At 61.2% G+C, this 46,588-nt stretch carries 39 protein-coding genes and 1 pseudogene (1 of these 40 only partly in view); 17 read left to right on the top strand and 23 right to left on the bottom strand.

Translation table 11 applies throughout. The features are described from left to right. The coding region (locus tag AC1D1M_RS24935) for an ABC transporter permease (protein WP_477777661.1) at positions 1–1,792 on the bottom strand (1,792 nt) is incomplete at its 3' end. A gap of 1 nt (position 1,793) precedes the next feature. Further along, entirely contained in the window at positions 1,794–2,462 is a 669-nt protein-coding gene (locus tag AC1D1M_RS24930) for an ABC transporter ATP-binding protein (protein WP_477777660.1), read from the bottom strand. 137 nt (positions 2,463–2,599) lie between these two features. Between AC1D1M_RS24930 and AC1D1M_RS24925 the strand changes: the two genes are divergently transcribed. Continuing rightward, on the top strand, positions 2,600–4,573 hold the full coding sequence (locus AC1D1M_RS24925; protein WP_477777659.1) for an alkyl/aryl-sulfatase: 1,974 nt from the start codon (positions 2,600–2,602) through the stop codon (positions 4,571–4,573). Positions 4,574–4,996: 423 nt separating this feature from the next. Here the strand turns inward: AC1D1M_RS24925 and AC1D1M_RS24920 are convergent, their stop codons facing one another. The 4 genes from AC1D1M_RS24920 to AC1D1M_RS24905 form a co-directional block, all read right to left on the bottom strand. Further along, positions 4,997–6,382 (bottom strand): DUF1254 domain-containing protein, encoded by a 1,386-nt coding sequence (locus tag AC1D1M_RS24920; RefSeq protein ID WP_477777658.1) that lies wholly within the window; start codon positions 6,380–6,382, stop codon positions 4,997–4,999. Continuing rightward, a complete protein-coding gene (locus AC1D1M_RS24915; RefSeq protein WP_477777657.1) occupies positions 6,379–7,728 on the bottom strand; it encodes a DUF1254 domain-containing protein in 1,350 nt (449 codons plus the stop codon). The genes AC1D1M_RS24920 and AC1D1M_RS24915 overlap by 4 nt, the downstream gene beginning before the upstream one ends. A gap of 152 nt (positions 7,729–7,880) precedes the next feature. Beyond that, on the bottom strand, positions 7,881–9,218 hold the full coding sequence (locus AC1D1M_RS24910) for a DUF1329 domain-containing protein (RefSeq protein ID WP_477777656.1): 1,338 nt from the start codon (positions 9,216–9,218) through the stop codon (positions 7,881–7,883). Positions 9,219–9,229: 11 nt separating this feature from the next. After that, positions 9,230–11,056, bottom strand: coding sequence for a DUF1302 domain-containing protein (locus tag AC1D1M_RS24905; protein WP_477777655.1), 1,827 nt, complete (start codon positions 11,054–11,056; stop codon positions 9,230–9,232). 998 nt (positions 11,057–12,054) lie between these two features. On the opposite strand from AC1D1M_RS24905, the gene AC1D1M_RS24900 reads away from it, so the two are divergent. Beyond that, positions 12,055–13,002 (top strand): class I SAM-dependent methyltransferase, encoded by a 948-nt coding sequence (locus tag AC1D1M_RS24900; RefSeq protein WP_477777668.1) that lies wholly within the window; start codon positions 12,055–12,057, stop codon positions 13,000–13,002. Here the strand turns inward: AC1D1M_RS24900 and AC1D1M_RS24895 are convergent. From AC1D1M_RS24895 to AC1D1M_RS24885, 3 genes are all read right to left on the bottom strand, one after another. Beyond that, entirely contained in the window at positions 12,980–14,329 is a 1,350-nt protein-coding gene (locus AC1D1M_RS24895) for an MFS transporter (RefSeq protein WP_477777654.1), read from the bottom strand. The genes AC1D1M_RS24900 and AC1D1M_RS24895 overlap by 23 nt on opposite strands. A 37-nt stretch (positions 14,330–14,366) precedes the next feature. Continuing rightward, positions 14,367–15,443: a C45 family autoproteolytic acyltransferase/hydolase gene (locus AC1D1M_RS24890; protein WP_477777653.1), complete on the bottom strand. Its 1,077-nt coding sequence runs from the start codon at positions 15,441–15,443 to the stop codon at positions 14,367–14,369. Between the two features lie 159 nt (positions 15,444–15,602). After that, positions 15,603–17,330: an amidohydrolase gene (locus tag AC1D1M_RS24885; protein ID WP_477777652.1), complete on the bottom strand. Its 1,728-nt coding sequence runs from the start codon at positions 17,328–17,330 to the stop codon at positions 15,603–15,605. A 106-nt stretch (positions 17,331–17,436) separates the two neighbouring features. On the opposite strand from AC1D1M_RS24885, the gene AC1D1M_RS24880 reads away from it, so the two are divergent. Beyond that, positions 17,437–18,348: a LysR family transcriptional regulator gene (locus tag AC1D1M_RS24880; RefSeq protein ID WP_477777651.1), complete on the top strand. Its 912-nt coding sequence runs from the start codon at positions 17,437–17,439 to the stop codon at positions 18,346–18,348. A gap of 4 nt (positions 18,349–18,352) precedes the next feature. On the opposite strand, the gene AC1D1M_RS24875 is transcribed toward AC1D1M_RS24880, so the two are convergent. Further along, positions 18,353–19,126 carry a helix-turn-helix transcriptional regulator gene (locus AC1D1M_RS24875; protein ID WP_477777650.1) on the bottom strand — a complete coding sequence of 258 codons (774 nt, stop codon included), beginning with the start codon at positions 19,124–19,126 and terminating at the stop codon, positions 18,353–18,355. 110 nt (positions 19,127–19,236) lie between these two features. Here AC1D1M_RS24875 and AC1D1M_RS24870 point away from each other — a divergent pair, with 110 nt between their 5' ends. Then, positions 19,237–20,340 (top strand): extracellular solute-binding protein, encoded by a 1,104-nt coding sequence (locus tag AC1D1M_RS24870; RefSeq protein ID WP_477777649.1) that lies wholly within the window; start codon positions 19,237–19,239, stop codon positions 20,338–20,340. A gap of 131 nt (positions 20,341–20,471) precedes the next feature. Then, entirely contained in the window at positions 20,472–21,602 is a 1,131-nt protein-coding gene (locus AC1D1M_RS24865) for a DmpA family aminopeptidase (RefSeq protein WP_477777648.1), read from the top strand. Positions 21,603–21,810: 208 nt separating this feature from the next. Here the strand turns inward: AC1D1M_RS24865 and AC1D1M_RS24860 are convergent, their stop codons facing one another. Next, positions 21,811–22,431, bottom strand: coding sequence for a TetR/AcrR family transcriptional regulator (locus AC1D1M_RS24860; RefSeq protein ID WP_477777647.1), 621 nt, complete (start codon positions 22,429–22,431; stop codon positions 21,811–21,813). A 163-nt stretch (positions 22,432–22,594) separates the two neighbouring features. Here AC1D1M_RS24860 and AC1D1M_RS24855 point away from each other — a divergent pair, with 163 nt between their 5' ends. Further along, a complete protein-coding gene (locus tag AC1D1M_RS24855; RefSeq protein WP_477777646.1) occupies positions 22,595–23,035 on the top strand; it encodes a hotdog fold domain-containing protein in 441 nt (146 codons plus the stop codon). Between the two features lie 137 nt (positions 23,036–23,172). Here the strand turns inward: AC1D1M_RS24855 and AC1D1M_RS24850 are convergent, their stop codons facing one another. Beyond that, positions 23,173–23,895 carry a GNAT family N-acetyltransferase gene (locus AC1D1M_RS24850; RefSeq protein WP_477777645.1) on the bottom strand — a complete coding sequence of 241 codons (723 nt, stop codon included), beginning with the start codon at positions 23,893–23,895 and terminating at the stop codon, positions 23,173–23,175. Between the two features lie 507 nt (positions 23,896–24,402). Between AC1D1M_RS24850 and AC1D1M_RS24845 the strand changes: the two genes are divergently transcribed. Continuing rightward, on the top strand, positions 24,403–27,795 hold the full coding sequence (locus tag AC1D1M_RS24845) for an Ig-like domain-containing protein (protein ID WP_477777644.1): 3,393 nt from the start codon (positions 24,403–24,405) through the stop codon (positions 27,793–27,795). Positions 27,796–27,928: 133 nt separating this feature from the next. On the opposite strand, the gene AC1D1M_RS24840 is transcribed toward AC1D1M_RS24845, so the two are convergent. From AC1D1M_RS24840 to AC1D1M_RS24830, 3 genes are all read right to left on the bottom strand, one after another. Then, positions 27,929–28,513 carry a YceI family protein gene (locus tag AC1D1M_RS24840; protein WP_477777643.1) on the bottom strand — a complete coding sequence of 195 codons (585 nt, stop codon included), beginning with the start codon at positions 28,511–28,513 and terminating at the stop codon, positions 27,929–27,931. Between the two features lie 136 nt (positions 28,514–28,649). Then, a complete protein-coding gene (locus AC1D1M_RS24835) occupies positions 28,650–29,321 on the bottom strand; it encodes a phosphoribosyltransferase (RefSeq protein ID WP_477777642.1) in 672 nt (223 codons plus the stop codon). Positions 29,322–29,412: 91 nt separating this feature from the next. Next, a complete protein-coding gene (locus AC1D1M_RS24830; RefSeq protein WP_477777641.1) occupies positions 29,413–30,771 on the bottom strand; it encodes an MATE family efflux transporter in 1,359 nt (452 codons plus the stop codon). Positions 30,772–31,068: 297 nt separating this feature from the next. On the opposite strand from AC1D1M_RS24830, the gene AC1D1M_RS24825 reads away from it, so the two are divergent. After that, positions 31,069–31,341, top strand: a complete 273-nt coding sequence (locus tag AC1D1M_RS24825; protein WP_095946406.1) for a hypothetical protein — start codon at positions 31,069–31,071, stop codon at positions 31,339–31,341. Positions 31,342–31,496: 155 nt separating this feature from the next. Here the strand turns inward: AC1D1M_RS24825 and AC1D1M_RS24820 are convergent, their stop codons facing one another. From AC1D1M_RS24820 to AC1D1M_RS24805, 4 genes are all read right to left on the bottom strand, one after another. After that, the gene (locus AC1D1M_RS24820; RefSeq protein ID WP_102670468.1) at positions 31,497–31,769 is read right to left on the bottom strand and encodes a hypothetical protein; all 273 of its coding nucleotides are present in this window, start codon (positions 31,767–31,769) and stop codon (positions 31,497–31,499) included. Continuing rightward, complete coding sequence (locus AC1D1M_RS24815) at positions 31,769–33,538, bottom strand: S-type pyocin domain-containing protein (RefSeq protein WP_477777640.1); 1,770 nt, start codon at positions 33,536–33,538, stop codon at positions 31,769–31,771. The genes AC1D1M_RS24820 and AC1D1M_RS24815 overlap by 1 nt, the downstream gene beginning before the upstream one ends. Positions 33,539–33,772: 234 nt before the next feature. Continuing rightward, positions 33,773–33,958, bottom strand: a complete 186-nt coding sequence (locus tag AC1D1M_RS24810; protein ID WP_218430544.1) for a hypothetical protein — start codon at positions 33,956–33,958, stop codon at positions 33,773–33,775. A 55-nt stretch (positions 33,959–34,013) separates the two neighbouring features. Then, complete coding sequence (locus tag AC1D1M_RS24805; RefSeq protein WP_218430543.1) at positions 34,014–34,208, bottom strand: hypothetical protein; 195 nt, start codon at positions 34,206–34,208, stop codon at positions 34,014–34,016. Positions 34,209–34,504: 296 nt separating this feature from the next. Here AC1D1M_RS24805 and AC1D1M_RS24800 point away from each other — a divergent pair, with 296 nt between their 5' ends. From AC1D1M_RS24800 to AC1D1M_RS24780, 5 genes and pseudogenes are all read left to right on the top strand, one after another. After that, positions 34,505–34,639, top strand: a complete 135-nt coding sequence (locus AC1D1M_RS24800; protein WP_413427524.1) for a hypothetical protein — start codon at positions 34,505–34,507, stop codon at positions 34,637–34,639. A gap of 300 nt (positions 34,640–34,939) precedes the next feature. Next, positions 34,940–35,089, top strand: a pseudogene (locus AC1D1M_RS24795) (methyl-accepting chemotaxis protein); the annotation flags it as partial. Positions 35,090–35,748: 659 nt separating this feature from the next. After that, a complete protein-coding gene (locus AC1D1M_RS24790; RefSeq protein ID WP_477777639.1) occupies positions 35,749–36,153 on the top strand; it encodes an antitoxin Xre-like helix-turn-helix domain-containing protein in 405 nt (134 codons plus the stop codon). Further along, positions 36,147–36,839 carry an RES family NAD+ phosphorylase gene (locus tag AC1D1M_RS24785; protein ID WP_477777638.1) on the top strand — a complete coding sequence of 231 codons (693 nt, stop codon included), beginning with the start codon at positions 36,147–36,149 and terminating at the stop codon, positions 36,837–36,839. Before AC1D1M_RS24790 ends, AC1D1M_RS24785 begins: the two co-directional genes overlap by 7 nt. Positions 36,840–37,089: 250 nt before the next feature. Next, positions 37,090–37,452, top strand: coding sequence for a hypothetical protein (locus AC1D1M_RS24780; protein ID WP_108230278.1), 363 nt, complete (start codon positions 37,090–37,092; stop codon positions 37,450–37,452). A 66-nt stretch (positions 37,453–37,518) separates the two neighbouring features. Here AC1D1M_RS24780 and AC1D1M_RS24775 read toward each other — a convergent pair whose 3' ends face one another. The 4 genes from AC1D1M_RS24775 to AC1D1M_RS24760 all read right to left on the bottom strand — a co-directional run bounded on the left by AC1D1M_RS24775 (position 37,519) and on the right by AC1D1M_RS24760 (position 41,515). After that, entirely contained in the window at positions 37,519–39,114 is a 1,596-nt protein-coding gene (locus AC1D1M_RS24775) for a DHA2 family efflux MFS transporter permease subunit (protein WP_477777637.1), read from the bottom strand. Continuing rightward, positions 39,111–40,208, bottom strand: coding sequence for an HlyD family secretion protein (locus AC1D1M_RS24770; RefSeq protein WP_477777636.1), 1,098 nt, complete (start codon positions 40,206–40,208; stop codon positions 39,111–39,113). Before AC1D1M_RS24770 ends, AC1D1M_RS24775 begins: the two co-directional genes overlap by 4 nt. Before the next feature lie 96 nt (positions 40,209–40,304). After that, positions 40,305–40,718 carry a cupin domain-containing protein gene (locus AC1D1M_RS24765; RefSeq protein WP_477777635.1) on the bottom strand — a complete coding sequence of 138 codons (414 nt, stop codon included), beginning with the start codon at positions 40,716–40,718 and terminating at the stop codon, positions 40,305–40,307. A gap of 44 nt (positions 40,719–40,762) precedes the next feature. Continuing rightward, complete coding sequence (locus AC1D1M_RS24760; RefSeq protein WP_477777634.1) at positions 40,763–41,515, bottom strand: SDR family oxidoreductase; 753 nt, start codon at positions 41,513–41,515, stop codon at positions 40,763–40,765. Positions 41,516–41,774: 259 nt separating this feature from the next. Between AC1D1M_RS24760 and AC1D1M_RS24755 the strand changes: the two genes are divergently transcribed. The 4 genes from AC1D1M_RS24755 to AC1D1M_RS24740 form a co-directional block, all read left to right on the top strand. Beyond that, complete coding sequence (locus AC1D1M_RS24755) at positions 41,775–43,364, top strand: winged helix-turn-helix domain-containing tetratricopeptide repeat protein (RefSeq protein WP_477777633.1); 1,590 nt, start codon at positions 41,775–41,777, stop codon at positions 43,362–43,364. 174 nt (positions 43,365–43,538) lie between these two features. Next, on the top strand, positions 43,539–44,912 hold the full coding sequence (locus AC1D1M_RS24750) for a glutamine synthetase family protein (protein WP_477777632.1): 1,374 nt from the start codon (positions 43,539–43,541) through the stop codon (positions 44,910–44,912). Positions 44,913–44,919: 7 nt separating this feature from the next. Beyond that, the gene (locus tag AC1D1M_RS24745) at positions 44,920–46,311 is read left to right on the top strand and encodes an aldehyde dehydrogenase family protein (RefSeq protein ID WP_477777631.1); all 1,392 of its coding nucleotides are present in this window, start codon (positions 44,920–44,922) and stop codon (positions 46,309–46,311) included. A 3-nt stretch (positions 46,312–46,314) separates the two neighbouring features. After that, positions 46,315–46,588, top strand: the 5' end (the start) of a protein-coding gene (locus AC1D1M_RS24740; protein ID WP_477777630.1) for an iron-containing alcohol dehydrogenase. The gene runs 887 nt beyond the window's last position; 274 of the gene's 1,161 nt are visible here — the first part of the coding sequence; the start codon lies at positions 46,315–46,317; its stop codon lies off the right edge, out of view.

The following is a 46,588-nucleotide window of genomic DNA, read 5'->3' as shown; positions in this document are numbered from 1 at the left end:
GCGTCAGGTGATCGCCCAGTTGCACGTGCAGCCGCCGGGCCAGTTGTTCGCTGAGCATCACCGTATCGTCCTTGGCCAGTCGTTCCCAAGGATTGTCGCCCAAGGCTTCGAGCAGCGGCCAGTGCTGGCGATAGGTCGGGTGGTCGATGATCCCGGACAGATCGGTCGGCCAGCCCTGCAACTGGATCGAAACCTGCCAGTTGGGCAGCACCGCCGCCAGTTGCGGCTGCTGGTTGAGCCAGCTGTGCAGCTCCCTGGCCTGAGCCGGGTTCTGTGGATTGAGATAAAGCTCGGCCGTCAGCCGTTGTTCGAGCCAGTCGCTGAAGGTCTGGCGGAACCCCGCGGTCATGCTGCCGGCTCCGATGTTCGCCGCCATGGCCAACAGCAGCGCCATCAACGCCAGACTCAGGGCCGGCAGTTGCTGGCGACAATCGGCGACAAACCATTGGCCAAGCACCGAGCGACTGCGCTGCGAACCGAAACTGAGCAGCGAACTGAGCACCACCGGCAACGCCAGCGCGGCACCGATCAACAGCGCCGCCATCAACACGAAGCCACTGACCAGGCTGTCGCCGAAGATCAGCGCCAGCAGCGCGATCATCCCGGCCATTGCCGCCACCCCACCCTGGCGTCGCAACCAGCGGGCATGGGCCTGATGCCAGGCTTGCGGGTCGGCCAGGGCAAGCAAGGGCAAGCGCGCCGCCCGCAGCAGGCTGCTGGCCCCGGCCAGCAACGCGCCGATCAGGCTCAGGCCGATACCGCTGAACCACCACAACAGGCTGAGGCTCAACTGCCCCGCCACTTCGGCGCCGTACAAGCCACGCAGGCTGGCGGCGACATCCGGCAACAGCACGCCGGCCAGCAGGTAGCCGCTGATCACCCCGGCCACACCGCCGATCAGGGCCAGTCCACCCAATTCGACGGCGAGACAAGCGATCAGCATCCGCGCACTCACACCGCAGGCACGCAAGGTCCGGAGCAAGCCTCGCCGTTGCTCCAGTGCCAACCCGATGGCCGCGTGCACGATGAACAGACCAACCACGAACGACAGCACCCCCAGGGCATCGAGGTTCAGGTGAAAGCTTTCGGTCAGGCGCGTCAGGTTGTTTTCTTCGCCGGCGCGCTTGAGTTGCAGCTGGCCCTTGAGCGGCTCCGGCAGCGGCGCGGTGAAGTCCTTCGGTAACAGCAGCCGCGACAGTTGCTCCGGCAACCCCAGAATCTGCTGGGCAAAACCGATGTCCACCAGCAACACACCGGGCGCCATGTCGGCCTGCACATGCAGCGGCGGCAGTGCCGCGCCCGCCAGGTTCAGTGGCCGGTCACCCTCGCGCAAACCCAGTGCCTGCAAGGTCTGCGACGATATCCAGGTACTGCCCGGCGGACTGAAAAAATCGACGACCTGTTCAATCGCCAGGGCCTGCCCGGCCACCGCCGCGCCCGCCGGCAGCGACACCGGCTCGATACCCATCAACTGCAAGCGCTGCTCTCCGTGCCCCTTGAGCGTGACCCGCCCTTGCAGCACCGGTGACACGGGCCACCCGGCGCGGCGCAGATCGATAAACCATTGTTGCGGGAACGTCCCGCCACCGGGCGCACTGAGGCTGGCCTGGGGTTCGCCGCCGATCAACTGACTGGCGCGGGCATAGCTGTCGCGGGCCTGGCTGTTGAGTGCCTGGACGCCGGTTAGCAGACCGGTGGCCAGCCACAACCCGGTCAGCACACTGAAAAACTGCACCGGGTGCTGCCGCCAGTGGCTGAGCAGGGCGCGCAGGGTTTCGCCAAAGATGCGCATGTCAGCGCTCGCCCGCACTGGCTAGACGACCACCGCACAGCAAGGCTTTTTCCGCCAGCCGCGCCGCCACGCCGGGACTGTGGGTGACCATCAACAGGCTGGTGGGACTGTCGTCGAGCAATTCCAGCAGCAACTGCAACACCTCGGCGCCGGTGGTTTCATCGAGGCTGCCGGTGGGCTCGTCGGCCAGCAGCAGTTGCGGGCGCGACGCCAGCGCCCGGCCCAGTGCGACCCGTTGCTGCTGGCCGCCGGACAGTTGCTCCGGGTAGCGCCGCAGCAGCTCGCCCAAGCCCAGGCGCCGCACCAGATGCGCCTGCCAGCGTGGGTCATGGCGCCCGGCCAGACGCGCCTGAATCGCCAGGTTGTCTTCGACCCGCAGGCTGCCGATCAGGTTGAATTGCTGGAACACCAGGCCGATTTCCGTACGGCGCCAGTTCGCCAGTTGCCCTTCATTCATCTGTTCCAGATGATGTTCGCCACTGCGGATGCTGCCGCGATCGATCCTGTCCAGCCCGGCGATCAGGTGCAGCAAGGTGCTTTTGCCACTGCCCGACTCGCCCATCAGAGCCAGGCTGCTGCCGGGCCTGAGCGTCAGGTCGACGCCTTGCAGCACCGGCAGCGGCCCCTGCGGTGTGGCGTAGCTTTTGAAAACGCCATGGACTTCAAGCATGGGTCAACCTGCTGGATATGCATGGCCCAAGGATAGCGGCCCTGAATGCTTTTTGTCCGTTGCTGATGATCGCCCTGCCCGAACCCCGCCCTACCCTCGAAGCTGGTCTGACCATAACGATAAAAAACGGAGACGCCATGCCTCGTTTCACCTTGAGCCCTCGTGGGCTGCTCGCTTGCCTGATCACTGCCTGCCTTGCGCAATCGGTGGTCGCCGCCGACGGACCGGTCGCGGCCAGCCCGCAAACCACGGCCAGTAACGCCGCCGTGCTGCAACAACTGCCCTTCACCGACCGCACCGACTACGAGTCGGTCACCAAGGGTTTGATCGCGCCGTTCAAGGGCCAGGTCAAGGACGCCTCGGGCAAGGTCATCTGGGATATCCAGGCCTATGACTTCCTCGCCAAAGACCAGGCCCCGGAGTCGGTCAACCCGAGTCTCTGGCGCCTGGCCCAGCTCAGCGCCCATGCCGGATTGTTCGAAGTCAGCCCTCGGCTGTATCAGGTGCGCGGCCTTGACCTGGCCAACATGACCATCATCGAAGGCGACGACGGGCTGATCATCATCGACCCGCTGACCATGGCCGAAACTGCCAAGGCAGCACTGGACCTGTACTACCAGAACCGTCCGCACAAACCGGTGGTGGCGGTGATCTACAGCCACACCCACGTCGACCACTTCGGCGGCGTGCGCGGGGTCATCGACGAAGCCGACGTCAAGGCCGGCAAAGTCAAGGTGTTCGCTCCCGCCGGGTTCATGGAACACGTGATGAGCGAGAACGTCTACGCCGGCAACGCCATGAGCCGCCGCGCGCAGTTCCAGTTCGGCAGCCTGCTGCCCCGTGGCGAAAAAGGCCAGGTCGACGCCGGCCTGGGCAAGAGCACGCCGAGCGGCGGCACCGTCACCCTGATCCCGCCCACCGACCTGATCGACAAGGAACTGCAAACCCGCACCATCGCCGGCCTCGATGTGGAATTCCAGTTGACCCCGGGCACCGAGGCGCCAGCGGAGATGAACCTGTACCTGCCGCAGTTGCGCGCCTTGTGCATGGCGGAAAACGCCACGCAAATGATGCACAACATCCTCACCCCCCGCGGCGCGCAAGTGCGTGACGCCAAAGCCTGGGCCGAGTACCTGGACGGCAGCCTGGCGCGTTACGGCGACAAGAGCGACGTGTTGTTCGCCCAGCACAACTGGCCGACCTGGGGCGGCGAACGCATCCGCACCTTCCTCGCCGACCAGCGCGACATGTACGCCTTCCTCAATGACCGCACCCTGCACCTGCTGAACCAGGGCCTGACGCCGCTGGAAATCGCCGACTCGATCAAGAAACTGCCCGGCAACCTGGACCAGAAGTGGTACACCCGTGGCTACTACGGCTCACTGAGTTTCAACACCCGCGCGGTGTATCAGCGCTACATGGGTTTCTATGACGGTAACCCGGCCAACCTCAATCCGTTGCCACCGGTAGAAACGGCCAAGCGTTCGGTCGAAGCCATGGGCGGCGATGCGGCGGTGCTGGGGAAAATGCAGGCGGCAATGGCCAAAGGCGAATACCGCTGGGCCGCGCAACTGGGCAATCAGTTGCTGTTCGCCAACCCGGACAACGGCGATGCGCGCAAAGCCCAGGCCCAGGCGCTGGAGCAAATGGGCTATCAAAGTGAAAACGCCACCTGGCGCAACATGTACCTGACCGGTGCCATGGAACTGCGCAACGGCGTACCACCCAATGCCGGCACTTCGGTATCGGTGGACATGGTGCGGGCGATGAGCCCGCAGATGTTCTTCGACTTCCTGGCGGTGCGCCTGGACAGTGAAAAGGCCGTCGGCCATGACCTGACCCTGAACTGGACCTTCGAGGATCAGAACAAGGACTTCAACCTGACCCTGCGCAATGGCGTGCTGACCCACCGTGCCGGGCTCAATCCCCAGGCGGATGCCGGCGTGAGCATGAGCAAGGCCACCCTGGAACAGATCAGCCTCAAGCAACTGGATATCCCGACGGCGATCCAGAAAGGCCTGATCAAGTTGCAAGGCAATGGCAAGAAGCTTGGGGAGTTGATGAGCAGCCTCGATACCTTTGCGCCGCAGTTCAATATCGTTACGCCTTGATATCGCCTTCGCGAGCAGGCTCGCTCCCACTGGAATCCATGCAGCTCACAGCATTTGTGAACGACACAGATCCACTGTGGGAGCGAGCTTGCTCGCGATGGCTATGTGTCAGGCGATGATTGTTTTGTGGGTGTACATATCCATTGCTGCGGTAACGGCCTCTGGCGGTTTCGCTCTTACAGCGAGTTACTTGGAAAAGCCCCAAGTAACCAAGGGCTCTTGCCCCTTACGTTCGGTGCCTCGCCTAGGCTCGGCATCCCCTCGCTCCGGTCCTGCTCCGTGGGCCCGCCGCCATCGGCCATCCATGGCCGGGGGCGGCTAACCCGGCATCCATGCCGGGTTGCCCACTGCGCAGAACCTGCGCTCGGCCTCTCGAGGGGGCAAGAAGGTCAAAAGCAAACGCAAAAGCAAAAGCGAGGCGGCTTAGGCAGTAACCACTTCAATCGCTGGCATTTGCCAGCGTTGATTGACCACCTGCTGCCCGGGTCCATACAGGCGCAGGACCAGGCTGAATGCCCCGCTCGCTGGCGTCGGCAACCAGTTGCTCTGCGCAGGCGGAGCGGCGTTCTGCAGGATCAACGTCAACCCGCCGTCCGCATCTTTTTGCAACTGATCCCGGCTGCTCAGGCAGTAACGATTGATCGGGTTGGCCACCAGTTGCCGGTCCGGCAAGTCATACAACGTCAGCGACCAGAACTCGCTGGCCGGCGGCAATTGCCCCGGTGCGAAACGCAGGCGATAGCTTCGCCCGCCCTGCAAGGGTTGACCCTGATTATCCAGGCGAGTGCCGGTGTAGAAGGCCTCTTCCACGCTGTTGCCGTAGATGCCGACATTCGCCGCCACAGCGCGGTTGAGGTAATTGCCGTTCATCGCTTCGCGAGTGCCGAACAGGCCGAGGGTGGTGCGTACCTGGCTCACTGCGGTTTGCAGTTGCGCCTGGGCGTCCTGAATCCCGGCGAGCAGTGCCTGGCGCACATCGGCCGGCAGAGCCACCACGTCGAAACCCTGACCGGGCACGATGCCGATCCGGGCAAAGCGTGCGCGCAAGGCTTGTTCGGACGGTTGCGTGGGGCACAGGCTGAGGATCTGGTTCAGCGCCGGGATAAACTCCAGCCCCAACCCGGTCTTGCTGTCCCAGGGTTGCCAGACAATCGCCGGCGCAGCCACGGGCGGTGCACCGCCGATGTATTCGTGCAACGAACGTAAACCGTATTCCTTCTGCAATGCACGCACCGCCGGCAAGTCCCCGGCGTTTTTCAGGCCCGTGCGCCCCAGCACCATGACGATTTCGGTTTCACTGCGCAGCACGGCCTTGACGCCGTCCGGTGTCGGGCCTTGCCAGCCCGGTCCGGCGATCAGGTAGTTTCCCGCTTCGCGACCGGTGCTGAGCACGCCGACATAGGCAAAGTTGTGGGTGTACTGGTCGACCAGTTGAAGCACGTAATAGCGGTCGTCATCGACCGCCGGCACGCTCAACACCTGCGGTTCGCTGCGCAGGTCGAGCCAGGCCCAGGAGTACGGCGTGTCGTTGTTCGGCGTGACAATGTCGCGGTTGTTCGGGGTAAACAACTCGCTGTAATGACGAAAGCGGTTGAAGCCGCCGACGTACTCCGGTGCGGTCGGGTTGAGCGCCTGTTTTTCCATGGTCTGGTAATGCATGAGCATGGGGTAGGCGTAAATCCACGCCTCTTTGGCAATCTGCCGCAGGTCATCGGAATCGGCGGCCAGCAACCAGCGTGGAAACATCAGGCTGCCGCCCAATACCCCCATGCCACCCAGCACCCGGCGGCGACTGAAAATCAGGTTCATGATTCGATCCTCGTTATCGTCGGCAACTGATAACTCCCGTCCAACGCCCTGCCCTTGGGCAGGTACAGGCGCAACAGCAGGTTGAACGGACCTTGCGGCGTCGGCAGCCAGTTGCCCTGCGGTGCAGCCTTGGGCGCATCGGCTTGCAGGATCAGGGTCAAGCCGCCGTCGGCATCGTATTGTAGACCAGGGCTGCGGTCGCCCAGGGCATAACGCTGGATCGGGTTGGCCACCAGCAACTGGGTTTTGCCGTCATACAGGGTCAGCGACCAGAACGCATTCACCGGTGGCAATTGCCCGGCGGGAAAATGCAGGCGATAGGCGTGTTGACCGGTGAGCGCCTGCCCCTCGGCATCGTGCAGCGCCATCGGGTACAGCGCTTCCTGCGCGTTGTTGGCGTAGATGTAGCGCCAGGCGACCGCGGCACGGGTCAGGTCATCGTCGCCAAACTTGCCGACGTTGGACGGCGACGGCAACCAGCCCTGCTGCTCCACCGAGAGCTGGCTGGACGCTGCGCGCACCTGCTCGCGGCCGGCTTCGGCACCCTGGGCGACGGCTTCGCTCAAGTCCGCCGGGGCCTGGAATGCGACGCCCGGGTTCACGCCGATGGCGGCGAAACGGGCGAGTTTTTTCTGCTCGCTGGCGGTCCATTGGTGCAGCGGCGCCAACGCGTTGAAGGTGCTGAACAGCGCCTGCGCCGGCCCTTGTTTGGTGTCTGTATACGCTGGCAGTTGCAGCGGTGCCACCGGTTCAGGCGTCGCGCCGCCACTTGCTTTGGACAGCGGTTGCAAGGCGTAGCCCTTCAGCACTTGCGCGGCGTCTTTCTGATCCGCTTCGCCCTTGACCTCGGTCCGTCCCAACAGGAATACCAACCGGCTCGGCGAGCGAATCACAGCGTTGAAACCCGATGGCATTGGCCCTTTCCAGTCCGGCCCGGCGATCAGGTAGCGCCCGGCCTGATCGCCCGTGGCGCGGGTGCCGATGTAGTCGAGGTTGTCGGTGCGCATGTCCACCAGTTGGAAACTGTAGTAGCGACTTTGCACGGCCGGCACGTCCAGCACCATTGGTTCGCTGCGCAAATCAAGCAAGGCGCGCGAATAGAAGGTGTCGTTGTTCGGCGACACCACTTTGTTGTCTTGCGGGCCGAGCAGGCGCGGCTCGCTGTAGAGGCGGTTGAACGGCAGCCTGGCGGCAATGGCGCTGAGCACTTTGTCGTGTTCGACCGTGGCGTAGGCGAACACGTAGGCCTCCTGCGCCAGGGCTTTCGCCTGCTGTCGGTCGAGGGTTGCGGCGTGAACAGTGCCCAGGCTCGCGCCCAGGGCCAGAGCGGATATCCAGTAGCGCACGGCAGATCTCCTTTAGCAAAAACATCAGCACACACAGATCCCTGTGGGAGCGAGCTTGCTCGCGATGAAGCCGGTACAGCCAACATTGATGTCGTCTGATACGCCGCCATCGCGAGCAAGCTCGCTCCCACAGGGGATTTACGGTGTCCGGTTTACTTGGCCCAGCGCCGCAGGTCCGACGGGGTGTAGTCGTCGGTCTTGGCGGCGAAGCCCACGCGCATCGGCTCGGTCTCTTCGTTGGCCAGGCCGCCGGCGTAGTAGCGTCCGGAGATCAGGTCATAGGAGGTTTCCAGCACGTTGTAGGTAAAGCCGTGGTCGTACTGCTGGATCGCGTGCAGTTCACCGCTGCGCCACAGCTCACCGCGGCTGTCGTACTGGTCCGACTGGGCGATCTGCCAACTGTCCTCGTCCACATAGAACCGGCGCTTTGCATAGATATGCCGCGCATCAGGCTTGAGGGTCGCCTCCACCACCCACACCCGGTGCTTCTCGTAGCGAGCCAGGTCCTGGTTGACGTGGTTGGGCTGGATCACGGCGTCGTACTTGAGGTCGCGGCTGCCGATCTTGTAGCTGTTGTAAGGGATGAACAGCTCTTGCTTGCCCACCAGTTTCCAGTCGAAGCGATCCGGCGCTCCGTTATAGCCGTCGATGTTGTCGGCGGTGATCAGGCCGTTGCTGTATCGGGCGCTGTTGTCGTAGGCGATCATCGGCGCACGACGCACACGACGTTGCCCCGGCAGGTATTGCCAGGCCGAACGAGGCTCGGCGACCTGGTCGATCGGCTCATGCACCAGCACTGCTTCGCCGGACAGACGCGCCGGTTCCAGGACCCGGCTCTTGAACATGAACAGGATGTTCGAGCCCGGTTCCAGTCCGCCCACGGTGTCGGCGAAGTTGATCAGCGACTGGTTGCGCACGTAGCTGGTGGCGCCGTTTTCGCGCACCAGCGCCGAGCTGCTGATGCGCTCGTAACTGCCGCCGCGGTAACGGGTCATGTGGTTCCACATCACCTCCAGACCTTCGGTGGGCAGCGGAAACGGAATGCCCCTGGCGTAATCGTGCAGACCGTTGCCGCCGTCGGCCATGCTGGTTTTGGCCACGTTGTCGCGGCTCGCCGCCAGCACATCCTTGGGCAGGTTGGCGCTGCGATGGGTCGGGTAGATGTTCATCTTGTAAGTGTCGGGAAAGCGCTTGAACAACGCGACTTGCCCCGGACTGAGAAACTTCTCGTACTGCGCCACGTTCTTCGCCGTGACGGTGAACAACGGTTTTTCAGCGGCATACGGATCGCTGTAGCCGCCCTTGCTGTCGACGGTACCGGCGTTGCTCGCCAGGCCACCGGTCCAGGCCGGAATGCTGCCGTCGGCATTGGCTGCCATTTCCGAGCCCATGGGGGTGAGGGTCTTGCCCAGTGCCGCCGAATCGGTGCCTTTGGCCTGGGCCAGGCCGACGGTGCAGGCCAGGGCCAGCACGCACAATTGCATACGCATAATGGTTCTCCTTAGAAGTCTGCCTTGAAGCTGACGGATGCGAAATCGCGGTCGTCGAGGGTGCTGTAATCGTTGGAACCGAAGAACGCGTTGTAGGCCAGTTCCACGCTGTAATCGTTCATGTAGACGCCGGTCAGGCTCACGCCCAGCGCTTGCTGGCCTTCCTGGAACGGCCCTTGCGGATCGTAGGAATAGCCCGAGATGTCATGCCGCCAGTTGACCGCCGGAATCAGGTTGATGCCCGGCAACACATCGCTGTATTCGAGGCTGGCGCGCAGGCGATAACCCCACGACCAATCGGTGGCAAAGCCCTTGTCGGTGCAGTATTGGTTGGTCACACCGGAAGCCACTGTGTTGCACAGCGTGCCGTTACGCGGAGCGCTGCGACCGAACGCGGCGTTACGGCCCAGGCGCTCGTCGCCGAGATCTTCGATGTGCACCACACCGGCTTCACCGAACAGGCTCAGGCGCGTGGCGCCCAGCACGTTGTCGATGGCCTGGGTGGCCGAACCGGTCAGTTGCCAGACGCCCTTGCGTTCCCACGCATCAAACTGGCTGCCATTGGTGGTGTTGAAGCCGGGCGGCAACTGCACCCAGGAACTGCCCCCCGGCCCGGAAATCACCGCGACGTTGACGTCGGGCGCGTTGATCGCGATCGGCATGTTCGGCCGGTAGCTCAGCTCACCGGCCAGGGAAATCCCGGTGACTGGCTCGATGCCGTTGAGACTGATGCCGTACAGGTGAATGTTTTCCGGGAAGGCCGCCGCATAGCTCGGCCCCTGGATGCCACCGGGAAAGGTGCCGGGCGAGGCAGTGTTCCTGGCATTGATAGTGAAATACGGCAACCGCGAGTGATAGTTGATGTAGTAGATCGCCGCTTCCGCATCGTTGAGCGCCGGGATCATCTGGCGCAGGGCAAAGCCGAACTGGCCGTTGTCGGACGGCGATTCGTTGCCCCGGGACGTGGCGAACAAACCCGCAGCCTGCATCTGTTGATCGGTCTGTACCTGGCTCAGAAACAGCGGCCCGCAACCCGGCTGGATCACATCGCTGCTGGCGAAGAAAGTGCCGCAACCGTCGAGGACGCTGGGGCGCCAGTTGTACTGGTAGAAACCTTCGAGGTTGGTGCTGTCGGTCAGGCCGAAGCTGAAGGAGACCATCTCCACCGGCAACTGGCCTTCCTTGATCTCCACGCCGGGACGGTTGAACGCCGAGATATCCAGAGGGTTGATCACGTTGATGCCGTTCTGGATCAGCAGCGCCTCGCCCCAGGACAACACCTGGTTACCGACCTTCACGCTCAGCGGATGCTCGGCCACCTGGAAGTCTTTCCAGACGTAGGCATCGAGCACCTGGAAGCCCTTGAACTTGGCCAGATCGTCCCAGCCCGAATCGTCGAAATCCTTAAAGCGGCCATTGCCGGTTTCATAGGCGTGGTCGTACCAGTATTTGAAGCGAATGAACGCGCCCTGGCCCTGGCCATCGAGGCTGAAATCGGTGAGGCCCTTGAAGAGCTGCGAGATGGGGTCGCCCTTTTCGAAGTTCAGCCGGTTGTCGTCGGCGCTGACGCTGCTGCCATTGGCATTCACGCCCTGGGCCTGCAAGGCGTTGGCCCGGGTCATCAGGCTTTTGTCGGGGTTTTGCGTCGACCAACTGCTGCCCAGGCTCAGGCTGGTCTTGGTCGACAGGCTCCAGTCTTCGTTGAGGTCAAATGTGGTGGCGCAGGTCGGCCCCGTGAGTACAGCAAGAATCGCCAGCGCAAGGGGTTGCGGGCGGGTGTGGCCAAGCCGGTGAAGTCGTCGGCGGACTCCGGCTGTGGCCGAGCTTTTTTTTATCATTATTAGGCTCCGGTCAGATTTGCTCAGCCCGGACACGGTGCCCAACTATCGGCCGCGACACGCAAGCGATGGCCGACAAAAAATAATCATCGGGGGTGGCTGCGGGGCAGGCGGTATTTGTTTTGAGGGTGTACATATCCGTTTTTGCGGTAACGGCGGCTTAGGGTTCTGCCCTTACGGCGGGTCACTTTGGAAGAGCGCCAAAGTAACCAAAACGCTCTGCCCCTGACGTTCGCCCTTCGCTTAGGCTCAGGGTGCCCTCGCTCCGGTCCTGCTCCGTGGGCCCGGCCTCACGAAGGGGCAAGAAGATCAAAAGCCAAAGCAAAAGCGAGGCGGCCTACCGGCCGGCCTGATCGCGGGGTTCGTTCGCCTGTGAGAATTGAGTCGGCTGGCAGGCCGTCATCGCGAGCAAGCTCGCTCCCACAATTGGACCGTGTGCAGCAGCAAAATCAGGTCGGCCGGTAGGCCGCCTTCGCGGGCAAGCCCGCTCCCACAAAAAAGCAAAGGCAGATCGGCGTACCCCCACGCTCTTCACCACTCAACAGGCCGAGCGTTAGCTCGCCTGCAGCTCTTGATCTTGATCCACCCGCCCCCTCGGAAGGCTGAGTGGAGGCGTTCATCCGGGGACTGGCGCGCAGCGCCGTTCGACGCAGTCGAACTCATTGCATGTAGGTCGTCGCGAAGCAGACCGGAGGGCAATGCCCCCGGATGAATGCCGGAGCGAAGGAACCCCGAGCCTTAGCGAGGGGCCGGACGTTCGGGGCGAGCGCTTTTTTTGCTTACTTTTTTTGAGGCGCTTGTTAAAAAAAGTGAGTCGCCGTAAGGGCGAAACCATAAGCCGCCGTTACCGCAGCAACGGATATGTACACAGTCAACAAAAGACAGGTCGGCTGTCAGGCCGCCTTCGCGGGCAAGCACTCACTCTGTTTTGTGCTGACCCGCCCATGGCGCAATTATGATTAAATGCCGCCCCCCCACAAATGACCGACCCGACCCCGATGAACCCTGAAGCCCTCGCCACCCTCAACCAACAGGTGCTGACCGCCCTGGTGGCCGCCCCTGCCGAAACCCGCCGCCTGTTCCACGGCCGTGGCCGCTGCTGGCCGGGGCTGGAGCAAGTGACCGTGGACTGGCTGCAAGGCGTAGTGCTGGTGGCGCTGTTCAAGGAGCCGGAAGCTGAGCAACTGCAAGACTTGAAGCAGTTGCTGATGGCAATCACACGGTCAGCGCAATGGGCCCAATCCGGCGCCCACACGCTGCTGTTGCAACACCGCTACCTGCTGCAAAGCACCACCGAGTGGCTGCTCGGGGAAGTCATCGAGGAAATGACCATCACCGAGGGTGGTCTGAAGTACCGAGTGGATTTGGGCCGCAAACAGAACACCGGGCTGTTCCTCGACATGCGCTACGGCCGCGATTGGGTCCGCGCCAATGCCGAGGGAAAACGGGTATTGAACCTGTTCGCCTACACCTGCGGTTTCTCGGTGGCCGCCATCGAGGGCGGCGCGAGCCACGTGGTCAACCTAGACATGTCGAGCCCGGCCCTGAGCCGTGGCCGCGACAACCACCGGCTCAACGGCCACGACCTGAGCAAGGTGAGCTTTCTTGGTCACGACCTGTTCAAGTCCTGGGGCAAGGTGATCGGCAAAGGCCCGTACGACCTGGTGATCATCGACCCGCCGTCGTTCCAGAAAGGCAGCTTCTTGCTGACCAAGGACTACCAGCGCGTGCTGCGCCGGTTGCCCGAATTGCTCAGCCCTGAAGGTACCGTGCTGGCGTGCATGAACGACCCGGCATTCGGTGCCGACTTCCTCATCGACGGCGTCACCCGCGAAGCGCCGAGCCTTCGGTTCGAGCAGCGTCTGGAGAACCCACCGGAGTTTCCCGATGCCGATGTCGAGTGTGGGTTGAAGGCGTTGGTGTTCAGGCAGCACCTGACCGACTGACCGTCATTGCCGAAGGCACGCCGTCAACCTTCGGCGCTTCATCAATCTGCGCCATGCTCAAGTGCGCGGTTTCCCTCAAGAAGAACGAGCACACGGCGACGATAGCCAACGCGACAGAACCATACACCGCGACTCCAAGCGCATTGTGGTTGGTCGCAATCAAAATTGCCGTCGCCACGCTCGACGCCGTACCGCCGCCCAGTGCCGCCCCGATCTGGTAGGCGGCGGACATTCCCGAGTAGCGCATTTCCCTGGGGAACTGTTCCGCCAGAAACGCCGGGATCGGTCCCTGGGTCGCGCCCATGAACGCACCGACCGCGATGTACGCCAGGGTCGACACCAGCAGGCTTTTCATACCGACCAACGGGAAGAAGGCAAAGAACCCGATGGCCATGATGATTGCGCCGAGGATCATGACTTTGCGTCGGCCGATCCGGTCAGACAGCAGGGCAAACAGCGGCGCGGTCACCACGATGGCCACGGACAACGAAAAGTCGAAGATCAGTGCGTCCGTGCTGCCGTAGCCGAGTTGCGTGGCGTAGGACAAAAAGAACGTGCTGCCGATGTAGGCGATGGTCACGTAGCCAAACGCGATCCCGGTGCACAGCAGCATTTCCTTCGGGCGCGCCCGCAGTGCTGCGGCCAGGGGAATGCGCGCCTGCGCTTGCGGTTGGACCTGCTGTGCAACCGGTTTTTGCAGCCGCGCATAGAGCCCGATCAACACCAACACACCGCCCAGCCAGAATGGAATGCGCCAGGCGAAATCGGCGAGGTTATCGTTCGAGGCGACACTGACGATACCGAACACTGCCGCGCCGAGAATGCCGCCAATGCCGATGCCCATGCTGGTGAAACTGCCCCACAGCCCTCGTCGACCGGGGGGCGCCGATTCGATGCCGAACAGCGCCGCCCCACCCCACTCACCGCCGGCGGCGAAGCCTTGTATCAACCGCAACAGCACCAGCAATGCCGGGGCCGCCAGCCCTATCGATGAGTAACCGGGCAAGCAACCGATCAACAGCGTGCTCAGGCCCATCAGCAACAGGGTGATCACCAGCACTTTCTGCCGACCGATCCTGTCGCCGTAGTGCCCGAAGACCATGCCACCCAAGGGCCGCGCAAAAAAGCCCGCACCAAAGGCGCCGAAGGCAAACAGCGTGGCGGTCAGCGGGTCCATCTGCGGGAAGAACACCTTGGGAAACACCAGCGCCGCCGCCGTGCCGTAGATGACGAAGTCATAGAACTCCAGCGCGGTGCCCATGCCGGAGACGAAGAAGGTTCTGAGGGCGGATTGCGAACCCGCCGTGGAATGACCGTAACTAGCCATATCGAGTGCTCTTTTTGTTGTTATGGAGGACGTCGGTTCAGAAGCGCTGAAAGCCGTCGCGGGCCAGCAGCATCGGGTTGCCGGCGGCGTATTCGAGCACGCCGTGTTCGCTGTCGATGCCGATGGTCAACAGGGTTTCCCAGCGCTCGGTGGCCGGCATGCTCAGGTCCGGATGGAAACAGATCGGCGCCTCGTCACCGGCGGCACCGCACATCGCCGCCGCCCGACGGTTCAGGTCGCCATGGATCATGTCGGCCCGCGCGGCGTTGACATGGGCCAGGCGTGCATAGGTGGTCGATGCGTCCGGCGTCCGCTCGCCAAGGCTCAGTGCCGCGTCGAGGAAGTGATTGGTGTGGGTGATCCAGCCGTCTTCGCCGGGCAGGACCACGGCGGTGCCGGCGGCGGACATTTCAATGCTCGCCGCGCGTGGCGCTGCATCACTGCGCGAGAACACCGTCAGCACCGTCGAGGCACTGACCCGCGCCGACCGCGCCAGGGCAATGGCCTCTTCAACGCTGGTGGCCTCCTCCAGGATCCGCCGGGCAATCGCGTGCACCGGCACGCCAGCAACCGCGTTGTCGCTGGCGTGGTGGAGGATGTTGAAATGCAGCCCGACGCCTGCGCTGTTCACGCCGATCTTGCCAAGCATGCCGAACTCGGTGAACAGTTTGACGGTGATGCCGGAGCTGGCCGTGAGTTGCAGCAGCATGCCGTGGGGCACCAGCGAATCGTGCCAGTCCCAGGTCTGGATGGTCCTGGGCGCAACCATCCCCGCCGGCGCGAAGACCGCCGTCGAGCATTCGCCTTCTAGCGATGCCGGCATCACCGCGAGGATTTCCGTGCGCGCGTTCAGGCTCGCCAGTTGCCACAGGGGAATCCCGGCGCCTCCGGCCGTGGCCGCCAGCTCCTGGGCCAGGCTCGGGCTCCAGTCTGAGAGTGCTTGCAGGCTGGCTTCGCCGATTGAGCGCACCTGCTCGGGGGTAACACCGACCTGCTTGAAGAAATCGAGATAGAGCGCCACCGTCTTGCCGATTTGAGCCGCCCAGGTTTCGCCGATTTGCTGGCCTCGAATCTGTGGGTTGTGGGTGTCGGTGACGAAGCAATGCAGTTTCACGGAAGAATTCCTTGTTTTAACGTTGATATCCAACCTGTGGGAGCGAGCTTGCTCGCGATAGCGGTGTTTCAGTCGACATCATTGTTGGATGTGCTGGCCCAATCGCGAGCAAGCTCGCTCCCACAGGTTTGTTGCCACAGGTTTTGTTGAGTATCGGGTTCAGGGATTGCGGGCAAAAATCTCGCGCCCGGCGAACCAGGTTTGCAGCACCCGGGTATCGCGCAGGGCCTCGGCTTTGACGGCGAAGACATCGCGGTCGAGGACGATCATGTCGGCCTGTTTACCCGGCTTGAGCGAACCGATCTGCTCCTCGAGGCGCAGGGTGCGGGCCGCGTTGAGCGTGTAGGCCTGGAACATGGTCTGGCGGTCGATGTCTTCGCCCGCATTGAGCACGCCTTTCGGGCCTGTGCGGCTGACCGCCTGGTAGATCGCCTTCCACGGATCCGGCGTGGTGATCGGCCAGTCGCTGGCACCGGCAATGGTCGCGCCGTTCTTGAGCAGTGAGCGGGCCGGGTACGAATACATGAAGGCCATCGCGCTGACATAGGGTTTGACCAGGTCCATGCTCGACTCATCGGCCATGGCCCAATACAGCTGCATCGAGGCAATCACGTTAAGGGTTTTGAACCGGGCGAACTCCTTCGGATTGACCATTTGCAGGTGCGTGATGGAGTGCGGGATGCCACTTTGTCGGTCCTTGCGCGCCTGCTCGATGCCGTTGAGCGATTCGCGCACCGCGCGGTCGCCTATCGCGTGGATGTGCACCAGCCAGCCACGGGCGTCGGCAGCACTGACCAGTTGGCCAAAGTGCGCCGGGTCGATCAGCAGCTCGCCGGATTTTTTCGAATTTTTGTAAGGCTCAAGCATGGCGGCGCTTTGTGCCGGGACTTCCGCCACACCGTCGGCAAACACCTTGATGCCTGGCAGGGTCAGATTGGGCACGCCGAGAAACTGCTGGCGGACCTTGTCCAGTTCATCGAGATCGGCTGGCGTGGCTTTCGAGTCGGCCATCAGCAGCGCGGCCACATGGGCGGTCAGCTCGCCACGCTCGGCCAGCGCCTTGTAGATCGGCAGCACCCCCACCGACTGATTGTTCACATCGCCGCCGGGGATTTCATTGGCAATCGGGTCCATCCAGCCGGTGATGCCCAGGCTCTTGTAGTAGTCGAGCGCTTCGCGCGCTCCCGCCATCAATTCCTCGGTGGTCGGGGGTGGAAGCAGAGCCTGCACCGGATACAGACCGGCATCGACCAGGAAGCCATTCGGACGCCCATCGGCGTGATGACCGATCGTGGCCTGCTCTTCATCTTTCAGTGCCTTGACCCGCGCGGCATCGACGCCGGCGCGCTGGAGCATGGCCTGATTGGCCCACCCCGTGTGCAGGTCCCAGCCCAGAAACAGAATCGGGGTGTCCGCCCATTCGCCCTGATTGAAGCGCTGCTCAAGGGCTTCGATCTGGCTCCAGTAAGTCGAGGGCAAGCCGCCGACACTGAGGACGTCACCGCGTTTGGCCTTGCCGTCTTCGCGCCACTGACGCAGGCGCTTTTCCAGCTCGTCGAGGGGCAGCAACTCGCCGTCCAGGTTGGCTTGGCGCAATTGCAGGCCGCCCTTCACGGTGTGCGAGTGCGAGTCGATAAACCCTGGCATCAGCACCTTGCCGCCCAGGTCGATGAGGCGCGTGCCCGGCTGCTTGAGCCGCAGCACTTGAGCATCGGAACCCACCGCCGAGACCTTGCCGTTCTCGACCGCAATGGCCTGCTGCAACGGCTGGCCGGGTTCGGCGGTGTACACCCTGGCGTTGTGCAGGATGAGATCGACAGCGGCCATACTTTCCATCGAGGAACAGGCCAGAGCAAGCGACGCGGCCAAGGTCAGAATCTGTTTCATGGGGTGGCTCTTTATTTTTGTTGGGCTGTAGCCAAGACTATCCAAGCCGAATCGAGAACTGAATGCCTGCTCCCGCACAACTTCTGTGCCCATCAGGAATAGATCAATGGACAAAATGAGTGCCCTGACCATGTTCGTCGCCACCGCCGAACACGGTAATTTCAGCCGCGCCGCCGAGCTGCTCGGCAAAACCCCTTCGGCCCTGACCAAGGCCGTGGCCCAACTGGAGGAAGAACTCGGCACGCGCCTGTTCGACCGCACCACCCGGCGCATGGCGCTGACCGAAGCGGGCCGCATCTATCTGGAAGGTGCACGCCAGGCGCTGATGCAACTGCAATTGGCCACCGAAGACGTGGAGCAGTTGCAGCATGAACTGCGCGGCGACTTGCGGATCACCGCCCCGCCCTCGTTCGCGCCGGCGTTTCTCAATCAGGTGTGCTGTCGCTTCTTGACCGCGCATCCGCAGGTCAAACTGGAAGTGGACCTGAGCGATAACTTCGAAGACCCGGTGGACGGCGGCTACGACCTCGCCCTGCGCGACGGTCCTATCGACCTGCCCGGCGTGATCGCGCAGCCGCTGGTGGAAAACCAGATGTTGCTGTGCGCCAGCCCGGCGTACCTGGCACGCAAGGGCGAGGAGGTTTCACTGGAAAACTATCAGCAGCACGACTGGCTGATCTTCCGTCACCCACTGCTCAATCGGCACTTCTGGTGGGTCAAGCAGGGTGAGCAACGGATACGCCTGACCCAACCGACGCCCCGGCTGGCCAGCGATAACTACGACTTTCTCCTGGCCTGCCTGCTCGATGGACAGGGCTTGCAGTTCATCCCGCAATGGAGCGCCGCGCCCTATCTGGCGCGCGGCGAGCTGGTCGAGTTGATGCCGCAGTACTGGCGTGAACCCAGCGCGTTCGGGCCGTGGATCTACGTGCTGTACCTGGCGCACCGGCGCAATACGCGCAAGGTGAAAGTGTTCATCGAATACCTCAAGGCGCATTGGCAACAGCACGCGGCATGACGGCTCAACGCGGCTGCAACACCAGGGCAAACAACTCGCCATGCCCATTGACGTTGAGCTTGTGATAGAGGTTGCGCCGATGCACTTTCACCGTCTCCGGGGAAATGCCCATTTGCTGGGCGATGGCCTTGCTGGAGAAGCCCTGGAGAATCAGGCGCGCGGTTTCGATTTCCCGCAGCGTCAGGCGTGCGTCGAAGCGATCGAGCAAGGTCGCCAGATCGCCGGCCGGCGGTTCGGCGATCGGTCCTTCCGGTGGCAGCAAATCCACATGTCGGCGCATCGCTGCCAGCACCCAGTCACGCACGCACAGCAGACGGCCCTGTTCTTCCAGGCTGAAGCGCGTCGAGCGCCCCAGGGACAAACCGAGCACGGCGCCGTCGACGTTGACCATGAACTGCAACTCGTCGCCACCGACCACGGTGCTGAAGTAACTCAGGTAGTACTCGCTGTGCTGGAACTGGTCGGGGGCCACCGATTCGAGGCTGTGCAAGCCGTCGGCGATGCCCGCGCAAGCGGCTTGATAGAACGGATCGAGCAGGTACATGCCGGCGCGGTAATCCGCCAGTTCTTCCTGCTCATCAGCGTTGCCCTTGGCATCGAAATCAATCATCAGGCGCGGCACATGGCCCGGGCGCATTAGCGCTACCAGCGCGTTGTCCAGCGGCACCAGCAAGCGCAAGGTATCGACCAGCGCACGCCAGAAGCTGTCCCGCCCCACCGCCGTGAACACCCGCGCCAGCCCCTGGTGCACCGGCAACTCTTTCAACAACGCGTCCACGCACTACCCCTTTTGAGTAACCCATGATGGGAATGGGTGAAGGCCACCCCGGTCGATACGCTACAAACTCCTGATTACCACCGGCCGCAACAGGCCAGGAGTGCCGCATCATGAGTCGTCACCGCTTGTATTTCAATCTGGGGTTTGGCGCCTGCCTGGCGGTGTCGTTGTCGGCTTTTGCGGTCGAAGCCCCGACGGTGCACGTGTACAACTGGTACGACTACATCGGCCCCACCACCCTGCAGGATTTCAAGCGTGACACCGGGATTGCGCCGGTCTACGACACCTTCGACAGCGCCGAAGTGCTCGAAGGCAAACTGCTCACCAGCCGCAGCGGCTACGACGTGGTGGTGGCCAGCAACTTCAGTTTGCCCACGCTGATCAAGGCCGGTGCCCTGGCGCCCCTACCCCGTGCGCAGATGCCGGACTTCAAGAACATGGACGCCGAACTGCTGGCGAAACTGGCCAACAACGATCCGGGCAACCAGTACGCCGTGCCTTACCTGTGGGGCACCAACGGCATCGGCTACAACGTCGACAAAGTGCGCGCGGCGCTGGGCGACAAGGCGCCGGTGGATTCCTGGGACCTGGTGCTCAAGGAAGAGAACCTGGCCAGGCTCGGCGAATGCGGCGTGGCCATGCTCGACTCGCCGTCAGAGATGCTGCCGGTTGCCCTGCACTACCTTGGCCTGCCGCCCAACAGCACCAACCCCGAGGACTACAAGAAAGCCGAAGCGTTGCTGCTCAAACTGCGTCCGCACATTGCCTACTTCAACTCGTCGAAGTTCATCAGCGACCTGTCCAACGGCAACATCTGCGTGGCGGTCGGCTGGTCCGGCGCGATGCTCGAAGCCAAGACCACCGCCGAGCAGGCCGGTAATGGGGTGAAGATCGCCTACAGCTTGCCCAAGGAAGGCGCGCCGGTGTGGTTCGACACGCTGGTGCTGCTCAAGGACGCCCCGCACCCGGAACAAGGGATGGCCTTCATCGACTACCTGATGCGACCCGAAGTCATCGCCCCGGTCAGCGACCACCTCAACTACCCCAACGGCAACCGCAGCGCGACCACGCTGGTGGCCGAAGCGACCCGCAACAACCCGGCCGTCTACCCGTCCGCGCAAGCCATGGCCACCCTGTTCACCCTTCAGCCACTGCCGCCGGCTACCGAGCGCGTGCGCACGCGGATCTGGAGCAAGGTCAAAAACGGTCAGTAGGAGCTGCCGAAGGCTGCGATCTTTTGATCCTGGTCCTCAGCAGCTGACAAAAATCAAAAGATCGCAGCCTTCGGCAGCTCCTACACAGGGTCAGCGATCTTTTTCTGCCAAAAATTGAAAATGAGAAAACCATGAAACCACGCGCCCGCGACCTCAATATCCCTATCGGCCAACTGCAACCCGGCCCGCTCAACGCCATCACTGACGTCCCCGGCGTACGCGTCGGCCACAGCGATGTACGAGGACGCACTGCCAGCGGCCGCGACATCCTCACCGGCGTCACCGTCATCGAACCGCGCGCCGGGTCCACCAGCCAGCAACCGTGCTTTGCCGGTGTGCATGTGCTCAACGGCAACGGCGATGCCACGGGTCTGGAATGGATTCGCGAGGCCGGCTTGCTGACCAGCCCCATCGCCTTCACCAACACCCACAGCCTGGGCGTGGTGCGTGATGCGCTGATCGTGCTCGACCGCGAGCAGCAGCCGGATGACGGGCGCCTCTACTGGAACATGCCAGTGGTACTGGAAACCTTCGACGGCCTGCTCAACGACATCAACGGCTTTCACGTGAAGCCGGAACACGTGGCCCAGGCCGTGCGTTCGGCGGCGGGCGGTCCGGTGGCCGAAGGCAACGTTGGCGGTGGCAGCGGCATGATCTGCCACGAATTCAAGGGCGGCATCGGCACCGCGTCGCGCCGCTTGAACAGCGCCCAGGGTGGCTGGACAGTCGGCGCGATTGTCCAGGCCAACCATGGCATTCGCAATGAACTGCGCGTTGATGGGTATCCGGTCGGGCGCTACATGGAACAGATCGATTCGCCATTCCTCAAGGCCTCGCTTCCGCATCCGGGCATGGGTTCGATCGTGGTCTGCCTGGCCACCGATGCGCCGTTGCTGCCGCACCAGTGCACCCGCCTGGCCCAGCGCGCCAGCCTCGGCCTGGCCCGCACCGGCGGCGGCAATGAAGACCACAGCGGCGACATCTTCATCGCCTTCGCCACCGGTAACGAACACGTACCGCCGGCTGCGTACGAGAGCAAAAAAGCACCGATCACCGACAACCTGAGCATGGTCAACAACGACCACATCAGCGAGCTGTTCCTGGCCGCCACCGAAGCCGTGGAAGAAGCCATCATCAACGCCCTGCTCGCCGCCGAAACGGCCGAAGGCAACGGGCATGGGGTGCAGGGGCTGGATGCCGAAACGTTGCTCAAGGCGTTGCGTCGCGCCGGCTGGCCGGGGGATGCGACTAGCGGTACTTGAGTGAAACACTCGGTCTTTTTAGGATGAACTTACGCAGCCGCTTGCTTGCGCAAACCGCTGCGTAGGTGGTGAGTGAACTGAACCCCTACCAAGCTCACCGCCTGCTTCATGCGCATCTTGAGCCTCTCGGCTCTACTTCCTCCCCATCAAAGAGCTTTGAGGCTCTTTTTTTGCCTGTGAAAAACATCACTATTCATTGTGGGGGGGGTCATTGTGATTCGGCGGCGCACAGCGACCGCCACGCCGCCTCCGCCAGCATGTCCCGATACGCCTTCGGGCTGCCCTTGACCCGGCCCGACAACCAGGCGCGGCAGTAGCTGTCTGCCTGGCCGATGATCAACGACAGTATCAACTCCCCCGGAAAACTCCCCAGTTCATCGCCGTGTGCACCCAGCCATGTCAGCAACTGCTTGTTGCGCGTCTTGTTGCGGGTGGCGAGTTCGTCCTTGAACGGCCCTTTGGTGACGGCAAACCGCGCGTGGTACTGGAACCGCGCCCACTCCGGCTGGCTATCGACCCAATCCACATAGCTGTGCACCAGCGCATGCACACCTGCTTGAGTGGTTCGGGCCTCAGCGAGATAGCTGTCGCGCAAACGGGCCTGATCATCGAGAGCGGTAAAAAACAGCGCCGCCACCAGGCCTTCCTTGTTGCCGAAATGGTGATAGATCGCGCCGACACTGGTGTCGCACTCAGCACGGATCATTTCGATGGTGGTGGCCTCGATCCCCTGTTCGTTGAACAGGCCAAGGGCCTTTCTGAAGATGTCGCGCTTGAGTTCGGCGCGTCGTCCGGGGTAGCAGCGTTCAAGTAAATCGGCGGTTTCCATGCTGAAAAAAAGTCCAGAAAAGTCATGGGGAGGCTGACGGATGCCAACGGGCAAGTCGTAACAGGTTGACAGATTTCTCATCGACAGAATACTGTTCCGCAACAGAACATTGTTCTGTTGCGGAATATTGTTCTGCAAACCGTCATCCTCAAGAGGCATCAAAATGAGTCAGTTCCTCAGCATGTTCAGCAGCGCAGGCCCGCAAGCGTTCAGCAAAATGGCCTGCCAGGTGGCGCCCTACTTCTCCACCATCAACCCATTGGTCAAGGATTTGCGCAAAGGCTCCGCCACCGTGCACGTGCCGTTTGCCCGGGAGATCACCAATCATTTGGGTACGGTGCATGCGATTGCCATGTGCAACGCCGCCGAGCTGGCGGCCGGGATGATGACCGACGTTTCCATTCCCGCCGGCGCACGCTGGATTCCCAAAGGCATGACCGTCGAATACCTGGCCAAGGCCAAGAGTGATGTGACGGCGGTAGCGGAGGGGGATGCAGTGGACTGGAGCAGCGAAGGCGACAAGATCGTGCCGGTGGACATTCACGATGCCGAGGGCAAGAAGGTGTTCACGGCGCGGATTACCATGAATGTGAAGCTGGCCTGAAGACTGACCGCAGTTAAATGTGGGAGCGAGCTTGCTCGCGATAGCGGTGGTTCAGTCAGCATTGATTGTGACTGATACGACGCCATCGCGAGCAAGCTCGCTCCCACAGGGGATTTGTGGTGTTTAGGAGAGTGCGGTCAGACCAGGCGCAACCGAGGACCACTCGCCGGCACCGCATCGTCTCCCAACCGCCCCCGCACAAATTCATTGGCCTTGCGCGTCAACTGGTCCAGATGCCGGTCGCGCTGTTTTTCCGCATCGGTCATGGCCCGCTTGCCATGCTTTTGCAGCAGGTAGGTATGAATCTGCCGCACCTCCAGCGAGCTGTAGATCGATGCCACATCCAGCAGCGCCATCAAGCCATCGGTGGCGTGGTCGCAGGTGTTCATCAACACCTGGGTCGCACGCACGCCCAGCACCTGAAAGCCCATCGCCTCGAAGTACGGCACCTTGGCCACCGCGCAGGTCAGCTCGGCATGGGGATAGCGGCCGACCATTTCCCGCAGCATCCGCCGGGCCACGCCCTGGCGCCGGTACTCGGCCTGCACCGCCATGTACGCCACACCGCACGCCTCGGGGTCGTCCTGCACCGGCAGGTACAGCACAAAGCCCATCACCTTTTCCGGGTCGTCTTCGTCGGTGGCAACGATCAACTCCACGGCAATGCCTTTTTCACCGTTCAGCGCCTCCAGATACAGGTGCACCTCATAGCCGATCGCGTATTGATAGAGGTTGTACAGCAGGTTGCTGGGCGGGATCGCGACCATGCTGATGTCGGTCAGGTTGTCGACCACCATCTGCAGGATCTGGCTATTGATGTGCTCGGGGCACGGGGTCTTGAAGTGGCTGATCAGGGGCATTGCGGTGACGGTCTCCGGGAGGCAAGGGCCGCCTATCATAGCGCGCCTGACATGTGCGGTCCGAAGGGTGATGGACAGACATTCCCCATTCATGCGCGATGTGCATCGCCGGCGTTTGCTTTATGGCTGGAGGCGTTGCATTTTCAAGGCTGACAGCAGAGTCCGGCACACTTTGTGCTGGACTAACTGGGCTCTTCGCGAGCCGGCTCGTCCCCACAGAGGGACAGCGGTTTTGCCCACAACTCGTTTTTCTGTGGGAGCGAGCCTGCTCGCGAAAGCGCCCACCATCACACCGGCCTGTGGTGTGAGTGGGGGGGAATGGGTGGGTGAAGCCCCCCAACTTTGAGGATTCCCGCCCACTGTGCCACTACGACCAAAGTCCAACCCATCAAGCGTCTGATATCAAACAGCTATTTGTCTCCCCACGGATCCCCCGCGATTGGCGCACCTCTTGCATCGAGCGAATTGCGAACGTCAGCCACACCGGCGCGCCCCGAGGGAAACAAGATGAACAACCCACCTGACCCCAAGTCACTCGGCTTTTTCCGAAAATCGAGCATCGCCGCTGTGATGCTGATCAACATCAGCCTCGGCACCGCCAATGCTGTACCGCTGGATGATTTCGGCCCGCCCCCACCGACGGACCCCTCGGCGTTTACCGACCCGCCGGCCGACCTCGATGCCGCGGCGGCTGCCATACGGGCCATGCCACCCGTCAACCAGGGTGCCATCGCCCTGCCCAATGGCGCTTTTGGTACCCGCCTCACCACGCCAACGACCGACAACGTGCTGCCTCCAGCCCTGCAGACATCATTCAAAATTCCCACCAACGGCAAGCCCAGCCCGTTGTTCGGAGCCCAGCCGTACACTCAGCAACTACTGCTGCTCGAAGAATTCGGCACGGAAAAACTCGACCCGACACTGCCGGCACCGCCCCTGACCTTCCCGGTTCCGCTCGTCGGCCCGGCGCCCACGCAGGACCCGAACAACATCGCCCGCAGCGGCCCTTCGCCCACGGCGCTGGTAGCCTTCATGCGCCAGCCGGGGCTGTACCCGTTTCCGTCGCAGTATTCCAACGTGCTGGACCGCAACCCGTGGAAAGCGCAGATCGAAGCCTTCCTCAACCGCCATCCGGTCGGCTCGCCGGCCGAAGGTCGTCCGCCAGGAAAAGGCTGGTCGCACCAGCGCTGGAACGAGTTTTACCCACAGGTCGGCTTCAAAACCGCTCAAGCGGGCGCCCAGCCCAACAGCGGCATGCGCGACCGCCGACAGTTGCACAACTACGCCGTCGGTGAGTTCGGGCCTGGCGGGCTCTACAACCAGACCTCGAACACCCCGGTCATTGCGGGCACCACCAAAGGCATAAGTGTTCGTTTTCACCCCAACATGCCGATTCAGAACCACAAGGCGCTCTGGACCTTCGACGGCACCTTTCCGCCAAAACTGTTGATGGTGCGTTACGGTCAAGCCGCGCTGATGCGCCACTACAACGCCCTGCCGATCGATCCGGCGGCCAACATGGGTTTTGGCCTGCACACCCTCACCACCCACGAACACAACGGCCATTCCCCGGCCGAAAGCGATGGCTTTTCCGGTGCGTTTTTCTTTCCGGGGCAGTACTACGACTATCGCTGGCCGATCCAGTTGGCCGGTTACGACACCATCAACACCAGCGCTCAGGATCCGCGTGCAGCGTTCCCCTGCGCCCCGGGCGAAACCCTGTTCGTCAACGATGCCACTCCGGGCCTCAAAACCTGCAACAACGGCAGCATCAAGATCCGTGGCGACTGGCGCGAAACCATGAGCACCCACTGGTTCCATGACCACATGGTCGATTTCACCGCGCAGAACGTCTACAAGGGCAACGCGGTGATGATGAATTACTACAGCGCCCTGGATCGCGGTAACGAAGCCTTCGAAGACGGCGTCAACCTGCGCCTGCCCAGCGGTTCGGCATTGCCCTGGGGTAACCGCGACTACGATGTGAACCTGATGATTGCCGACAAGGCCTGGGATGCAAACGGCCAATTGTGGTTCAACCCGTTCAACACCGACGGTTTCCTCGGCGATCAGGTCCTGGTCAACTGGCAGTACCAGCCGCGCCTGAATGTGCGGGCGCGCAGCTATCGCTTCCGCATCCTCAATGGCTCGGTGTCGCGCTACTTCAGGTTCGCGCTGGTGCGTGAAGTCGTCGGTACCGGCGGCGAATTCCCCGGCCCGGCCGGTTCCGGCCTGTCTTATACCCGTGTGCCGTTCCACTTGATCGCCAACGACGGCAACCTTATGGAACATGCTGTGCCGTTCGACGGCAGCATGGACCTGGAAGGTAACGGTGACATGCAGAACCACAACGCCATCCTGCCCACCATGGGCATGGCCGAGCGTTACGACATCATCGTCAACTTCGCGAAAAACGGGATCAACACCGGCGACAAGCTGTACTTCGTCAACCTGATGGAGCACCACGACGGCAAGGGGCCGGAGGCTACACTGCTGAGCCTGGCCGACGTGCTGTCCGGGAAGTACAAGGCGGTGCTCAAACTGGGCAGCAAAGGGCTGGAGTGGGACGGCGGCGACCCAGCGGTGGGCAAGTTCATGCAGATGGTGGTCCAGCCTTATACTGGCCAGGACGTGAGCATGAACCCCGCCGACTACGAACCCGCCAAACCGGGTAAACCGGCCGGCAAGTCCATGATCCCGCTGACCATCAACCGCGATGACCCAACGATGCAGGCCAAGCTCAAGGTGGCGCGGCATCGCGAGTTCATCTTCGGCCGCTCCGACGGTACCGACGAAGCACCCTGGACCATCAAGACCGACGGCGGTTTAGGCTTCCAAATGGACACTCGAATCATCAGCGCCGCTCCGCAACTGGCCAACGGCCCGACCCCTGCCGGGTTCTCCGGCGACGGCACCCTTGAGGTGTGGAAAATCAAGAGCGGCGGCAACGGCTGGAACCACCCGGTGCACGTGCACTTCGAAGAGGGGATCGTCCTCCACCGCGATGGCAACCCACCGCCGGAATGGGAAAAATGGGCGCGCAAGGACGTCTATCGCATCGGCGAGGGCATCGACAGCTCGGTGGATGTGGAAATGGCGATCCGCTTCCGTGAATTCGCCGGGACCTACATGGAGCACTGCCACAACACCCAGCACGAGGACACGTCCATGTTGCTGCGCTGGGATATCGAGCATCCGGGCCAGTTCCAGTTGATGCCAGCGCCCATACCCGGCTGGGACGGCGTCACCTACGTCAACTCCGCCGCGCTGCCAACCTTCCGCACTGGCGATACCCGTGTCAACGATGGCGATAACCAAAAACCGATCGCCAACCCCGACAGCGCCGTCAGCAACAACGGCCAACCGCTGACCATCAACGTCCTGGCCAACGACAGCGACCCTGACGGTAACGTGCCACTTAAAGTGGTGGGTCTGGAGCAACCGGACTCCGGCAAGGGCACGGTCAGCACCGATGGTACGCGCGTGACCTACACACCACCGGCCACGGTCCCCGCGCCGTTCACCGCGACCTTTACCTATAAGGCCGCCGACGCCAAGGGTGCGGAGTCGGCATCGGCGACGGTATCCGTAGCGGTCTCGGCAGCGGTCAACGAGAGCCTGATCGTCACCAGCGCTACCGTCACCGCCCGCAGCAATAGCCGCTGGTATTGGGTCCTGTCCGGCACCACCTCGCGTGGCACGGGCAATACCATCACGGCGACTGCCACGACCACAACCGGTACGGTGAACCTTGGCACCGCCACCCTGACGCTTACGCCGACAGGCGCGCGCTGGAATATAGCGGTGACGACCGTCGGCAGTGGCCCGTCGCCTAGCCCAACGGCGACTATCAAATCAGCCTTCGGCAAAACCGTGACGGTGCCAATAGTGGCGCAGTAGAGCGGGTTGATCGGCGCCCGGTCCATGCAATGTGGATCGGGCGCTTTTTTTTTGCGGATCGTACGGTGGTGCCGAGGTGGGGTTTACTGACTATCGGCTCTATCCGCAAAGCGTCTGGCATTTGCGCTGACGGTCACCGCTGTGGCGCAACCATCCGAAAGCGGATATTGATCTCGTTGGACACCACACTGTCCGCCCACTCGCCCTCGCCGATCTTGAAGTCGTCACGCTTGAGCACCAGTTGGCCCTCGAAGATGCCGATGGCGCTCTCCGATTTCAGCAGCACCGGTACACTCACTTCCCGAGTAAGCCCCCGCAGGGAAAGCTTGCCGGTGATGGTGTAGCGGTTATTGCCCAGGGCCTTGATGGACGTCGACTCGAACGTCGCCACTGGATAAGTCGCGGTGTCGAACCACGCCGGTTTTTGCAGCTCGGTGTTGGCGTCGCTGCTGCCGGCGTCGATGCTCTTCAGGTAGATGGTCAGCGCGGCATGGGCGGCGCTGGGGTTATCGGTGTCGAAGTCCAGTTTGGCCTTGAACTTGCCAAAGGTGCCGTAGGCTCTCGAACCCATCTGCTCATAGGTGAAACTCAAGGTGCTGGCCCTGGCGTTCACATCCTTGTATTCCACGGCTTCGGCGAACGGCGCCAGGCTGAACTGCACCGGGCCGAACACCAACGTGCCGGCCAGAGCGACGCAACGCGCGGATCGAAGGTTCATGGCACTCTCCGGGAGGGTTCCCGTCTTGAGTTGGCGTGCCGCACAGGTCGGGTGGCATCAAATGACTTAAGCAAACAACCGGCGTTTATTCCACCTCACGCGTTGATTTGCGACCACCTGCCGATGGCCGCCAGCGCTACCCGCACTCCCCGCGTTGCCACGCCCGCTGCAACAGCTCGATCACCTCGGCATCCGAGGTCTGGGTAAAATCCATGTACCAATGACCAATCGAAGTGAACCACTCGGGCAGCAGCGGGCAGACCAGTTCATCCACCTCGCCGCGCAGCGCCTGCGCCGTCTCGATCGGCGCCACCGGCACGGCCACCACGATGCGCGAAGGCGCCTGCACCCGCAGGGCCTGGATCGCCGCCCTCATCGAAGCACCGGTGGCCAGGCCGTCGTCGATCAGGATCACCACCTGATCCTTGAGCTGCACCGGCGGCCGCGTGCCGCGGTAGACCTTCTCGCGGCGCAGCAACTCGCGGGTTTCCCGTTCGACCACAGCGTCGAACGCGGCGCGATCAATCGGGTGCACCCGCAGTGCCTCTTCATTACGAATCTGGATACCGCCACTGGCAATCGCGCCCATGGCGTACTCCGGGTGGGACGGCACGCCAAGCTTGCGCACCAGCATCAGGTCCAGGCGAACCTTCAGCGCCGTGGCCACCTCATAAGCCACCGGCACGCCGCCACGGGGCAAGGCCAGAACGATGACATCGGGGCGATTGGCGTAAGGCAGCAGCGGCTCGATCAAACGCCGCCCGGCCGCCGCTCGGTCTTGCAGAATGGAATGGGACAAGGGGCTCATCGGAAACCTCCCCAGGCAATTGCACCTGTCGGCTCACAGCCCCCAAATTGTCGACCTCATGCAGGCCGACATCAAGCGCTAAGGCCCAGGCCTACACCAACCGCTCAATCTTCTGATGCTGCCACACCAGTTTGTAATACAGCGTCTGCAACACCAGCATCCCCAGATACGCCACCGGAAACGCCATCCACACCCCTTGCAGCCCGAACCTCGCATCCAGCAGATACGCCGCCGGCAACTGAATCCCAACCACGCAAACAATGGAAATCGCCACCGGCACCATCACCGTACCGCTGGCGCGCATGATGCCGCCGATGATCGCCTGGAAGCCAAACACCAACAGGCTCCAGAGCATGATGTGCAACAGGTGCTGGGCCATGGTCCGCGTTGCCTCTTCGGTGAGGAACGACGCCAGCAACCAGCTCGACAACAGATACCCGAGCACCACCAGACCACCGGTCAAACACACGTTGATCATCAGCCCGGTCTTCAGGATCGGCCCAATGCGCTCGATGCGCCCCGCCCCGATCGCCTGCGCCCCAAGGATCGACGCCGTGATCGCAATCGACAACGCCGGGAACTGTACGTAATTGACGATCTGCGTCACCGCACCATACGCCGCCGTCGCCTGGGAACCGTGCTGGTTCACCAGCGCCAGAATCACCAGCTCCGACAACGACAACACCACCATCTGCAACCCGGTGGGCAAACCGATGCGCAGCACCTTGCCAAGAATCGCCATGTCCAGCTTCATCGCCGCAAAGAACTCACGGTCCGGCGCCAGTGGATGGCCCTTGCCAATCAAGCGCCACGCCAGCAACCCCATCGCCACCAGGTTACCCACCAACCCGGCGAACGCCGCACTCTGAATCCCCATCGGCGGCAACCCGACCCACCCGCGAATCAACGCCGGCGTCAGCGCCAGCCCGACAATGGTCGACACCACCAGCGCCAACAGCGGCGACAACGTATCACTCACCCCGCGCAGCAACTGCGTGAACAACACAAACACCAACAGCGACGGCATGATCCACAACATCACATGGGCATACGCCACCGCATCATCCAGCACATCCGCCGGCGTCCCCAACCCCACCAACGCCGACCGCGCAAACACACTCCCCACCACCGCCGCCACCAACCCGATCAACACCCCCAACAACAACGTCGCCCCGGCGATGGCCTTCACCAGATGCATCTCCCGCGCGCCCCACGCCTGCCCGATCAACACACCCGCGCCCGCGCCGAGGCCGATCACCAGGGCGATGAAGAAAAACACGATGGGGAACATGCCCGACACCGCCGCCAAGGCTTGAGTGCCGAGCATCTGGCCGATGTAGATACTGTTGACGGTGCCGGACATGGATTGCAGGAAGTTCGACAGGACCATCGGGGCGAGGAAAAACAGGTAGGTTTTCCAGAGGGGGCGTTGGGGGGTTGGGGTTTGCATGGGCGAAGATCCATCTCGACGGCGGGAGCGATGATTGAGGATAGCGTTGGTGGCTGAAACCAAGGGGCGGTGAACATCTCAGGTCTGTGTTTATATTTCCAGCGACGTGATGTGAAAGGTCTGAAGTTTCATCGTCACGGGTCCTACATGAAGCTCGGAATGCCTCACCTTCCCGCGCTGATCCCATGCGGCTTATAGTCGGTGCCGTCGCCCAGAATGGCGATTCGGGTTTGGCGACCTGACAATAGAGAATGACCAACTGACGGCCTTGAGCCCATCAAACAGAGATCATTCAATATGAATCGATATATGCCCCTCACCGGAATTGATCTGGTTCCGGCTTCCCTGCTCATCGACACCCAAGCCCCACTCGACGTTCTGCAAGCCATGGCCGACTACCGAATTCGGACAGTCACGCAGGTGCTGGAAAACATCGCCTACCGATCCGAACTTGGTTGCGACACCGTGGTGCTGGAGGACTTTTCCAAGCTGCTGGTCATTCCGTTGCGGGATGGGTGTGATTTGATGGATGTGATTGGGCGGAGGTTGCGGGCGCAGGCTGCGGAGTAGCAATATGCCCGTAACAAAGAGAAGAGCCGCTGCGACAGCGGCTCAACCTGGGAAACCTTCGATGATTTAAACAACTGGACAAGGGAACCGGATGACCACGAAATGATGGCTACTGTCACCGTTCTCTGGCACCTGCGTTCAGGCACTTGGTGCTGTCAATCAAAGGTATATTTGCCTTCGAGCATGAATGCCGGCTCTCTCCAGTTGGGCCCTCTCACAACTCCGCCCCCACTATATTTTATAAAACCGGCATCACACATTTTATGGACAAGGTTCAATAACCCTATGTTGTTCTCCACATGCGCCCAGTTAGCCAGATTATAAAGGCCATCAAGCCGAGGAAAGGAGATGCCTAATTCATTTTTGGTAAGAAATAGAATTACCTCTTCAGGTTTTTCGTTAAGTACGATGGTTGCAATGACGCTCATTATTTTACCCCTCCAAGTTCCTTGTACTCTCGTTCACTTTGTTTTCGATCCGCTTCTATAGCATCAGGCGTATAGAGCAGTTCAAAAGCATCTTTGACTTTGTAGTCCTCCAGCGTCGCGGCGTGAGTATTGTTCCAAATAACACCGTCATCCGAGTTTACACCGTCAGCTACACCTAATGCTCTGAAACGTTCGAGCTCTCTGATTTCATGAGTATAGAAGCGTTTGTCCACATCTGTGATGACCAATTCACCCAGCAGAATTTTTTTCAAGCGATCAATCATGATGGCATTGGCATCCGAAGACCTGAAACGTCCCGTATGTAATTTGACCAGGTCAATACCCGTTTGGGTCACAGCAGCACTTGTCCAATCGAGATCGAGGATTGGGCCTCCGGCTTTGGCGGGATTGAAAAATCGACCGCTGTATTTCCCCCTTGTGGTTGCTCCTTCATAAGGACTATTAAAAACAACGTAGATTGGCGGCAGACCGCTTTCAATCGGAAAGCAGTAAATGCAATCCCTGAAATCAGGCAATTCGAACGCGGGTAAGGTTTCAGGCTGCACAAGCAATGGCGACAGCGTAACCCCAGTGTAAGTCGGTACTTGCGCAGGTCGGGCAGGAGAAGTTGTCGAGCCGTTTCCCAAGTGAATTATTGGAAAACTGAGGATAATTGGCGGTGTATCGTTTGACGTGAAACTGTAGCTGCTGGTCGTTGGATCGAATGCCAATGCTCGCACTGGCACTTTTGCCGAAACACTCCCTCCAGCCGGGGTTGCAACAAGTGTATATTGGTTAAGGTCGCCATAAATCCGATAAGGAAGGTCAATGGTCCCTTCGGTAGCAGCGATTTCATTCAGGTTTGACGGCAGCTTCGGCAAAAAAGTGCTACCGGATAGTGTGAGAACTGTTTGAGGAAAGCGTTCGCCGTTAGCAAGAGCAGGTGAATAGAACAAGGCCCCGATCCCAACAGCAGTGGCTCGACTGATAAGTGCCTCCCCCAACCCTGACAACAACTTAATGCCTCCATGGATCACTGCCCCGAAGGTCCAACCTTCGGCGAAATGGATGGCAATGGCACCCGCCACAGTGCCCGCTTCTATGCCATTACCAATGTGTAACCTGTAGGTGTAAGCGACTTCGCCCCTAGCCAAGGCGCGATGGATTGCAGCGTCTTCAGTTGTGGAAGCATCCTCCAGAATGGAGATAGCTTCGACAAGGATTCGTTTAACGTAGGCGGCAGTTAGCGATAATAGGTATTCTTCATAAAAGCTTTGTCGCACTGCCATATCGTCTTCTGCATCCGCATTCGATGCAAATACTACAGCACTCATTTCTCTGTCTAGCGATAATGCGTCTAAACCATTATATAGTAGTGCATCGAGCCAACATCTATGGATTCTGGCCCTTTGCAGAAGTTCTACAATGATCGCTTTCTTTTTTAAGGCAGCTTCCAACGCATTGAACCCCTGCCCGTCAATGGCTGCGACTATGCGTTTTTCTAGATAATCTCGAACATTCGGTGTAGCACCAGAAAAAACACTCGTTATCTGATCGTGCACCGAAAGCCCTATCGCCTCCAACTTTTGGTATGCGTTACTGGGGTTTTTGGTACTCTCAATACTATGGGGCGTAGTAACTGCCGGGACAGTCCCATCCCAAAACAAAATACTTTCGAAGCTTGAAGGAAAAGCCCAGGCTTCCGTAGCTTGAACCGGCCGAGACTCAGACGTCATTAAAGGTGAATGATGAGCAACTGGTTTTTGCATATAGCACTCCATGCAACAATATTAATTCCATAAAATAGACAGAACAAAAGTTATGTCGCAACAACGTAGTAATTTCAATACTTCAATATTTACTGCATACGTCGCGCACGAAAGATGATGGACGGCAGTTGCGGGCGCAGGTGGGAGAGTGACTACATTTGGGTGTCGAAGGCGTCTGTGTTCTTCTTTTTGTCTGTCCTCAACGACAGCTGAGGACGGCGGGAGGGCAAAGGACTAGAGCAGTCGGACAACGATGGCGGCGACAACAAAGATTGCCAGTGCCAGCGCGGCACCGATGCTGAACGGCACCACAGCAGAGCGGATGGCATTCGGGGCGGGACTACGCATCTCCTCGACAAAAGCTGCAACGTCGCGGTGCAGTTGTTCAATGCTAGCTTGATTCGTAGGTTGCGTGGACATGCTGCTACTTCCTGTGTGGGTCACGAGTCGTGTCTGCTGTGGCGGGTACGAATGCTCAAAACTTAGCCCATAGGCTGACAGCGGCGACGATAGCGGTCACCATACCAGCCCCCACCGCGATCGGGTACCAGAAGGTCTCTTGCCTGAACTTGCGTTCTTCTGCCGTGAGTTTTCGGGTTTCGGCCATGGACCTTCGGATTTCGAGTTGCAGTTTATCGAGTTCCAGATTGTCGCGGTCGTTTTGTAGCATGGATCATCCCTTCGGGCTTGCTGTTCAACAGGTTCTCCCCGAACGGCCGGTGATCCCCCCCTTTCTGCGCCGTCAATATTTCCCGTTTTTCATCTTTGGAATAGCGGGTTATTCCTGCCAAAGTCGTAGGCAAAATCCGAGGATTGCGTAAGGGGGTCCTACCAATGGGGCCAAAAAAGAAAAGCCGATCGCTCACAACACACGTCCCAAGTGCCAAAGGACCCTGCTCACAGTCGATTAGCTAAACTTCATCAGTAAACCATTTCGCGAAACCCTGAAAATTCAGGAGGCGAACCATGAGCAAACAACCTCAACCCCAAAGCCGCTCCAACCCCCAGCCCAGATCCCGTCCGTTGGTACCGAACCTGCCGAGCAAAACCGGCAACAAGTCCGGTCGCTTGCGCAGCAACTATCCGCCGAAGAAATCGTAATTGCCTTGGGTGTATGGCAGGCTTTGCAATGGAGCCTGTCGTACTCCCCGTCACTTCGGCATTACTTGCCTCTATATCGGACATTGTTTTTCCACAGGAAACGTCGTACCCGCCTGGAATGTTGGCCAATGGCTACGCCCTCCACGGCTTCTCAAATACACCTCGCCGCAGGTTCAGCGTCAGGCTTTTCTTCCGGTACCAGTCCTACCCCAGCTTCTTCCCGGTTCGATTACATGGAGCAAGCGTACATGCCCTTCCCCCCCTCGTTTCCTCGACCACTACCGCAAAGCCGACCGCATCATGCTGGGCCTGATCTGGCTGATGTTCGTCTTCGCGGTGGGTCTGGCGTTCTGGCACGACACGTTCAAGCAGGCGTTGTTGGTGGGCGGTGGCACCAGCGTGTTGTTGACGCTGTTGTATCGCGCCATCGGCGGTTCGCGGTGGATGCGTTGGGGCGGACGTTTCATCAGTGATGCAGCCGTGGGCGCGCGTTTATCCTCAATGAGGAAACGGCGGGCAACCCGCAGGCCAGGCAAATGCAGGCGCTACTTGAGGGCGTCGCAGCGAAGTAATTGAATACAGGCGCCTGATTTGTATTTGCTGGCGATTGGCATTCCAGAACCCTGGAGTTTTTTAAATAGAATTGTGAAATAAAACGTGAAGGCAGCTCAGTTAAAAAGCTCCGCAATGCCATATAAAAACCAACAAAATAAGGCTTTTTAAACGATTATCTATATGAAATAAAATGTGAAGAGAATTCTGACGATACAAACTGCAATGTCCTTATTCACCTCGAAATCCTGGCTGGACCCGGTTCCCCCCGGAGTCGTTGCCTCCATCAATCATTGATAACGAGTTATCCAGGCTTATAAAAGTCGGCCTGGTAGAAAGCCGGACGCCAAAATCCAGAATCGTGCCCCCCGGCCTGCCCGCCTGGTTTGCCCAAGATGTCTTTCCAGACCTGCATCGTCGGTTTCAGTAACACATAGCTTCAGCAAGATCGCGGCCCTATTGCATTGCCACATCAGGCCCGCCCGTCGCACCAACATTGCTCTATAGACTCAATAAATCTACATTTGAATCTATAGATGCAACCAAAGGACACAGACATGGCCGTCCCCCTGCAACCCCAATCCTTCAGCAAAAACCAGTGCGTCACCGGCCTGCGCGCCGCCGTGAGCATTCTGGAAAAGTGGAAAGCCACCAGTGATCAGGCCTGTCGCATCCTGCGCATCTCACGCAGCACCTATACCCGCGCCCGTCAGCGTGACCCGGATTGGGCGGTGGCGCTGGATGCGGACCAGATGCAGCGCATCAGCTTTGTGCTGAACATTCACGCCACATTGCGGCTGGTGTTCGACAACCCGAACAATGTGTATGGCTTTGCCTCGATGACCAATGACAACGAGTTTTTCAACGGGCGCTCGCCGCTGGAGATCATGGCGCAGGGCGACATGATTGCGCTGTATGAAACCTTCCGCCGCATCGACATGCTGCGGGGTGCGCAATGGTGATGGCGAGTGAGCTGGCGGTGTTTGCCGGTCAGTCGCTGCAGGCGTATCGCCTGGTCAATTCGAAGTTTCCGCCGATTGCGTTGTTTGATGACGTGGCGGACGCAGATGAGTTTGAGCTGTTGTTCGAGATTCAGGCGCTGACCAATCCGCGCTTGAAGAATGAGCTGGGTCAGCTGGAGTTGATTGCGCGCAACGAGATTCCGTTCGGGATTGCGGGTTGCTCTTATGCTATTGCGCCGTTTACCCACGTTAATCCGGCGGGTTCGCGCTTCAGTGACGGCAGTTTTGGCGTGTTGTACCTGGCGGATTCGTTGGAAGCAGCGTTGGCCGAGGTGCGGCATCACCAGGCTCTGTATTGGTCGAAGGTGCCGAGCCTGAACTATGAGCGGTTTGTGTTTCGTGGGTTGGCCTGTGCCTTTGGCGATGGCGGGATGAAGGACGCCACCGCCCTGCCGCTGACCGATCCGATGTATGCGCCGGACGATTACACCGACGCCCGGCGCCTTGGCCTGGATGTTCGCAAGACAGGTTGCCCTGGACTGCGTTATCACTCGGTACGCATGCCAGGCAGTCATTGCTGGGCGTTGATGACGCCAAGGCCGGTCTCTTCAATCATTCAAGCGGCACATTACGAGATGGTGTGGAACGGGCAGATCACCAGTGTCAGTCAGATCAGTGAGGCTTAAGCCCCGTTGTCAGGCACATGAAAACCTGTGGGAGCGAGCTTGCTCGCGATTGCTGTGTGTCAATCGACACATATGTTGAATGTGAAACTGCCATCGTCGGAACGCCGCCCGGAGCAAGCTCGCTCCCACAGGGATCTGCGATCCATTGACTGCGTCGATAGTCACCATTGATTCAATGAAGTTCTCTTAAAAAATCCCCGGCGTAACATCTGCTCCATACCAACCCATCAGCACCCCGGAGCACACCATCATGAAACGCCAGACCCTCCTCAGCATCGCTTTCTCGGTTTTCGCAGTTAACGCTTTCGCCGCTACCTCTGCTCAACCTGTGGTCGCTGAAGGCGGCTCGGATCGTCTGATTGAAAGCCGTGTGGCCGAGGGTGGTTCCGATCGCTTGATCGAGAATCGCGTCGCCGAAGGTGGTTCGGATCGCTTGCTGGAAAAACGTGTTGCCGAAGGTGGCTCCGACAAACTGCTGCAAAACCGTGTCGCTGAAGGCGGTTCCGACAAGCTCCTGCAAAACCGCGTCGCCGAAGGCGGTTCCGACAAGCTCCTGCAAAACCGCGTTGCCGAAGGTGGCTCGGACCGCCTGATCGAAAGCCGCGCTGTCTGAATGCAGTGCTTGACCGCAGGACTCAACGAAAAGCCCGGCCTAATCAGCCGGGCTTTTTCGTGCGGGTCATCCATGCGTATGTTGTTCATGCGCTTTCGCATATCGAGCCAGGCCAATCTTGATGCCGACCAGGATGGGCGCGGCGAAGACGAACAGCAGGGCCACGGCGAAGAACGCCGTATCGAAGGCAATCACCGTGGCCTGACCTGACACCGCTTTGCCCAGCAGGCTGGTGGCTGCCCGGCCAGCGGCCACCTGATCCATGCCCTTCCCTGCCAGCATTGCGGTTGTGGTCATCAGCCGTTCGATGACCGCGTGTCCCCCCGGGGTGACGTTGGCGCCGAGGACCACGCCATTGCTGACAACCTGATGATCGATCAAGGTCTGCAGCCCGGCGACGCCCATCAAGCCACCCAACTGGCGCCCTGTGTTGAACAGGCCGATGCCGCTGGCCAGGTTGCGGCTGTTGAGGTGGGTGAAGGCGATCAGGGTGATCGACAGAAACAGCAAGCCAAGGCCCAGGCCGCGCAACAGGATGGCCACCATCATGTCATCGCTGCCGCTTTCGCTGGTGGAGCCGGACAGCATCCACATCGCCCCCATGATCAGCAGGATGCCCAAGGGCACGGTCGCCACCGGCGGCACGCGGCGCACGTTGAACAGCCAGGCGGCGATGAGCAGCGAACCGACAAAAAACCCGCCACTGGGCAACAGGAGCAGGCCGGCATCGGTCGGTGTGAAGGCGAGTACCGACAGGGCGAACGCCGGGATCAGGTACGCGCTGCCGAACAGGGCGGCGCCGGCGACGAAACTGACGATAAAGGCAAAGGTGAAATCGCTTGATTTGAACAGGCTGAAGTCGAGCAGCCCCTGGCCTTTGGCCAAAACCTGTTGGCCGAGAAAGGCCAGCAGCGCGGCGCCGCCGATCACCGTCATAACTAAGATGCGCGGTTCCTCGAACCAGTCCCAGCGACTGCCCTGACTGAGCACGTAGGTGAAACAGAACAGCGCGGCACCGATCAGTGCACAGCCGAGCCAGTCAAACGTACGTTGCCGGACCCTGGCGGGCATGGGGTGGTCGGCGATGAGCAAGAGGCCGATCGCTGCCAGGGCCAGCGGCACCACGCTGAAGAAAATCCAGGTCCAGGACTGGCTGTCGATCAACCACCCTTGCAGGGCCGGTGCGAGGGTCGCAGACGCGACTACGGCCGCCATGGCGAACAGGGCTTGCAGGATCGGCTGAAGGGCGCGTGGATAGCCGCGAAAAATGAGCGCCTGACCCGCCACCAGTAAAGTACCGCCGGCGAAGCCTTGCAGGATACGCAGTGCGATCAGCAGCTCCAGCGAGGCGGTAACGGCAGCCACGCAGCACGCCAGGCCCATGACCAGGGTGGCGCCGATGATCACGTTGCGCGCAGAAAACCGCTGCATCAGCCAAGGGGCGAGCATGAACCCGAGCAGCTTGAACGCGATGTAGCCGACATCCAGCCAGGCGAACTCGTCAGGCGTGGCATAGGTGTCGCCGATGATGTCGCCGCGGCCGAGGGCGAGCACGGTACTGGCGATCGCTTCTGTCAACGTGGCCAGCACGATGCCCACCATGAGCAGGACGCCGGTCCTGGTCCTGACGCGGCTCGGCGTGGCGCAGGCAACGCTGCTCATGAACCGGCCCCTTGCGCAACCTCCACCCGCGCGGACAGGCCCGGCACGATGCGCCCCGGCAGCGGATTGTCAGCCAGGCGGATCTTCACCGGAACGCGCTGCACGACACGCACAAAGTTCCCGGTGGCGTTGTCGGGCGGCAGCAGGCTGAACGCCGAGCCACTGCCCGGGGCAAAACTGTCGACCACGCCATCGAGTGCCGCATCGGGGTAGCCATCGACCGTGACGCGCACGTGCTGACCGGGGCGAATATGTTCGAGCTGGGTTTCCTTGAAGTTCGCCACGACCCACACATCGTTGACCGGCACGATATCGAGCAGGGAGACGCCCGGCGTGACAAAGCGGCCGAGGCGAACCTGACGGTTACCGACCACGCCATCCACCGGCGCGTGCACCACGGTGTGGTCGAGATCGATCTGGGCGAGTTCCCGCGCGGCCTGTGCCTGGGTCACAGCCGCCACCGCAGCCTCGCGCTCGGCCACAAGCACGGCGATGTTTTGCTGTTGCGCCTCGACCGTTGCCGAAGCGGCCGATACCGACGCCGCGGCTCTGGATTGCGCCGTGCCGGTTTCATCGACCAGGGCCTGGCTGACCGCATTGCTGACGATCAGTTTGCGGCTGCGGTCATGGGTCTTGGTCGCCAGGCTCATGTCGGCGGAGGCCGAGCGTCTTTGCGCTTCGGCCTGCCGGATCAGTGCATGCTGAAGCTGGACCTGTGCATCGACATGGGTCAGGCGCGCCTGGGCGGCGCTGACATTGGCTTCGGCTTGCGCGAGTTTGGCGCGATAGTCGCGGTCATCGATACGAAACAGCACATCACCCGCGTGCACGGCCTGGTTGTCCTCGACCTCGACCGCCGTGACATAGCCGGCGACCTTGGCGGCCAGCGAGGTGACGTCCCCGCGGACATACGCGTTGTCGGTCGAGGTCACGCCACTGGAAAACGCCATGACTCCCCAAACCGCCACGACCATCAAGGCAGCGACGCACAGCATTATGCCGATGGTCTTGCGCTTGCTGCGCCGCACCACGACCACAGGCGTTCCGATGCTTGCGCTGGTGGCAATGGCGGCCTTGTCCTGGAGCAAGTTCATTTTTTCATTTCCTGTTCAGTGCCAAGAACAAAAGCAGCCACTGGGCGGCATGGTCTGCCGCCCGGCTGTCGAGCCTTCATGAGCGAGTTGATCGGCTCACTGTTTGATCGGTGTCACGAGCACCTTTTCCTCGGTGTCGAGGACGAACACCGCCAACAGGCGTGCCGGCTGGGTGTCGCTGGCGTTGGCGCTGACCAAGTGCACGGAACCCGGCTCCTCTACGAAGTTTTCGCCGACGTTGTAGATCTTTTCCGGCTGGCCTTTGACCTGGATGCGAAACGATCCCTCCAGCACCGTTGCATAGATGAAAGCCGTTTTCGGATGGGTGTGGGACGGTGACGCGGCACCCGGCCCATACTCGACGACCACGCCTCTCATGCTCTTGCCAGGGATGTTGGGAATGGGACGGTCGAACACCACCGTCACCTTGCCGGGGGGTGGCTCGGCGGCCGACGCTGCGCTGATCGAAAGCACTGCGAAGACAGCGGCCATTAGCAATCGGGTAACCATGGGACTTCTCCTGGATTCGTAGGGAAATGTGAGGGTGCGGTCCGTTACTGCGCTGTCGACCGGGCCAGCCAGTCGTCGAAGCGGATCGCGCCCAGGCGTGCGTTTTTGCCGGTGACCAGCGATTGATCGTTGAGCACGGCACCGAAGTAACGCGCATGCACGTCCGGCACGACTTTGCGGTTGTCCTGGGTCGCTCTCAGATAACGCCTGGCCAGTTCGTCGATCGGCATGGTTTCCGGGCCGCCGACTTCCACCGTGCCATTGACCGGTGCTGCCAGCACGACATCGGCCAGCGCCGCTACCACGTCGTCGGACGCTATCGGCTGGATCAGCGCCGGCGAAGCATGAATTTCCTCGCCAACGGCGAACGACTGGACAATGCCGCCGGCAAACTCGGAGAACTGCGTGGCACGCACAATGGTGTAAGGCATGCCGGACGCCTTGATAAGGGCTTCCTGCGCGACCTTGGCGCGGAAATAGCCGGTATCGGGAAGCCGTTCGCTGCCGACAATCGACAGGGCAACATGATGACCAACCCCGGCAGCGGCTTCGGCGGCCAGCAGGTTACGGCTCGACGTTTCAAAAAAATCGAGAACGGCCTGGTCTTCCCACGACGGCGCGTTCGCCACGTCGACCACCACATCAGCACCGTCCATCGCTTCGGCCAGGCCTTCGCGGGTGATGCTGTTCACGCCCGAGCTGGGGCTGGCGGCGAGCGCATCATGGCCGCGCTCGCGAAGGGTGTTCACAAGTTTCGATCCGATGAGGCCGGAGCCTCCGATGACGACGATCTTCATGACTTTTCTCCACTTGTCGACTGCAACCATTGCGTCGGTGTAGAGAGATTGCCTGCGCGCACCAGGCAAGTCCTTGCGCCGGGCTTGGGTTTACCTTGGCGAGCGCTTGGATTTATGTCCAAAGCCGATGATGTTCGTCCAGCAGCCCTCGCCGCAGACGGTGCAGCAGGTGCCGAGCTGCCGTATCATCTGCCTCAGTTACCAACCGCCAGCCGCCTGGGACACGGAGTTGAGGGCGCTTCGCCAGGGGATGCTCAATTTGCCATTCACGTTTGAAGACTACGTACTCGATCAGGAGCGCCGGGAGCTGACCCTGCGTGGGCAGGTCGTGGCCGTCGGACCGCAGGTCTTCGACCTGTTGCTGCTGTTCGTCAACAATCCCGATCGAGTCCTCAGCAAGGACGAATTGCTCAATTCAGTGTGGAGCGGCCGGATCGTTTCGGAATCGACGATCACCAGTCACATCAATGCGGTGCGCAAGGCCATCGGTGATACCGGTGAAGAGCAGCGCCTGGTACGCACCGTCGCCCGCAAGGGCTACCGCTTCGTTGGTCGGATCAACGGCGACATGACCGGGGAAGCGCGACAGCCTGACATCGATGAACGCTCGGCCGTTGCTGCGCAACACCCCTCCTCCTCTACGCTCGCCCTGCCGGAAAAACCCTCGATCACCGTCCTGCCCTTCCAGAACCTGAGCGGCGATCCGGAGCAGGAATACTTCGCCGATGGCGTCGTGGAGGACATCATCGCCGCCCTGTCGCGTATTCGCTGGCTGTTCGTCATCGCGCGCAATTCGAGCTTCACCTACAAGGGCCAGGCGGTGGACGCCCAGGGCGTCGGCCAGGAGCTGGGCGTTCGCTACGTGCTCGAAGGCAGTGTGCGCAAGTGCGGGAACAAGGTGCGCATTACCGGGCAACTGATCGACGCGACGAGCGGGACGCACATCTGGGCGGAGCGTTTCGAAGGCCTGCTCGACGATATCTTCGAGCTGCAAGACCAAGTCACCGAAAGCGTCGTCGGCGCGATCGCGCCACAACTGGAACGGGCAGAAATCGAACGCGCCAAACGCAAGCCGACGGAAAGCCTGGACGCCTACGACTATTACCTGCGGGCCATGGCCAAACTGCACAGCGGCAGCCGGGAAGCCATCGAGCAGGCGCTGCCGATGTTCTACCAGGCCATCGAACTCGACCCGGAATTTGCTTCGGCCTATGGCATGGCCGCCTGGTGCCACTTCTGGCGCAAGCTCAATGGCTGGATGGACGATCGGCCCGCAGAAATCGCCGAGGGCATACGGCTGGCGCGTCTGGCGGTGACCCTCGGCCGCGATGATGCCGTCGCGTTGACCCGGGGCGGCCATGCGCTGGCTCATCTGGCCGGCGAAGTCGACGCCGGCATTGCACTGCTCGACAGGGCGCGCCTGCTCAATCCCAACCTCGCGCCCGCGTGGTTCCTGGGCGGTATCCTGCGGGCGCTGCACGGTGAAACAGACGCCGCCATCGAGAATTTGAACCATGCCGTTCGCTTGAGTCCGCTGGATCCGGAAATGTTCAGGATGCAGGTCGGGATGGCGCTCGCGCATTTCTTCGCCGGGCACTTCGATGCCGCTGCGGACTGGGCCGAAAAAGCGCTGGGCAACCTGCCCAGTCTGCTCATCGCGGCGGCGCTGGTGGCGGCCAGTCATGCGCTCGGCGGTCGAATGGAAAAAGCCAATCTGGCGATGCAGCGTCTGCAAAAGCTGGATCCCTCTTTGCGCCTCTGCACCCTCAGGGACTGGCTGCCCATTCAACGGCCTGAGGACTTCGCCCGTTTCGTCGATGGACTGCGGCTGGCGGGGTTGCCGGAGTGATGTGATCGCTGAACACGGCTTTCACTTGGCAAAACTTGCACTTTGCAAGGGTAGGCTAAGCTTTGAGCAACTCGTTGCTCATGATGCTCGGTTCTGCAGGTTTTGGGTGTTTCTGGAGAGCGTCTGCAACAGCGATCTCAGACTGGCCCAAACCTTTCACGCAGGATTGACGTGATGACCGAGCCCCTCCTCAGTTTTGATGAACTCAAACGCGCCGCGGCTGCCGGCGAAATCGATACCGTGCTGGTCTGCATGGTCGACATGCAGGGACGCCTGGTCGGCAAGCGCTTCCAGGTCGAGTTTTTCATCGACAGCGGCCACGAAGAAACCCACTGCTGCAATTACCTGCTGGCCGATGACATCGACATGGAGCCGGTGCCGGGTTACGCCGCGGCCAGTTGGAGCAAGGGCTACGGCGATTTCGTGCTCAAGCCCGACATGTCCACCCTGCGGCGCGTGCCTTGGCTTGAGTGCACGGCGCTGGTGCTGTGCGACGTGCTCGATCATCACCATCGCCAGGACCTGCCCCACAGCCCTCGGGCGATTCTGAAAAAGCAGGTCGAGCGCCTGCGCGAGCGCGGCTATACCGGCATGTTTGCCTCGGAACTCGAGTTCTATCTGTTCGATGAGAGTTACGAGGCAATCCATGAGCGCAACTATCACAAACCGAAAACCGCCGGCCATTACATCGAGGACTACAACATCCTCCAGACCACCCGCGAAGAGCCGGTGCTGCGGGCGATTCGCAAGCATCTGCAGGCCTCGGGCATTCCCGTGGAAAACTCCAAGGGTGAATGGGGCCCAGGGCAGGAAGAGATCAACATCCGCTACGCCGACGCCATGACCATGGCCGACCACCACGTCATCATCAAGCACGCCTGCAAAGAGATCGCGCAGTTGCAAGGCAAGGCGATCACCTTCATGGCCAAGTGGCGCTACGACGCCGCCGGTTCCAGCAGTCACATCCATAATTCGCTGTGGGACAAGAACGCCAAGAAGCCGCTGTTCTTCGACGCGAAAGCCGAGTTCGGCATGTCGAAACTGATGCGTGGCTGGGTCGCCGGGCAGCTCAAGTACGCCAACGACATCACCTGTTTTCTCGCGCCCTACATCAATTCCTACAAGCGCTTCCAGGCTGGCACTTTTGCGCCGACACGGGCGGTGTGGAGCCGCGACAATCGCACCGCCGGCTTTCGCTTGTGTGCCGAAGGCAGCAAGGCCATCCGCATTGAATGCCGCATCGGCGGCGCCGACCTCAACCCTTATCTGGCTTTTGCCGCACTAATCGCGGCGGGTCTGGCGGGTATCGACGAGAAGCTCGATCTCGCGCCACCGTTCGAAGGTGACGCCTACCTCGATGAGCATCTGCCGGAAGTGTCCAAGACCCTGCGCGAAGCGAGCGCCGCACTCAAGACCTCAAGCATGTTGCGCAAGGCGTTCGGCGACGAGGTGGTCGACCATTACGTGCACACCGCCGAGTGGGAGCAGAAAGAGTACGACCGGCGAATCACCGACTGGGAATTGCAGCGCGGTTTCGAGCGCTATTGAGAACATCATGACTGCGAAGGTTCAACTGATCTCCCCGGTCGATGGCCGGGTGTACGCCGAACGCGAGGTGGCCGATGCGGCGCAGGTCGAGCAGGCGCTGACGGCCGCTGCCAACGCACAGGCGCCATGGCAACGCCGCTCATTGAGTGAACGCGCGGCATTTTGCAGCGCCGCAGTGGACGCGATGCTGTCGATGCAGGCGGACATCGTGCCGGAACTGGCCTGGCAAATGGGCCGTCCGGTGCGTTATGGCGCCGGCGAACTGCGCGGCTTTGCCGAACGCGCCCGGCACATGATCGCTATCGCACCGCAAGCCCTGGCCGCTGTAGAACCGGTGCCGGTGACGGGTTTTCGGCGCTATATCAAACGCGAGCCGCTGGGCACGGTGCTGGTGGTCGCTCCGTGGAACTACCCCTATCTGACGGCGGTGAACACGATCATCCCGGCGTTGATGGCCGGCAATAGCGTAATCCTCAAGCATGCGTCCCAGACACTGCTGGTGGGCGAGCGTTTCGCCGAGGCCATGCGACACGCCAATCTGCCGGAAGGCCTGTTCCATAACCTGCTGCTCAATCATCAGCAGACGGCCGCGATCATTGGCTCGGGCCGCGCACAACAGGTCAACTTCACCGGTTCGGTTGATGCCGGCAAGGCCATGGAAAGCTCCGCCACGGGGCGTTTCATTGGTGTGGGCCTGGAGCTCGGCGGCAAGGATCCGGCTTACGTGCGGGCTGACGCCAACCTCGAACATGCGGTGGAAAATCTGGTGGACGGCAGCTTCTTCAATTCCGGGCAGAGCTGCTGCGCCATCGAACGCATCTACGTCGATCAGGCCATTTACCCAGCCTTTGTCGAGGGCTTCGTCGCCCTGACCCGTCAATATGTGCTGGGCAATCCGCTGGACGAAGCCACCACGCTCGGGCCATTGGTTTCGCCGGGGGCTGCCGATTTCGTTCGCGGGCAGATCACCGAAGCGGTGAAGCTGGGGGCCAAAGCGCTGATCGATGCACAAGCATTTCCGGCCGACGTGCCGGGCAGCGCCTACCTGGCACCGCAAGTATTGGTGGACGTGAACCATCAAATGTCGGTCATGCACGACGAAAGCTTTGGCCCGGTGGTCGGCATCATGCCGGTGGCCAGCGATGAAGAAGCCATCGCCTTGATGAACGACAGTGAGTTCGGGCTCAGCGCGTCCATCTGGACCCGGGACCTCGCAGCGGCCGAACGCCTGGGCAACGAGATCGCCACCGGCACGGTGTTCATGAACCGCTGCGATTACCTGGACCCGGCACTGGCCTGGACCGGCGTGAAAAACAGCGGTCGCGGCGTCACCCTGTCGCCACTGGGCTACGAGCACCTGACCCGGGCCAAATCCTTTCATCTGCGTCACGAGGTGTAGACCATGAACCTGACAGGAAACTGGAACTACCCCACGAGCGTTCGTTTCGGTGTCGGGCGCATCGCCGAACTGGCCGAAGTCTGTCGCAGCCAGGGCATCCAGCGACCCTTGCTGGTGACCGATAGCGGTCTGGCGCGTGCGCCGATCACCACGGCGGCGCTGGATGCGTTGCGCGCCGCCGGCCTTGGCGTGGCGCTGTTTTGCGACCTCAAGCCCAATCCGGTGGAAGCCAACCTGGCCGGCGGGCTCGATGCCTGGCGTGCCGGCAAACACGACG

The sequence above is a fragment of the Pseudomonas sp. P1_F7 genome, from assembly GCF_056405655.1.
Note: the sequence above shows the minus strand (reverse complement) of the source record. Positions and strands in the feature narration are given on the sequence as shown.

Excerpts from the sequence above, each read along its gene's own strand:
- AC1D1M_RS24825 (WP_095946406.1), top strand. The coding sequence starts at position 31,069 with ATGAATCGATATATGCCCCTCACCGGAATTGATCTGGTTCCGGCTTCC.
- AC1D1M_RS24775 (WP_477777637.1), bottom strand. The coding sequence starts at position 39,114 with ATGAGCAGCGTTGCCTGCGCCACGCCGAGCCGCGTCAGGACCAGGACC.
- AC1D1M_RS24895 (WP_477777654.1), bottom strand. The coding sequence starts at position 14,329 with ATGGCTAGTTACGGTCATTCCACGGCGGGTTCGCAATCCGCCCTCAGA.
- AC1D1M_RS24865 (WP_477777648.1), top strand. The coding sequence starts at position 20,472 with ATGAAACCACGCGCCCGCGACCTCAATATCCCTATCGGCCAACTGCAA.
- AC1D1M_RS24905 (WP_477777655.1), bottom strand. The coding sequence starts at position 11,056 with ATGATAAAAAAAAGCTCGGCCACAGCCGGAGTCCGCCGACGACTTCAC.
- AC1D1M_RS24785 (WP_477777638.1), top strand. The coding sequence starts at position 36,147 with ATGGTGATGGCGAGTGAGCTGGCGGTGTTTGCCGGTCAGTCGCTGCAG.
- AC1D1M_RS24910 (WP_477777656.1), bottom strand. The coding sequence starts at position 9,218 with ATGCGTATGCAATTGTGCGTGCTGGCCCTGGCCTGCACCGTCGGCCTG.
- AC1D1M_RS24745 (WP_477777631.1), top strand. The coding sequence starts at position 44,920 with ATGACTGCGAAGGTTCAACTGATCTCCCCGGTCGATGGCCGGGTGTAC.
- AC1D1M_RS24800 (WP_413427524.1), top strand. The coding sequence starts at position 34,505 with ATGAGCAAACAACCTCAACCCCAAAGCCGCTCCAACCCCCAGCCCAGA.
- AC1D1M_RS24880 (WP_477777651.1), top strand. The coding sequence starts at position 17,437 with ATGGACAAAATGAGTGCCCTGACCATGTTCGTCGCCACCGCCGAACAC.
- AC1D1M_RS24815 (WP_477777640.1), bottom strand. The coding sequence starts at position 33,538 with ATGCAAAAACCAGTTGCTCATCATTCACCTTTAATGACGTCTGAGTCT.
- AC1D1M_RS24925 (WP_477777659.1), top strand. The coding sequence starts at position 2,600 with ATGCCTCGTTTCACCTTGAGCCCTCGTGGGCTGCTCGCTTGCCTGATC.
- AC1D1M_RS24810 (WP_218430544.1), bottom strand. The coding sequence starts at position 33,958 with ATGTCCACGCAACCTACGAATCAAGCTAGCATTGAACAACTGCACCGC.
- AC1D1M_RS24765 (WP_477777635.1), bottom strand. The coding sequence starts at position 40,718 with ATGGTTACCCGATTGCTAATGGCCGCTGTCTTCGCAGTGCTTTCGATC.
- AC1D1M_RS24820 (WP_102670468.1), bottom strand. The coding sequence starts at position 31,769 with ATGAGCGTCATTGCAACCATCGTACTTAACGAAAAACCTGAAGAGGTA.
- AC1D1M_RS24770 (WP_477777636.1), bottom strand. The coding sequence starts at position 40,208 with ATGAACTTGCTCCAGGACAAGGCCGCCATTGCCACCAGCGCAAGCATC.
- AC1D1M_RS24840 (WP_477777643.1), bottom strand. The coding sequence starts at position 28,513 with ATGAACCTTCGATCCGCGCGTTGCGTCGCTCTGGCCGGCACGTTGGTG.
- AC1D1M_RS24885 (WP_477777652.1), bottom strand. The coding sequence starts at position 17,330 with ATGAAACAGATTCTGACCTTGGCCGCGTCGCTTGCTCTGGCCTGTTCC.
- AC1D1M_RS24860 (WP_477777647.1), bottom strand. The coding sequence starts at position 22,431 with ATGGAAACCGCCGATTTACTTGAACGCTGCTACCCCGGACGACGCGCC.
- AC1D1M_RS24790 (WP_477777639.1), top strand. The coding sequence starts at position 35,749 with ATGGCCGTCCCCCTGCAACCCCAATCCTTCAGCAAAAACCAGTGCGTC.
- AC1D1M_RS24850 (WP_477777645.1), bottom strand. The coding sequence starts at position 23,895 with ATGCCCCTGATCAGCCACTTCAAGACCCCGTGCCCCGAGCACATCAAT.
- AC1D1M_RS24855 (WP_477777646.1), top strand. The coding sequence starts at position 22,595 with ATGAGTCAGTTCCTCAGCATGTTCAGCAGCGCAGGCCCGCAAGCGTTC.
- AC1D1M_RS24920 (WP_477777658.1), bottom strand. The coding sequence starts at position 6,382 with ATGAACCTGATTTTCAGTCGCCGCCGGGTGCTGGGTGGCATGGGGGTA.
- AC1D1M_RS24870 (WP_477777649.1), top strand. The coding sequence starts at position 19,237 with ATGAGTCGTCACCGCTTGTATTTCAATCTGGGGTTTGGCGCCTGCCTG.
- AC1D1M_RS24835 (WP_477777642.1), bottom strand. The coding sequence starts at position 29,321 with ATGAGCCCCTTGTCCCATTCCATTCTGCAAGACCGAGCGGCGGCCGGG.
- AC1D1M_RS24930 (WP_477777660.1), bottom strand. The coding sequence starts at position 2,462 with ATGCTTGAAGTCCATGGCGTTTTCAAAAGCTACGCCACACCGCAGGGG.
- AC1D1M_RS24805 (WP_218430543.1), bottom strand. The coding sequence starts at position 34,208 with ATGCTACAAAACGACCGCGACAATCTGGAACTCGATAAACTGCAACTC.
- AC1D1M_RS24750 (WP_477777632.1), top strand. The coding sequence starts at position 43,539 with ATGACCGAGCCCCTCCTCAGTTTTGATGAACTCAAACGCGCCGCGGCT.
- AC1D1M_RS24845 (WP_477777644.1), top strand. The coding sequence starts at position 24,403 with ATGAACAACCCACCTGACCCCAAGTCACTCGGCTTTTTCCGAAAATCG.
- AC1D1M_RS24900 (WP_477777668.1), top strand. The coding sequence starts at position 12,055 with ATGAACCCTGAAGCCCTCGCCACCCTCAACCAACAGGTGCTGACCGCC.
- AC1D1M_RS24760 (WP_477777634.1), bottom strand. The coding sequence starts at position 41,515 with ATGAAGATCGTCGTCATCGGAGGCTCCGGCCTCATCGGATCGAAACTT.
- AC1D1M_RS24780 (WP_108230278.1), top strand. The coding sequence starts at position 37,090 with ATGAAACGCCAGACCCTCCTCAGCATCGCTTTCTCGGTTTTCGCAGTT.
- AC1D1M_RS24830 (WP_477777641.1), bottom strand. The coding sequence starts at position 30,771 with ATGCAAACCCCAACCCCCCAACGCCCCCTCTGGAAAACCTACCTGTTT.